We start from the raw sequence: 51,035 nt of genomic DNA on the forward strand, positions 1-51,035 counted from the left end.
GTCCCCTCCGCGGGCCGCGGCCGCCCGAAGGAGAGCGACGGCGGCTTGGAGCCTCAGCCGCAGGCTTGAGCCGGACAGATGGGATGAGAGGGGCGCCGCGAGGCGCCCTTTTTTGTTGGGTTTTTGGTTCTGAGCCTCCTGCCGAATAGGCGCTGCGGCCACGTGCGCATCCCCCTCCCCCCTTTGCGGGGGAGGGTGGTCCCTGAGTCAGCAGGGGTCGGGAGGGGGGAACCCGGCTTCCGAATGCAGAGCAGGCGTGAAGGCCGCAGCCCTATCCTGCACCGTCGCTCCCCTCTCCCGGCCCCCTTCGGGGGCCACCCTCCCCCGCAGAGGGGGGAGGGAGACGCGCGTGCGTCTAGCCCTCAGACTCATTCAGCAGCGATGTTTCACACATCGGCTTGCGAAAGCCGCCACGCGCCCCCTCTCCCGTGCGGGAGAGGGTTGGGGTGAGGGACCAGGTCTTTCCGGAAAACGCGCATCCCTCACCCTGTCCCTCTCCCGCACGGGAGAGGGGACCCGCGCCACATCCGAGAATGTGTGAATCCGATAGGCAGAGGGTGGGCGCGTCCTGCCTCGCCCCCCATGACAATCCGCCCCGCCTGTCCGGGAACATCCCCCGCAAGCTCGGCCGGAGGCTCGGATCCGGGCAGCGAATCGGAAAGACCGGGGACGGGAATCTTTCCGAGCCGCGTACCTGATGGCGTTGTCCGTTTATCTCGTCGTCGGCCTCGGGGCCGCGGTCGCCGGGTTCGTGCAGGGGCTGTCGGGCTTCGCCTTCGGGCTCGTGGCCCTGTCGTTCTGGGCCTGGGTGATCGATCCGCAGCTCGCCGCCGTCCTGGCCGTCGCCGGGTCGCTCACCGGGCAGATCGTCGCCGCCGTCACGGTGCGGCGCGGCTTCGACCGGGCCCGCCTCGCCCCGTTCGTGCTGGGCGGGCTCGCCGGCATTCCGCTGGGCGTGCTGCTGCTGCCGCAGCTCAATGCGGACTGGTTCAAGGTGGTGCTCGGCACCCTGCTGGTGCTGTGGTGCCCGGCCATGCTGCTCGCCAAGGACCTGCCGCGGATCACCGTGGGCGGGCGGCTGGCGGATGCCGTCGTCGGCCTGAGCGGCGGCCTGCTCGGCGGGCTCGGCGGCTTCACCGGCACGCTGCCGACCCTGTGGTGCGTGCTGCGCGGCTACGAGCGCGACGTCCAGCGCACGATCATCCAGAACTTCAACCTGACCATGCTGGCCGTGACCATGCTGGTCTATCTCGGCTCGGGCCTCGTCACCCGCACGGCGCTGCCGATGCTGGCCGTGGTGCTGCCCGCCATGCTGATCCCGGTCCTGCTGGGCACCCGGGTCTATGTCGGCCTGAGCGAGACGGCCTTCCGCCGGGTTGTGCTCGGCCTACTGACGGTCTCCGGCGTGACGCTGCTGGCGGCGGCGCTCCCGCGGGTGCTGTAAGGCGACGCCGCATTTCGACCGTGTTTGTCGGGGAGCACCCGGGGCAATCCAATCTGCTAAGGTCTGTCGCGCTACTCTGTCGCCGCGTTGGCCGGACGAGAGGCCCGGCACCGGAGATCGTGATGGCGCGCAAGTATTTTGGAACCGACGGCATCCGGGGCCGGGCCAACGGGGTGATCACCCCGGAACTCGCCCTCAAGGTCGGCCAGGCGGCGGGCCTGGTGTTCCAGCGCGGCGACCACCGCCACCGGGTGGTGATCGGCAAGGACACCCGCCTTTCCGGTTACATGATCGAGACCGCCCTGGTGGCGGGCTTCACCTCGGTGGGCATGGACGTGCTGCTGCTCGGCCCGGTGCCGACCCCCGCGGTGGCGATGCTGACCCGCTCGATGCGGGCCGATATCGGGGTGATGATCTCGGCCTCGCACAACGCCTTCGAGGATAACGGCATCAAGCTGTTCGGGCCCGACGGGTTCAAGCTCAACGACACGATCGAGCATGAGATCGAGGAGCTGATCGATGCCGAGCTGCATACCAGGCTGGCCGGTTCCGCCGACCTCGGCCGGGCCAAGCGGATCGAGAGCGTGCATGCCCGCTACATCGAATTCGCCAAGCGCACCCTGCCCCGGCACGTGACCCTCGACGGCCTGCGGGTGGTGGTCGATTGCGCCAACGGCGCCGCCTACCGGGTCGCCCCCGAGACCCTGTGGGAGCTCGGCGCCGAGGTGATCGCCATCGGGACCGAGCCGGACGGGTTCAACATCAACCGGGATGTCGGCTCCACCGCCCCGGCCGCCCTGGTCGCCAAGGTGCGCGAGCGCCGGGCCGATATCGGCATCGCGCTGGACGGCGACGCCGACCGGGTGCTGATCGTCGACGAGAAGGGCCACGTGGTCGACGGCGACCAGCTGATGGCGGTGGTCGCGCGCTCCTGGCAGGAGGACGAGCGGCTCACCCAGCCGGGGCTGGTAGCCACCATCATGTCCAATCTCGGCCTGGAGCGGTATCTCGGCGGCCTCGGCCTGTCGCTCGCCCGCACCGCGGTCGGCGACCGCTACGTGCTCGAGCACATGCGCGAGCACGGCTACAACCTCGGCGGCGAGCAATCCGGCCACATCATCATGTCGGACTACACCACCACGGGCGACGGCCTGGTGGCGGCCCTGCAGATCCTGAGCGTGGTGCAGCGCCAGGGCCGGCCGGTGAGCGAGGTCTGCCACTGCTTCGACCCGCTGCCGCAGATCCTCAAGAACGTCCGCTACCGGGCCGGCGAGCCGCTGAGCCAGGACAGCGTCGTCAGCGCGATCGCCCAGGCCCGCGCCCGGCTGGGGAATGGCGGCCGCCTGGTGATCCGCCCCTCCGGCACCGAGCCGGTGATCCGCGTGATGGCCGAGGGCGACGACCGCGGCTTGGTCAACGAGGTGGTCGACGAGGTGGTCGAGGCGGTGACCAAGGTCGCGGCCTAAGATCCGGGGTCCCAAAGGGACTGCGGCCCGGCCCTTTCAAGGTGTTGGGCTGAGAGCCAGGACATGGCGTCGAGCCGGCCTGCACGGTCCTTTTCCCGGGCGCATGCAGCGCCAGCGGAATGCGACCCGGGACCCAGCACACGACGGCGCGAAGCGTCCGTCCGATCGACCTGTGCCGCTGGCGCGGCGCTTCGTGTGCTGGGTCCCGGATCAGGTTCCGCTTCGCTTCACCTGTCCGGGAAAAGGCGCGCGTGATCTGCTCAGGAGCGCTGATTCCACGAGGTGCTCACGCGTAGGCGGCGCGCAGCACGGCCGGTGCGGTGGTCCGCCAAGCCGCCAGCAGGGCGGCGCGCAGGGATTCCTCCTCGCAGAGATCGAGGTCGAGATTGGTCCAGCCGCGCCGGCCCCAGGCGCCGTCGAGCGGCGTGAACAGGTCCGGCTCGGCCTCGCACAGTTCGGCCTGGTCCACGGGGGCCAAGCGCAGCACCACCCGGGCCTCCTCGACCCACAGGGTCGCGAACACCCGGCCGCCGACCCGGAAATCCGGGTTGCCGCGATGGACGCCCGCCACCGTCTCCGGCAGCATCAGCGCCAGGATGCGCACGTCCTCGGGCAGCACCGGCTCAGCCCGGCCCACGGGCGGGCGTCGTCGTGATCGTGCGGAATGGTGCAGCCAAGACTAGCAAATCCGTCCCTGGGTTGCAGGTTTGCGGCCCGTAAGCAGCCGGCAAGGCTAACATTTAACGTTAAGCCGGATTTAAGACGTTCGATCCATCCTTCGCCTCGTCATCAGAGCCGGCATGCCAAGCCTCCGGCACACGAGCCCAGTGAAGGAATCTCCATGGCCCGCTCCAAGCTGAACGCTTTGGTGCGCAGCCTGACGCTCGCGGCGAGCGTCGGCGCGCCCTGCCTGGCCGCTGCCGCGGACCTGCTGCCCCCGCCTCCGCCGCCCCCCCCCCCGCCCCCGATCGAGGTCGGCGGCGGCTGGTACCTGCGCGGCGACGTCGGCGCGAGTGTCTACACGCGGCCGCGATACAGCGAGGCCTACGATTACACCGGCTATCCGGACGCCAACCGCTCGTTCGGCAACGAGATCGGCGGCGGCGGGTTCGCGGGCGTCGGCGTCGGCTACCAGTTCACCCCGTTCCTGCGCGGCGACGTGACTGGCGAGTACCGTTACTCCACCGGCCTGCGCGGCAGCGAGTATTACAAGGGCCCCGAGTTCGACAACGGCCTCGGCTCCTACGGGGTCAACAAGTCGACCAGCAGCTTCGATTCCGCGGTGGTGCTGGCCAACGCGTATTTCGACCTCGGCACCTGGTACGGCATCACGCCGTTCATCGGCGGCGGCGTCGGCTACGCCTTCAACCACGTCTCGGGCTATTCGACGAACCAGCAATTCACCAGCCCGACCTACGCCTACGATTACGGCAACCCGATCTACGACTGCAAGTGCGGGCAGGCGTACTACAACTACGCGCCGGTCTACGACAACAACGGCAACCCGGTGTACAACACCAACAGCGGCAGCAAGTTCTACAAGAGCAAGACCAGCGGCAGCTTCGCCTGGGCGCTGCATGCCGGTCTCGCCTACGACGTCAGCGACGCCCTGAAGATCGAGGTGGCCTACCGCTACCTCAACCTCGGCAAGGCCGAGACCGGCGCCGGCTTCGTGCCGTGCTGCACCGAGGCCCTGCGCCCGATCAAGATGAAGGACATCGAGGCGCACGACGTGAAGATCGGCCTGCGCTACTACCTCGGCGGCCTGGTCGCGGCGCCCCTGCCGCCGCTGATGCCGGAGCCGATCCCCGGCCCGCTGGTCCGCAAGTACTGATTTTTTCTCCGACTCTCTGACCACCGACGGCGCGGATCTCCTCCGCGCCGTTTTTTTCGTTTTGCGGCCGGGCTTCGGTGGATGCACAGAGCAGACTTGGGCCGTCGGATAGTTCTTACCAGGCCGCGACGATCGAATCGGGATATCGGAAAGGATCCCAAAATAACGGACGCTTAAGGTTACCCATCTATCACTGCATCGAGGCCCGAGCCGCCGTCCGTCTCGCAGTTCCAGGACGATCCCGATGCGCACCGTCACCCTGCCGCTGCTGGCGATCCTCGGCCTCTGCGGCGCGAGCACCGCCCGGGCCGCCGACCTGGACTACGATTACCTGCGCGGCGCCGATTACGATCCGGCCCCGGCTGCGGTGCTCGACTGGAGCGGCGTGTATGTCGGCGGCCATGGCGGGTATACGTCGGGCGGCCTGGCGCAGCGCGATGCCCTGCAATCGACCCTCGCGCAATATTTCAGCTACCGCGATGTCGAGAGCGAGTTCGGCGTCTCGAAGTTTCTGTCGCTGCCCGGGACCCGCGCGAAGAGCGCCAGCTTCGGTGCGTTTGCCGGCTTCAACGTCCAATTCGACGAGATCGTCCTCGGTATCGAGGCGGACTACACGCACGCGGACATGAACAGCTGGTCGACCAACGGCATCAACCGGATCATGACGACGGCCGCGGGCAATTCCGAATCGGTCGGCCTCTCCGGCACGTCGAACACGCGGATCGACGATTACGGCAGCATCCGGGCCCGGGCCGGCTACGCCTTCGGCAACCTGCTGCCCTACGTGACCGGAGGCCTCGCGGTCGGCCGGGTCACGATCAACGACACCGTCGCGGTCCAGAACTACGGCTACGGCGCCACGACCTATGCGGCCAACCAAGCCCTGACCACGGGCCTGCCGGCGGCCGTCTACAATCACGGCTATGCCAGCTTCAACCAGAACTTCCCGCTGAACCGCTCGACCCCGGCCGGACAGGGCGCCCAGACCATTCCGTACGGCCCGACCACGTTGGTGGCGAACGCCAAGACCAAGACGATCGGCGGCGTGGCCCTCGGGTTCGGCCTCGAATACGCGATCACGCCCAACATCCTGCTGCGGGGCGAGTATCAGTACGTGTTGTTCCAGAGCTTCAACGGGCATCGCGCCGAGCTGAACACCATCCGCGGCGGCGCCGCCCTCAAGTTCTGATCGCCCCGATACCGGCCGGAGACCGACCATGACAGCGCCTTGCTCCGCCCGGCGGCCGACGCGCGCTCTGGCCATGCTCGCGACCGTACTGCTCGCCGTCCCCGCCCCGGCCTCGGCCTGGCCCGAGGACCGCGGCTTCGCTCCGCCCCGCCTCCGGCGCGTCGTCCGCGTGCGGCCCGACCTGGTGGCGGTGCCGCCGCCCGTGATCGTCCGGGGCTACCTGCCGCGCAACCACAACGTCCCGATGTACAACGAGCCGCCCCGCCGCGGGCCGGCTTGGTGATCCCGCCTCAGCTCTCCAGTTCGCTGTCCCAGTACAGGTAGTCGAGCCAGGTGTGGTGGTACTGGCGGTGGTCGAACTCGGGCTGCCGGTGGTGCAACTCGTAGCGGGTCGGCCGGCGTGGCTCGGTGGCGAGGGGCATGTCGGCCTCCTGCGGGGTGCGGTTGGCCTTGCGCAGGTTGCAGGGCGAGCAGGCCGCCACGACGTTCTCCCAGCTCGACAGGCCGCCCCGGGAGCGCGGCACCACGTGGTCGAAGGTCAGGCCGCCCGAGGGCAACCGCAACCCGCAATACTGGCAGCTGAAGCCGTCGCGCAGGTAGATGTTGTAGCGGGTGAAGGCCGGGCTGCGGGCCAGCGTCACGTAGTTCTTCAGCGCCACCACGCTCGGCACCCGCAGCGCCCGCGAGGGCGAGCGCGCCTCGACGTCGTAGCTCGCCACCAGGGTGACGCGATCGAGGAACAGGGCCGTGAAGGCGTCCTTCCACGACCACAGGGACAGCGGATTGTACGAGAGCGGCCGATAATCCGCGTTCAGGACGAGGGTTTGGAGATCCATCATCGGCGCGACTCTTCAGACTATCTCTGACGCGTGTAACGCGCGGGAACGCGCCAGCGCCCCGCCGGCCCGTCCGACGCGGCCACGGGCCGGCGCAGGACGGGCCGGCGGACGGGGCGTCGGCTCGGCGGGAGAGGCGGAAGGAGCAACAGGGCGGCGGGCCGGCGCGCGAAGGCGCCAGTCGGTGCGGTAGCAACCGGAACGCGGCCGGGCCGGACCGGCGTGGGAGCCGGCCGAACCCTTTCGCGTGACGACGAAAAGGCCCTGTCCATACGGTGTTCATCTAATCCCACCGTGACACCCTTGTGAAGCTTTTCCCGCAGGGTCCCGGGGACGCACCCACAGCAGGCCCCGAAGGTTGCCTTGAAGCTTGCCGCGGGGAAGGCCGATCGGCCCGAGGGTGGGCAGGGGCACGGTTTGGCCCTATTGCTCGCCCACAGCGCTCGGCCGCGTGAGTCGGGCCCGGCCGCGCCGCCGTCGGGCCCGGACCCTCGCGGCTTCGATATCCTGCGCTCGCCGACGCCGAACCGATGTCCCCTCCGGCGGCGGGCGCTCCAAGTGGCCCGCAAGCGGCCCGCGCGGTTCCCGACGACCGCCGGTCCGCCGATGCCGGGTCCCGAACGCGCGCCCGGCGCGCCCGACGAGAGGTAGCCCATGATCCGCACGCTGGTGCGCTCCCGGAAGCCGAACGGCGCACCGCGCCCCCCCGTCGTGCTGGCCCTCCTGGCCGCGCTGATGCTGGGGATCCCGGCGGCCGCGCCGCCGGCCGCGGCGCAGGGCGGGATCCCCGCCGGACAGGCCGCGGAGGGCAAGCCTGCCGAAGCCAAGCCTGCCGAAGCCAAACCTGCCGATACAAAGGGGGGCGAGGCCAAACCTGCGGATGCCAAAGGGGCGGACGGCAAGGGGACGGACGGGAAGCCCGCTGCGCAGAAGCCCGCCGCGCCCCAGCCCCAGATGTCCGAGCCGCTCAAGGCGGTCCGGGCCCAGCTCGACGCCGCCAAGGCCGAGCTCGAGGCCCGCGAGAAGCAACTGGGGCATCCCGACCTGACCCCGACGGACCTGGCTGCGATCCGCGACAGCGCCGCGACCGTCACCGAGGAGATCCGCGCGCTGATCACCCGGCTCGACACGCCGCTCGAGGCGGCGCGCGAGCGGCTGACCCAGCTCGGCCCGAAGCCCAAGGACACCCCGGAGAGTCCGGACGTCGCCGAGCAGCGGGTGGAGCGCGAAGCCGCCGTCGCCCGCATCGACGAGACCCAGCGCCTCGCCCGCTCCCTGCAGGTGCAGGGCGACCAGATCGTCGACCGGGTCTCGAACCGCCGGCGCGAATCGTTCACCCGCGACCTGTTCCAGCGCTCGCAGCCCCTGGTCGGGCCGGGCCTCTGGAGCAAGGTCATGGCCGACGTGCCGCGGGACACGCGCTCCCTGCAGAGCGCCGTATCGGATATCGGGCTGCTGTTCTCCCGCAACGGCAGCATCGGCAACCTGCTGTTCCTGGGGCTCGCCTTCGGGATCTCGATCGCGCTGTATTTCGGGCGGCGCAACATCGCCCCCCGGGCGGCCCGGCGGGACGCCGCCACCGCCGAGCCGTCGCGGCGCGCGACCCTGCTGGCCGCCTGGCGGGTGATCCTGCTCGGCACCGTGCCGGCGGTGGCGGGCTCCTACGCGGTGTATTACGCGCTCGACGCCACCAACCTGCTGCCCTCCCGGCTGCTGCCGGTGGCCGCCGCGATCCTGGGCGGCCTCGCCTTCATCGCCTTCGTGGAGGCCCTGTGCGACGGGCTGCTCAGCCCCGACAAGCCGGCCTGGCGCCCCGCCCCGGTCGGGGACGCGGCGGCCACCCGGCTGACCCGGCTGGCGGTGGGCATCGCCACGGTGCTGACCGTGGTGAAATCCGTGGAGGCCTTGAATTCCGGGATCTCGGCGGCCTTGCCGATCTCGATCGCGACCCGGGGCCTCGGCGCCGTGGCCACGGCGCTGATCCTGGCGGTGGGCCTGCACCGGTTCGCCGACACCGATCAGGAAGAGGAGGCCTGCTTCGGCCCCTACGTGCCGACCAAGACCACCACGGGCATCGGCGGCCCGGCCCGGCTGCTCGGCTGGGCCGCGGTGGGGCTGATCGGGCTCGGTGCGCTGGTGGGCTACGTCGCCTTCGCGGCCTTCCTGATCGATCAGCTGATCTGGGCCGCGAGCGTCCTGGTGCTGCTCTACCTGCTGGTCCAGAGCGTCGACACGTTCATCGGCCGGGCGCTCACCGACGAGACCCGGCTGGCCACCGCGCTCCAGGCCAACACCGGCCTGCGCAAGCGCTCGCTGAACCAGATCTCGGTGCTGGCGACCGGGGCCGCCCGGGTGGTGCTGATCCTGGTGGCGGCGCTCTTGGTGCTGGCGCCCTGGGGGCTCGATTCCACCGACATCGTCTCGTCGATCCGCCAGGCCTTCTTCGGCTTCAAGGTCGGGGACGTGACGATCTCGCTGTCGAGCATCGCGTTCGGCATCGGCATCCTGGTGCTCGGCGTGTTCGTCACCCGGGCGGTGCAGCGCTGGCTCGAGCTGACCTACCTGCCGGCCACCGACCTGGACGCCGGCCTGCGCAACTCGATCACCACGATCGCGGGCTATTGCGGCTTCCTGCTCGCCCTGGCGCTCGCCTTCTCGTATCTCGGCCTGAGCCTGGAGAAGCTGACCATCGTGGCCGGCGCCCTCTCGGTGGGTATCGGTTTCGGCCTGCAATCGATCGTCAACAACTTCGTCTCCGGCCTGCTGCTGCTCTGGGAGCGCCCGATCCGGGTCGGCGACCAGGTGGTGATCGGCGATTCGGAGGGCATCGTGAAGCGCATCTCGGTGCGCTCCACCGAGATCCAGACCTTCGACCGCTCGTCCGTGATCGTGCCGAACTCGAACCTGATCTCCGGGGTGGTCAAGAACCGAGTGCGGGGCGACCGCTCCGGCCGGGTCAGCATCACGGTGAGCGTCCTGCGCAACCAGGATCCGGTGCGGGCCGCCGAGCTGATCGTCGGCTGCGCGCAGGGCCATGCCGACGTGCTGAAGGACCCCGTCCCCCGGGTGGTGTTCAAGAAGATCGGCGACCCGTTCCTGGAGTTCGAGCTCCTGGTCTGGATCGTGGACGTCAGCCTGGGCCAGAAGGTCCAGACCGACCTGAACTACGCGGTGTTCGCGACCCTCTCGGGGGCGGGCTTCATCCCGCCGCTCGGCCCCGGCGCCAGCATCGTGACCGTGCAGGGCTTCGAGGCGATGCAGGCCGCCATGGGCGAGATCGCGAGCCGGTTCGGGCCGGGCGCACCGGCCTCCGACGCCCAAGAGGTCAAGGAATCCGGGGCATCGCCCCCCCAGCCGCAGCGCGACCGCGGCCTCCGCAGCGCCGGAGGGTGAGGACGGGCGGCCCGCGCGGCGGAGACGGTCGCGCAATCGCTCCGCGCTCCCTATATCGCCCGAGCGTCCGAGCCGGATGCGGAAGCGTGGATCTGGAAACGTGGGCGGACGCAACCTGAGACGAGGCCTGCTCGCGGCGGCCGGCATCCCGGCGCTGGCACTGCTCGGCGCCTGCGCCACCGACGTGCAGACCACCGCGGCGCTGCCGAGCATCTACCTGCCGCTGGCCAGCCAGACCGCCCATGTCGACACCGACGCCGCCCGGGACATGATCTCGTCCTATCGCCGCAACCGCGGCGCCGGCCCGCTGACGGTGGATCCCGAGCTGCAGCGACTGGCCGAGGCCGAGGTGGCCGCCATGGCGCTCGCCGACCGGCCGAGCCGGGCGCAGACCGTGAAGTCCGCGGTCGGGCGGCTCGGCTTCTCCGAGGTGAACGCCAACCTGTCGGCCGGCTACCACACCCTGGCCGAAGCCTTCTCGGGCTGGCGCGAGAGCCCCCCGCACGACGCCACGATGCTCGACCCCCGGGCGACACGGATGGGGATCGCCACAGCCTACGCGCCGGGCTCGAAATACAAGGTCTACTGGGCGCTGCTCACCGCCAAGTAGCGTACGGTGCCAGCTGAAAGACAGGTTCGCAGGGCCCTGCCCTGCACCCGCAAAAGGTCGCGGACCTTTTGAAACCCTGACTGTCCGCGATGGATCGCCTACGGCAGCCCCTTCAGGTTCGGCACCGGGGGCGCCTCCTTCATCAGCGTCACCGTCACCCGGCGGTTGGCCGCGAGATAGGGGTTGTCGGGGAACATCGGCTCGGTGTCGGCCTTGCCGGAGACCGAGGCGAACCGGTCGTCCTGCAGTCCGGCGCCGGCCAGGATCTCCCGCACGCTGAGCGCCCGGCCGGCCGACAGCTCCCAGGGCGGCGCCGGCGGGCGCTGGCCCGGCCGTTCGGTGGCGGTGAAGCCCGTGACGGCGATGCGGTTCGGCATCTGCCGCAGGGTCGGGGCGAGCGTCTCGAGCAGGCGCCGGGTGCGCTCGTTCGGGCGGGTCGAGCCGTCCGGGAACATCGAGCGCCCGTCCTGGTCGACGATCGACAGGTCGAGGCCCTGCTCGGACCGGACGATCACCACGTTCTTCGACAGCTCGGCGATGTCCGGCATGTCCTGCAGCGCCTGCCGCAGGGAGGCCGCCGCGAGGCCGAAATTGTCCGGCTCGCCGGTCTCGGTCAGGCCGAATTCGCTGCTCTGGTCGCGCCGGGGCGGCGTGGTCCGGTCCGTGGCTTTGTCCGGCGGGATGGAGCGCAGGTACTTCACGTGGTCGGCCGCCGGCAGGCCCTCGGATTCGAGGATGCCGGCGAACTTCGAGTCCTTGTTCACCCCGAAGGCGTCGCGCATCGAGCCGGCGACCACCTGCATCTTCTTCTGGTCCTGCGTCGAATAGGCCGCGACCATCACGAAGAAGCTCATCAGGAGCGCCATCAGGTCGGCGAAGGTCACGAACCAGCCGTGGCCGCCATGCGCGCCGCCGCGCTTCCGTCTGGTCATATCAGACGGCCGGTTCCATCAGCGCTTCGCGATGGTTGTGCGGCAGGTAGGCGATCAGCATCTCGCGCACCAGCGTCGGGCTCTTCTGGTCGCGGATCATCAGGATGCCGTCGATGATCAGCGAGCGGGAGACGTCCTCCTCCTCGAGCTTCACGTGCAGCTTGTCGGCGAGCGGCAGGGTGACCAGGTTGGCGATCACGGCGCCGTAGAGCGTGGCCAGCAGCGCGGTCGCCATGGCGGGCCCGAGCTTCGAGGGGTCGGACATGTTGGCGAACATCGCCACCATGCCGAGGATCGTGCCGATCATGCCCCAGGCCGGGGCGCAGTCGCCGTAGGCCCGGTAGACCTTCGAGCCCTCGTCGAGATGCATCAGGAAGTTGTCGCGGTCGCGCTCCATCGTGTGGCGGATGAAGTCCCGGTCGTAGCCGTCGGCGATGTAGCGCGCGCCCTGGGCCAGGAACGGGTCGGAGATCTCCATGTTCTCCAGCGCGATCGGGCCGGACTTGCGGACCACGTCGGCGATCTTGGTGATCTCCTCGATCAATTCCTGCGGCTTCACCGAGCGCATCATGAAGGCGTAGCGCAGGCCCATCGGCAGGCCGTGCACGATCACCGAGAACGGGAAGCGGATCATCGTGGCCGCGGTGGCGCCGCCGAACACCACCACCGCCGCGTGCTCCGACGCGTAGGCGCCGAAATGGCCGCCATCGAGCAGGATCAGCCCAACCACGACGCCGAGGCCCGAAAGCAGGCCGAGTGCGGTTGCGAGATCCATGGCCCTGGGCGCCCGATGCAAAATCGTAAAGAAGCCGCCCCGGCTTTGGCTTGCGGCCGGGTTATTCACAGCGTTAGGAAATCTTGCTGAACGAACCGTAAAGGCGGACGCTTCGACCCTGTATAGGGCCGTCATCGCCCGTTCAGGCGGGCCCGGGCATAAGCCGTGTCGTGCGAGGGGTTTGGCGACGGAATCGGCGATGGCCGCCCGCCGCACGGACCTTAAGAAGTGGCGCGAGACCCGGATACACGGGCCGCGTCGGGGGTGGCGGAGCGGTGGCGATGGTTCGTCTGTACGGGCGGGTCCTGGGTTTCCTGAAGGCGGATCGGCGGCTGGCCATCGGCTTGGCGGCCACCAACGTCGTGCTGGCGGTGGCGGCCTTCGCCGAACCGCTGCTGATGGGCCGGATCATCGATCAGCTGACCCACCTCAAGCGCGGCGGCAACGCCATGGCCACGATGCTGCCCCTGCTGGCGGCCTGGGTGGCGTTCGGCTTCTTCACCATCGCGGCGGGCGTGTTCATCGCGCTCCACGCCGACCGGCTGGCCCACCGCAACCGCCTGTCGTCGATGGCGAGCTACTTCGAGCACGTCCTCGACCTGCCGCTGGCCTTCCACTCGGCCAACCATTCCGGCCGGGTCCTGAAGGCGATGCTGGAGGGCACCAACGGCATGGCCTGGCTGTGGCTCGGCTTCTTCCGCGACCACCTCGTCGCCCTGGTCTCGCTGGTCGTGCTCCTGCCGATGACCCTGTTCATCAACTGGCAGCTCGGCTCGATCTTGGTGGTGCTGATGCTCGCCTTCACGGCGCTGACCACCTTCGTGATGCGCCGGACCGAGACGCTCCAGGGCCAGGTCGAGGAATTCAATTCCGGCCTCGCCGCCCACGCCTCGGACGCGCTCGGCAACGTCGCGGTGATCCAGTCCTTCACCCGCGCCAAGGCCGAGAAGGACGCGATGCGCGGCATCATCACCAACCTGCTCGCCGCGCAGATCCCGGTCCTGTCCTGGTGGGCGCTCGCCAACGTGGCGACCCGCGCCTCGGCGACCATCACCATGACGGCGATCTTCGTCACCGGCATCTGGCTGTACCAGGCCGGCACCACCACGGTGGGCGAGGTCGTGGCCTTCATGAGCCTGGCCACCGCCTTCGTGGCGCGGCTCGACCATGTGGTCGGCTTCGTTAACGGATTGTTCCAGCAGGCGCCCAAGATCGCGGAGTTCTTCGAGATCTACGACACCGTGCCGGCCGTGGCCGACCGCCCCCATGCCCGGCAGGTCGCCCGGTTCGAGGGCGAGGTCACCTTCGACGACGTCGCCTTCTCGTATGACGGCCGGCGCAAGGCGCTGGACGGCGTCTCGTTCTCGGCCCGCCCGGGCGAGACCGTGGCGCTGGTCGGCACCACCGGCTCGGGCAAGTCGACGACGCTGGGCCTCCTGCACCGCAGCTTCGATCCGTCCTCCGGGGCGATCCGCATCGACGGCCTCGACGTGCGCGACATCGGCCTCTCGTCCCTGCGCCACAATATCGGCGTGGTGTTCCAGGAGCCGATGCTGTTCGCCCGCTCGATCCGCGAGAACCTGCAGGTCGGCTGCCCCGACGCCACCGATGCCGAGATGCTCGACGCCCTCGATCGGGCCCAGGCCGGCGCCTTCATGGCGCGCCAGCAGGACGGGCTCGACACGGTGATCGGCGAGCGCGGCCGGTCGCTGTCCGGCGGCGAGCGTCAGCGGCTCTCGATCGCCCGGGCGCTCCTGAAGAACCCGCCGATCCTGATCCTCGACGAGGCGACCTCGGCGCTGGACGCCGCCACCGAGCGCAAGCTCCAGGGCGCCCTGGAGGCCGTCATGGAGGGGCGCACCACCTTCGTGATCGCCCACCGGCTCGCCACGATCCGGGACGCCGACCGCATCCTGGTGTTCCACGAAGGCCGGATCGTCGAGGCCGGCACGTTCGACGCGCTGGTCGCCCAGAACGGCCGCTTCGCCGAACTCGCCCGGGCCCAGTTCATGGCGGCCGAGGCCGACGAGGACGAGGGGCGGCTGGCCCTGGCGGCCTGAAGCGCCGATCCATGGGTTTCCAAAGGGCTCAGCCCTTTGGCGGGTGATCAGGGCGGCGCCCTGATGGGACAGCACCCCGTGCTCCGTCCTGGATCCACAGAAGGTCTCGACCCTTCGCATCCATGATTGTTCAACGATCGACGCTAGAGTGTCTCGGGAGCGGTCGCCCGGGGGGCGGCCGTCCCGACCATGCGAGTCCCAAAAAAATGCTGCGTGAGATCGTCCTCGACACCGAGACCACCGGCACCGAGGCGCGGAACGGCGACCGGCTGATCGAGATCGGCGCGGTCGAGCTGTTCAACCACATCCCCACGGGCCGGACCTTCCACCGCTACTGCAACCCGCAGCGGGCGGTCTCCGAGGGGGCGTTCAACGTCCACGGGCTGTCGGACGCGTTCCTGTCGGACAAGCCGGTCTTCGCCGACATCGTCGGCGAGCTGCAGGCCTTCCTGGCCGACGGGCGCCTGGTCATCCACAACGCGCCGTTCGACGTCGGCTTCCTCAACATGGAATATGCCCGGCTCGGGACGAACGCGCCGCCGCCGATCCAGCTGGACGACGTGGTCGACACCCTGCCGATGGCCCGGCGCAAGCACCCGGGCGCGGCCAACAACCTCGACGCCCTGTGCAACCGCTACGGCATCGACACCAGCCGGCGCACCAAGCACGGGGCGCTCCTCGACGCGCAGATCCTGGCGGAGGTCTATGTCGAGTTGCTCGGCGGCAAGCAGACCAGCCTCGGGCTCCTGGATGCCCAGACCGGCCCGGCGGTCCGGACCGTCGTCCAGGCGGCTCCGGCGGCCCCGAGGCCGTACCGGAGCCGCCTTACGGATGAGGAGCGGGCGAGGCACGACAGCTTCCGCGCGAGCCTCGGTGCGGCGCCGATCTGGGCCGAGTATATCGGCGCCGACGACCCGGCCTGACCGGCCTTGCCGCATCGCACATCGGCCTCTATTGCATCGCACCATAGGCCGACCCGCGGGCCATCCCGGCCGCGACACGGACGCTGATGTGACCAAGCGCGCACCCATCATGGATCCCTTCGGCAAGCTGAAGGCTATGCAGGACGGCGCCCGCGATCGGGCCACGCATTCGCCCTTCGCCGACATGATCGAGGCCACCCGCCTGACCAGCCTCGGCCGCCTGGACGAGGCAACCGCCCTGATCCAGCGCAGCTTTGGCGGCTACGCGGCCCCGCCGCCGCCGGAGGAGCCCCCGCAGCAGCCCCCGGATGCATCGAGCGCGCCCCCCGGGCATGCCGGGACGGAGGCTTCGGCCCCGGCGCGGCGCGCGGCCGGCACCGAGCTCGCCCGCAACTCCATCTCCGATCCCGCGCTGCGGGTCCGCAACGCGGTCAGCAAGGTCGTGCGCGGGCTCGCGCCGGTGCTGAAGGGGTTCGGGCAGCCGCGTCGCGGACCCGCGCGGCCGCCGGCGCCCCGAAAGCCGGCACCCCGCAAGCCGCCGGCCGAGAGCCGGTTCGTCGGCCTCAGCCATGCCGAGCCGGCCGGCAGCCGCGACTACAAGCTGTTCATCCCGGGCAATCCGGCCGAGCCGGCGCCGCTGATCGTGATGCTGCACGGCTGCATGCAGAACCCGGACGATTTCGCCGCCGGCACCGGCATGAACGTGCTGGCCGAGCGCGCCGGCATCTTCGTCGCCTATCCGGGCCAGAGCCGGCAGGCCCATGTCCAGCGCTGCTGGAACTGGTACGAGCCGCGCGACCAGCGCCGGGAATCCGGCGAGGCCGCGATCATCGCGGGGCTCACCCGGGCCGTGATGGCGGACCACGCGATCGACCCGGCCCGCGTCTACATCGCCGGCATGTCCGCGGGCGGCGCGGCCGCCCTGAACATCGCCCGGGCTTATCCGGACCTCTACGCCGCCGTGGGGGTGCATTCGGGCCTGGCCGCGGGCTGTGCCCGGGATCTCGGCTCGGCGCTGATGGCCATGCAGGTCGGCGCGCCCGGCCTCGGCACCGCGGCGTCCTTCGGCGCCGCGCCCGTCGGGCAGCGCATCCCCACCATCGTGTTCCACGGCGAGGACGACGGCACCGTCAGCGTGCGCAACGCCGACCAGGTTCTGGCCCAGGCCAACGTCGCCGGCCTGACCGCCCGCTCCGAGACCTTCGAGGATCGCGGCCATCCCTTCACCCGCACGCGCTTCCGGGACGAGGCCGGCCGGGTCGTGGTCGAGGATTGGCGGGTCCGCGGCGCCGGCCATGCGTGGTCGGGCGGCCGCCCCGAGGGCAGCTACACCGATGCCGACGGGCCCGACGCGTCGCGGGCGATGCTCGACTTCTTCGCCGAGCACCGGCTCGGGCCGCGGTAACTCTCGCTCGCCCGGAGGCTTGCAGGGCGCGGCCCTGGACCCGCAAAAGGTCCCGGACCTTTCGAAACCGTGACCGGACCCCTCCATGACCGCACCGATCCCGACCCTCGACGGCCTCGCGCAGGTGGCGGAGCGCTACGATCTGCTCCTCTGCGACGTCTGGGGCGTGCTGCATGACGGCCAGAAGGCCCATGTCCCGGCCGGCGAGGCGCTGATCCGGTACCGCGGCCTGCCGGGGGCGCGGCCGCGCCGGGTGATCCTGGTCTCGAACGCGCCGCGGCCCGGGGACGGCGTCGGCCGGATCCTCGACCGGTTCGGCGTGCCGCGCGAAGCCTACGACGCGATCCTGACCTCGGGGGACCTCACCCGCGGGCTGATCGCCGAGCGCCCGGGCGCTCGGATCCGGCATCTCGGGCCCGAGCGCGACCTCGGCATCTTCCAGGGCCTCGACCTCAGCCTCGTCCCGGAGGTGGAGGCCGACCTCGTGGTCTGCACCGGCCTGTTCGACGACCGCAGCGAGACCGCGGACGATTACCGCGACGAACTCATGCGCCTGGCGGCCCGGGGGCTGACCCTGATCTGCGCCAATCCCGACCTCGTGGTCGAGAGCGGCAACCGGCTGATCCCCTGCGCGGGCCTGCTCGCGGCGGCCTATGCCGAACTCGGCGGCGCCGTCATCTACGCCGGCAAGCCCCACCGCCCGGTCTACGAGGCGGCGCTCGCCAAGGCCGCCGACCTCGCGGGCGCGCCGGTGGACCCGGGCCGCGTGATGGCGATCGGCGACGCGATCCGCACCGACATCGCCGGCGCCCGGGGCTTCGGCATCGCCAGCCTGCTGGTGGCCCGCGGCATCCACGCGGAGGAACTCGGCGTCTCGGCCGAACACCACCGCCTCGGCGACGTCGCCGAATGGCTCGGGCGCCAGGCCGTGCATCCGGACGCGGTGATCGAGCGGCTGGTCTGGTAGCGCCTCGCCGCCGGCCGCCATGCTACAGCTCCGGGGATGAGCGATCCCGTCCCCGCCGCCACCCATGCCCGCACCATCCTGGCGGCCCACGAGCATCGCCGCCAGATCGCGCCCCTGACCGGCTGGGATGCCGGCCTGGACCTGCCCGCCGCCTACCGGGTCGCCGGGGAGGTGCGGCGCCTGCGCGCGGCGCGGGGCGAGCGGCCGGTGGGCCGCAAGATCGGCTTCACCAACACGACGCTCTGGGAGACCTACGGGGTCCGCGCGCCGATCTGGGGGCACGTCTACGACACGACGCTCCGGGCACGCGCCGACCTGACCGGCCCGGTGCCGCTCGCCGCCCTGGTCGAGCCGCGGATCGAGCCGGAGATCGTGTTCGGGCTGGCCCGGGCGCCCGAGCCCGGCATGGACCCGGCCGCCCTGATCGGCTGCCTCGACTGGATGGCGCCCGGGTTCGAGCTCGTGCAGTCGCTGTTTCCCGGCTGGCGCTTCGCCGCCCCCGACACCGTGGCGGCGTTCGGGCTGCACGGCCTGCTGGTGCTGGGCGAGCGGGTGCCGCTCACCCCGGATTCGGCGCCCGCCTGGGTCGATGCGCTGGCGAATTTCTCGGTCGATCTGCTACGCGACGGCGCGATCGCCGACCGGGGCAGTGCCCGCAACGTGCTCGGCGGCGGCCCCCTGGCGGCGCTGGGCCATCTCGTTGATGTTCTGGCTAACGATCCTGCGAGCCCGCCGCTCGCGCCCGGCGAGATCGTTACGACCGGGACGCTCACCGACGCCCTGCCGGTGGCGCCCGGGCAGGTCTGGAGCACCCGGCTCGCGGGGCTGTCGCTGCCGGGTCTCGACCTCGCCCTGGCCTGACGCGCCGACGGGCCCCCCGGAACGCCCTTGATCGCGCGTCCTCGACACAAAGCCGCAGGGTTCGCGCGCGAAATCCGTCGCGGGTGCCGCCGGATGGGGTAAGGCGAGGCGGGGCGGCCGCTCGCGGCACGCGATTCGCCCTGTGCCGCGCATCCGCGTTCTCCGTTCCGGCCCGTCCGGGAGGTGGGACGTTGGTGATGATTAGCCGACATGCCACATGCTGAGACATGCCTGGACGCGCCCGGAGCCGCTACACGACCTTCCTAGTGTCCGTGACCGCGGAGCGATCCGGCGGCCGCGGCCGGTCGAGTCCCAAACCCGCTCCCCTGGTCTACGCGGTGATGAAGCCCAACGCCGAGGCCGCCCTGGCGGCGGTCCGTGCGCTGGCCGAGGGGCCGGTCGCGGTCGCCGTCGTGGGCAGCCTCTCCACCCGGGTGTCCAAGGGGCTGAAACTGAAGCCGGGCGAGCCGCGGGTGGTGTGACGGACCCGGATCAATCCACCGCGAGTCGGTAGCCGACGCCCCGCACCGTCTGCAGGAAGACCGGGTTGGCGGGGTCGACCTCGGTCTTGCGGCGCAGGCGGTTGATCTGCACGTCGACCGTGCGCTCGGCGGCGGCGCCTCCGGAGCCGGCGAGTTGCTCGCGCTCGACGTTGGCGCCCCCGGCCGCGGCCAGGATCGTCAGGATCTCGCGCTCCCGGTCCGTGATCCGGATCAGCGCGTCGTCCCGGCGCAATTCGCCCCGGTCGATGCGGAACGCGAACGGCCCGAAGGTCACCGACTCGGCCGCCGCCTCGCGCGGGTGGTCGCTGCGCTTGATGATGTTGCTGAGCCGGAGCGTCAGCTCCCGGGGCTCGAACGGCTTGGGTAGGTAGTCGTCGGCGCCGATCTCGAGGCCCATCACCCGGTCGTTCGGGTTGGAGCGGGCAGTGAGCATCAGGATCGGCACCCGGGAGGTCTCGCGGACGCTGCGGGCGTAGTCGAAGCCGTTCTCGCCGGGCATCATCACGTCGAGCACCATCGCGTCGAACACGACGCTCTGGGCCCGGGCCCGGGCCTCGGCGGCGCTGGCCGCCACGGTGACGCGAAACCCTTGATCGGTCAGGTAGCGGGCGAGCAGTTCGCGCAGACGGCGGTCGTCGTCGACCACGAGGACGTGCGGCGCCGCGTCGGGCAAGTCGGCCCGGGGGGCGGCCGTCACGCGCCGCCACCGCCGGTCGGCCCGCGCCGGGCCATCAGGCGCCGGACCGCGGGCCGATCCTCGGGCTCGATCATCGCCATCAAAAAATCCTCCGGGGAGCCCAGCGCGTCCGGCGCGGCGAGCGCCCGGGCCAGGCGCCGGGCCTGGACGCGGGTGAGGTCGGCGGCCAGCTCGGCCCCGGATTGGGTGCAGTACAGCAGGCGCTGGCGGCGGTCGCTCGGTCCGGTCTTCTGGGTGACGTAGCCCTGCCCGATCAGGTCCTTCAGCACCCGGTTGAGGCTCTGCTTGGTGATCCGCAGGATGTCGAGCAGCTCCGCGATGGTCAGCCCCGGATAGCGGTCGACGAAGTGCAGCACCCGGTGATGCGCCCGGCCGAAGCCGTAGGCGGCGAGGATCCGGTCGGGGTCGCCGACGAAGTCCCGGTAGGCGAAGAACAGCAGCTCGATCAGGTCGTCGCTGCCGAGGGCGTGCGCGGGGGCCGCGGCCGCGCCGTCCGGCCGACGGGGCGCCGCGGCGGGGAGCCCGGAGACGTGCATTCCGTCGCGCTGAACCGATGACGTCACGGGGGGCAGACCGTCACTTGGAGCAGACCGTCACTTGGAGCAGACCATCACTTGGGGCAGGCCATCACTTGGGGCAGGCCATCACTTGGGGCAGGCCATCTCTTGGGGCAGGCCATCTCTTGGAGCAGGCCATCTCTTGGGGCGGACCGGACGATAAGAAGGTCAGTCCCGCTGACATGTCTCAGCGCCGCCCGGGAGCGTCAAGCCCGGGGGTGCCGGCCCGCGAGACAGCCGCCCCGGACCCTTCCGGGGCTTGCCGGCCGCCGCGCCGGGTCCGATACCGGTCCGGTGCGAGGTCGGGACCCGAGGGGAACAGCATGCGCGACGCCGAGGCACCGGGCCGCCGGGTCTGGATCCGCGATCCGCTGGCCATCCTGGCGCAGGGGGCCGGGGGCGGCCTCGTGGTGGAGGGCAGCCGGATCGTCGAGATCGTCGGGGCGGGCGCCCGGCCGGCCTCCCCGGTGGACGAGACCTTCGACGCCTCGCGCCACGTGGTCGTCCCGGGGCTGATCAACACCCACCACCACGCCTTCCAGACCCTCACCCGGGCCCACCCGCTGGCGATCAACAAGCCGCTCTTCCCGTGGCTGAAGGCGCTCTACACGGTCTGGGGCCGGATCACCCCGGAGGCGTTCCGCCTCGCCACCCGGGTGGCCTATACCGAATTGCTGCTCTCGGGCTGCACCACGGCGGGCGACCACCATTACCTGTTCCCGGAGGGGCTGGAGGATTCGGTGGACGTCCAGGTCGAGGAGGCCCGGAGCCTCGGGATCCGGGCCGCCGTGACCCGGGGCTCGATGAGCCTGTCCGACCGGGAGGGCGGCCTGCCCCCCAAGACGCTGACGCAGGACGACGACACGATTCTTTCGGACTGCGAGCGGGTTCTGAACCTGTTCCACGACCCCGCCCCCGGGGCGATGGTGCAGATCGGCCTGGCGCCGTGCTCGCCCTTCGCGGTGACCGAGCGGCTGATGCGCGAGAGCGCGGAGCTGGCCGCCCGGCACGGCTGCCGCCTGCACACCCATCTCGGCGAGACGCTGGACGAGGACGGCTACTGCCTGTCGATGTTCGGCTGCCGGCCCGTGGACTACCTGGAACGGGTCGGCTGGATGACCGACCGGGTCTGGCTCGCCCACGGCATCCACTTCAATGACGCCGAGGTCGCCCGGCTCGGCAAGGCCGGGGTCGGCGTGTGCCATTGCCCGACCTCGAACATGACCCTGGCCTCGGGCCGCTGCCGCACCTGCGAGCTGGAGGCGGCGGGCTCGCCCGTGGGACTCGGGGTCGACGGCTCGGCGTCCAACGACAGCTCCAACCTCATGGAGGGGGTGCGGCACGCGCTGATGCTGAGCCGGCTCACCTACGGGGCCGAGGCCGTGACCCATCTCGATGCCCTGCGCTGGGCCACGCAGGGTTCGGCCGCCTGCCTGGGACGCTCCGATATCGGCCGGATCGCGCCGGGCCTGGAGGCCGACCTCGCCCTGTTCACCCTGGACGAGCTGCGCTTCTCCGGCGCCCACGATCCGCTGGCCGCCCTGGTCCTGTGCGGCGCGACCCGGGCCGACCGGGTGATGGTGGCCGGCCGCTGGCGGGTGATCGACGGTGAGCCGCTGGGTGTGGATACGGGTCGCCTGCGCGAGGACCATTCGCGGCTGGCCAAGGCGCTGTTCGGGGCGGGGTGAGGCTCGAAAGTCTCGCATTCAAAAGGTCCGGGACCTTTTGCGGATGCGGGGCGGAGCCTTGCGGAAGGGAGCGGTGGCGCGACCAACCAGTTTGTAGTAACGTTCCTACAGAGACGGACGAGTCTGTTGAGGGGCGTCGCGCATGGCCATCACCACACTCACCAGCCGGGAATTCAATCAGGATACCGGACGCGCCAAGAAGGCCGCGGCCGAGGGACCGGTGTTCATCTCGGATCGCGGCAAGCCTGCGCACGTCCTGCTCAGCATCGCCGACTACAGGCGCCTCACGGGACAGGAGCCCAGCATCGTGGAGGCTCTAGGTTGGCCGGCCGGCGTCGAGGACGTCGAGATCGAGTTCCCACGCTCCGGTGACCGGCCGAGAGCAGCCGACTTCTCCTGATGTTCCTGCTCGACACCAACGTCGTGTCGGAGCTGCGCAAGGCGAGGACCGGGAGGGCCGATCCGCGGGTCACAGCCTGGGCAAGCGCGGTACCCGCGCGCGACCTCTTCCTCTCGGCGATCGTCGTCCAAGAATTGGAGATCGGGGTCCTGCAGCTGGAGCGAAGAGATCCGAGCCAGGGAGCACGCCTGCGGGCGTGGCTGGAGGAGAACGTCCTGCCGGCCTTCGCCGACCGCGTGCTGCCCGTCGACGGGGCCGTCGCCCGGTGCAGCGCGCGCCTGCACGTCCTGGACCCCCGCTCCTACCGTGACGGATTCATTGCCGCGACGGCGTTCGTCCACGGGATGACGGTGGTGACGCGCAACGTCGCCGACTTCTCGGCGACAGGTGTGCCCCTGCTGAATCCCTGGGAAACGGTTCCGCGCGGCCTGGCGCCGATCTCTGGTTGAAGGCGGCGCGCGCCGCCGTCAGAACAACCCGTCGATCTGCCCGTCGGCATCCAGCCGGATCGTGTCGGCGGCGGGCACCCGGGGCAGGCCCGGCATGGTCATGATCTCCCCGCAGATCGCCACCACGAAGCCGGCACCGGCCGAGAGCCGGACGTCGCGCACCCCGACCACGTGGCCCTCGGGGGCGCCCATCAGGCTCGGGTTGGTGGAGAACGAGTACTGGGTCTTGGCCATGCAGATCGGCAGGTGGCCGTAGCCGTCCTTCTCGAAGGTGGCGAGTTTGCCCGCGGCCTTGGTCTCGATCTGGATGTCGGCGGCGCCGTACAGCTTGGTGGCGATCGCCCGGATTTTTTCCGAAAGCGGCGCCTCGGTCTCGTAGGCGTAGCGGATCGGCGCCGGCTCGGCGGCGGCGAGCTTCACCACCGCGCGGGCCAGCTCCTCGGCGCCGGCGCCGCCCTCGGCCCAGTGGCGGCAGGTGATCGCCTCGACGTCGAGGCGCTCCCGGCACAGCTCCTTCAGCCGGGCATGCTCGGCGTCGGTATCCGCATGGAAGTGGTTGACCGCGACCACCACGGGCAGGCCGAAGCCGCGCAGGTTGGTGACGTGCCGGGCGAGGTTGGCGAAGCCCTTCTCCAGGGCGCCGACGTTCTCGGCCCCGAGGCTCTTCTTGTCGACGCCGCCATGCATCTTGAGCGCGCGGATCGTGGCCACGACCACGACCGCCGAGGGGCTCAGGCCGGCCTGCCGGCACTTGATGTCCAGGAACTTCTCCGCGCCGAGGTCGGCGCCGAACCCGGCCTCGGTCACGGTGTAGTCGGCCAGCCGCAGGCCGGCCCGGGTGGCGATCACCGAGTTGCAGCCATGGGCGATGTTGGCGAACGGGCCGCCGTGGATCAGGGCCGGGTTGCCCTCGAGCGTCTGCACCAGGTTCGGCTGCAGGGCGTCCTTGAGCAGCACCGTCATGGCGCCGGTGGCCTTCACGTCCTTGAGCGTGACGAGCTTGCGGTCGCGGGTCTCGGCGATGACGATCCGGCCCAGGCGCTCCTCGAGGTCGGCGAGGTCCTTGGCGAGGCAGAACACCGCCATCACCTCGGAGGCGACCGTGATGTCGAACCCGTCCTCCCGGGGGAAGCCGTTGGCGACGCCGCCGAGCGACTGGGTGATCTGGCGCAGGGCCCGGTCGTTCATGTCGACGACCCGGCGCCAGTGGATCCGCCGCACGTCGATGTTGAGCTCGTTCGCCCAGTAGACGTGGTTGTCGATCAGGGCGGCCGCGAGGCTGTGGGCCGACGTGATGGCGTGGAAGTCGCCCGTGAAGTGCAGGTTGATCTGCTCCATCGGCACGACCTGGGCCTTGCCGCCGCCGGCCGCCCCGCCCTTCATGCCGAAGCAAGGGCCGAGCGAGGGCTCGCGCAGGCAGATCATGGTCTTCTGGCCGATGCGGTTCAGCGCGTCGCCGAGGCCCACCGTGGTGGTGGTCTTGCCCTCACCCGCGGGCGTCGGCGAGATCGCCGTCACCAGCACGAGCTTGCCGGGCGCCTTGCCCTCGAGCCCGGCGATGTAGCCGTGGTCGAGCTTGGCGATGTGCTTGCCGTAATTGTGCAGCGCCTCGTCCGGGATGCCGAGCTTCTCGGCGACCTGCGCGATCGGCTTCAGGGTCGCGGCGCGGGCGATCTCGATATCTGACGGCATGGGCGTTCTCCCTGGCTCCGCGGGCCCGGCGCCCGCCCACCCGCCGACTGTTATCGTACGGGGATCTTGCCTCGCGGTGATGTGCAGCGCCGGTCGCGCGGATGCGGTGGACGCAGCCCGGGACGCGGCGAGGCCGCCCAACGGGCAGCCGCGGCACTGTGCGTCAAACCGGCCGGAAAAGCGCGTCGATTTTTATGAGCCGACGGACAAATTAGTCTTGCCGGCCCGGAGAGTATGCGCGCCCCGCGGGAGGCGGGTTTTAGCCCCCCGACTTCTTGGCCTTGTCGGCGGCGCCCGGGGCCTCGTGCGGCTGCGGGGCGCCCTTGGGCAGTTCCGGATTCTCGGCGTTGTGCGGAGCCGCCACCGGGGCCGGCACGGTCTCGGCCGTGGCGGTCGGCTTCTCGATCTCCGGCAGGCCGTCCTTGAGCTTGTCGTTGATCTGCGCGAGGTCGTCCGGCTCGGGGTTCAGGTCCTTGGCGTGCTGCCACTGGAACTTGCCCTCGAGGCGCCGGCCCGCACGCCAGTAGGCGTCGCCGAGGTGGTCGTTGATGGTCGGGTCGCCGGGCTTCAACTCGACCGCCTTCTCCAACTCGCGCACCGCGTCGTCCCAGCGGCCCAGGCGGTAATAGGCCCAGCCCAGGCTGTCGACGATCATGCCGTCCCGGGGGCTCGCGTCGGCGGCCTGCTGCAGCAGCTTGAACGCCTCGTCGATGTTGATCTTCTGGTCGACCCAGGAATAGCCGAGGTAGTTCATCACCTGGGCCTTGGCGGCCGGCTGGCTCGCCGGCACCAGCGACAGGGCCTTCTTCAGGTCGGCCTCGGCCTTGGGCCATTGCTTGGCGCGCTCGTAGGCGGTGCCGCGGAAGTAGAAGGTGGTCCAGTAATTCGCCAGCGGCCGGTCGCCGATCAGGTCGATGGCGCGGGTGTAGGTGGCGGCCGCCTCCTCGTACTTCTTGCGCGCCCGCTGGACGTTGCCGAGCGCGGTGATCACGTCGATGTCGTCCGGATGCGCCTTCATGGCGGCGTCGAGATGGGCCAGCGCCTCGTCGCCCTTGCCCATCTGCTCCAGGTTGAGGCCGACCTGGATGTCGGCGTTGAGCTTGAGCGGCGAGGTCGCGGGGATCTGCGCGTAGGCCTCGTTGGCCCGCTCGGTCTGCTTCATCCGGTCCAGCGTGTCGGCGAGCGTCAGCCGGGCCAGCGCGTGGTCGGGGGCGAGGTAGAGCGCGAGCCGCAGGTAGATCACCGCGGGCAGCTCGTCGCCCTGCGTCGAGCCCGCCGAGCCCAGCCCGTACAGCACCTCGGCGGCGCCCTCCTGGGCGGTGCCGATCAGCCGGGCCAGCGGCTTGCCGTCCTTGAGCTTGTCGAGGGCGTCGCGCACCAGCGGGTGCCGGGGCGAGAGCTGGTCGAAGTCGGAATAGGCCTGGATCGCCAGGTCGGTGCGGCCGAGGCTGGCCTCCAGCCGGGCGTAGGCGTCGACGATCCGCAGGGTGTTGCGGTCGGCCTCGTAGGCGGCCTTGAGCCGCCGCTCGGCCTCGGCGTTGTCGCCGATCACCGAGGCGATCAGGCCGGCATGGTAGTCGCGGAAGGTGTTGTAGTAGCGCTCGCCCCGGAGCTTGTTGACCGTCTCCAGCGCCTTCTTGCCGTCGCCCGCGCCGGCGTAAGACCAGGCGGTCAGCAGCGTGGCGGTGAGGTCGGTGGCCGCCCCGCGGCCGCTCCTGGAAAAATTCTGGCGGGCGGCGGCCCACTGGCCGGCCTTGATCTGGCGCACCCCGAGGGAGAGGTTGGCCAGCCCGTTGGTGGGATCGCGGGCGATCAGCTTCTCGCCGGCCCGGAACGCGTCCGGCAGGGCGCCGTCGGCGAGCAGCGAGATGAAGGCGCGCTCGACCAGCTCGGCGTTGCGCGGGTCGGCCTTGACCGCCTCGCGGTAGAACGTCGCCGCCGCCGCCGTGTCCCGGGAGGCGCCCGCGATGTAGGCGGACAGGAAGTTGCCCTCCAGGGATTCCGCGGGTTCGTATTCGAGCAGCGGGGCCGACTCGCGCGGCTGGGCGGCCAGAACGGTCTGAGGCAGGCCGGCGGCGAGCATCAGGGCGAGCGCCGAGACGCTCCGGCGGGCGCGTGTTGTCATCATGAACCGGTCGCGGCTCCTGGGCGCCGGCCCACGGGGGCCGGGCGCGAGAATGGCGGGGCATCCCCGAAAATCGCTGGGGACACTGAACGCATCCCGCCAGCCCCGCAAGGCGAAAGGATGGCGCGGGCCGGCCGTGTGGTCTCAGGCGGACATCACGAGGTCCACGGCCAAGCTGCCGAGTACGGCGGCGAGGGCAGCCTGCTGCAGGAGGTCCGTGACGGGCTCCGCCGTCAGCTTCGGGACGGCGCGATCGTAGACGACGCAGCAGGACGCGCCGGTCAGGCGCGAGCCGTACAGGATGCCGTCGGCATCGCTCGTCTCATGGATCGCGCGGCTGAGGCGTGGGCCGTAGCGATGCGCCTTGGCGCGGCCGGCATCCGTCGGGACGCCGAGCCGGATCAGGCCGGTGGTGCGCAGGTCGATGACGGTCAGCGGACTGGATGCGCTCACCCGTGTCACGCCCCAGCGGGCGATCTCCGCTGCGCCGATCCGGCGCCGGCGGCGATTCTCGAAGCGATCGCGGATCAGCGTCTCGGCCATGCCCGTCGTCAGGCCACGGCGAGGTAGAGAACCTTGAATCCGTCGTCCGGACTGGAGAAGCGCGACCGCCCGAACCCCATGCCGAGGGGCGTCGATCGGTATGCCAGCGGCGTGACGCGGTAATAGCTGCGCGGCTGGAAGGCGATGGCGAGGCTGGCGAGGACCGCGTGATCGAGCCTCGGCTCATGCGAAGTCATCGCGGGCCGCATCGATGACGGAAGCGGCCCGTCCCCGCTTCAGGTCTTCGAGCGGCGATCCGCCGCGCACGTAGGGCTCAACCAGCCAGAGCCAGGCGGTGCGCGGATCACCGACGATCGCCAGCACCTCGGCGAGCCCCGCGACCGGACGGCCGTCGACGAACTGGGCGAGGGGGAACAGGTGCTTGCGCGTTCCCTTCAGCAAGCCCACGATCGCGCCGCTGCGCCGCCAATCCTGGAGGGTGGACCGCGCGATCCCGAGATTGGCTGCGAGTTCGCCCGCGCCCGCGAGGGGACCGGCCCAGTCCTCGAGCTTCAGGGGAAGCGCACAGGCCGCAAGCTGCTTTAGACCGTCCCGACGATCGATCGTCTCGCCCGGTGCCGCTCCGCGGCTCACTTCGACAGCGCCGAGAGGCTTCAGGATGAGCTTCCGCGGCTTTTCATCACCGGGCTCACTCGATCTTGAGACCGATCCCTCGGCTTTCAGATGATCCAGCACGACGTGCATGGCCCGGACGACGTCGCCCTGCTCCACGGCCCGACCGACCGCTGCCATCAGGCCGGCGGTGTGCCTCAACGCCTCCGGCTCGGCTTCCGGATTGCGCCTCCGGAGCATGGCCAGCACGTCGTCGGACCGGATGTCGAGCGCGTCCGGCCCGGCTACTGAATCCCGTGCCATCCCGGCAGCCCTCCGCCTCCGCACAATCTCGTGCGGATTGTGCGGATTGTCCAGATCGGACGGAAGGTTTCTCACATATTCGGATAGTTCGGCCCGCCCGGGCCCTCCGGCGTCACCCAGTCGATGTTCTGGTTCGGATCCTTGATATCGCAGGTCTTGCAGTGGACGCAGTTCTGCGCGTTGATCTGGTAGCGCACGCCGTCGCTGGCGGCGGCGTCCTCCACCCATTCGTAGACGCCGGCCGGGCAGTAGCGGGACGAGGGGCCGCCGTAGACGTCGTGCTCGGAGCGCTTCTGCAGCTCGAGGTCGCGGACCTTGAGGTGGGGCGGCTGGTCCTCCTCGTGGTTGGTGTTCGAGAGGTAGACCGAGGAGAGCCGGTCGAAGGTCAGCTTGCCGTCCGGCTTCGGGTAGGTGATCGGCGTCACCTCCGAGAGCGGCTTGAGGCAGGCATGGTCCGGCTTGCCGTGCTTGAGCGTGCCGAACGGCGAGGCGCCGAGCAGGCTGGTCGCCCACATGTCGACCCCGCCGAGCCCGACCCCCACCAGGGTGCCGTAGCGCGACCAGAGCGGCTTGACGTTGCGCACGGCCTTGAGGTCCTGCCCGATCGGGCTGTCGCGCCAGCCGGCGTCGTAGGCGGCGAGCTCGTCGCCGGCCCGGCCGGCCTTCAGGGCGTCCGCGATGGCGTCGGCCGCCTGCATCCCGGACAGGATCGCGTTGTGCGAGCCCTTGATCCGCGGCACGTTGACGAAGCCCGCCGAGCAGCCGACCAGGCAGCCGCCCGGGAACACGAGCTTGGGCACCGATTGCCAGCCGCCCTCCATGATGGCGCGCGCGCCGTAGCCGATGCGCTTGGCGCCCGCGAAGGTGTCGGCGATCATCGGGTGGGTCTTGAAGCGCTGGAACTCCTCGAACGGCGACAGGGTCGGGTTCTCGTAGTTCAGGTGCGTGACGAAGCCGACCGACAGCAGGTTGTCGTCGAAATGGTAGAGCCAGGAGCCGCCGCCGGCCCGGTTCGGCAGGGGCCAGCCCATCGTGTGGCGCACCAGCCCCGGCTCGAAGGTGGAATCCGGCAGCTGCCACAGCTCCTTGACGCCGAGCCCGTACTTGAAGTGGTCGCTGTGCCGGTTGAGCGAGAACCGCTGGATCAGCCCCTTGGTCAGGTTGCCCCGGGCGCCCTCGCCGAACACTGTGTACTTGCCGCGCAGCTCCATGCCGCGGGTGTAGTCCTCGCGCGGATCGCCCGAACGGCCGATCCCGAGGTCGCCCGTGGCGATGCCCGCCACCGCGCCGGATTCGTCGTACAGCACCTCCGAGGCCGGGAAGCCCGGATAGATCTCGACGCCGAGCGCTTCCGCCTGGGCGCCCAGATACTTGCAGGTGTTCGACAGCGAGCCGACGAAGTTGCCGTGGTTCGACATGAGCTTGGGGAAGAACACGTTCGGCAGGGTGACGCCGCTGTTCTTGGTCAGCATCATGAACTCGTCGCGCCGGACCTCGGTCTTGAGCGGCCGCTCCGGATCGGAGCGCCAGTCCGGGAGCAGCCGGTCGAGGCCGATCGGATCGATCACCGCGCCCGACAGGATGTGGGCGCCGACCTCGGAGCCTTTTTCCACAACGACGACGGAGATCTCCTCGCCGATCTCGGCCGCGCGCTGCTTCAGGCGGATCGCGGCGGCGAGCCCGGCCGGGCCGGCGCCGACCACGACCACGTCGAAATCCATGCTTTCGCGTTCGGGCAGCGCCATCGTCGAGCCTCCTGTTTTCTTGTCGCTATGCCGGATCCGTTGCCGGATCGGCATTGTGTGCTGCCGTCTCAAGCGATTCCAGACTGGAAAGGCAAGCGGCCGCGGCCCGGACTTGAGCGAAAGCTCCCCTATGCCGCATGGGTGGGGAATACGGACGGGCTCGGGGCGACCCGGCGGTCAGCCTCGCGCCCGGCAGGGCGCCCGAGGCGCGCCGTTCGGTCACGCAAGTCCTTGCCGTCGAGCGGGTTTCAAGAGTTGTCCACAGGCATCGAGCGCCCCACATGCTGATCAGCATGCCGAGCCCCACCGACGCGCAAGCCGACCTCATCGCCTATCTCGATTTCCACGTGGAGGCCGGCGCCGACGCGGTCCTCGACGAGCAGCCGCACGACCGGTTCGGCGAGGCCGACACGCCGGCGCCGACCCTGCGGGCGCCCCGGCGCCCGGCCGCGGCCCCCCGGCCCGCCGCCCCGTCGCACGGCCTCGTGCCGCCCCCGGGCTCACCCCCGCCCCCGGCTCCGGCCCGCACCTTCGGGCGTGCGGCGAGCGCCCAGCCGGACGAGGCGGCGAGCGACGCCCGCGCCCGGGCCCGCGAGGCCAAGAGCCTCGACGAACTCGAAAAGATCCTGGCGGATTTCGACGCCTGCCCGCTGCGCTTCACCGCCAAGAACCTGGTCTTCGCCGACGGCAATCCCGAGGCGCGGGTGATGTTTCTCGGGGAGGCCCCGGGCGCCGACGAGGACAGGATCGGCAAGCCGTTCATGGGCCGCTCGGGCCAGCTCCTCGACAAGATGATGGCGGCGGTCGGGCTGGACCGGACCAGCGCCTATATCGGCAACATCGTGCCCTGGCGGCCCCCGGGCAACCGCAACCCGACCCCCCAGGAGGTGGCGGTGTGCCGGCCCTTCGTGGAGCGCCAGATCGAGCTGGTCGATCCGGAGGTGATCGTCTGCCTCGGCGCCCCCGCGACCCAGACGCTGACCGGCACCAAGGACGGGATCCTGCGGACCCGCGGCCGGCTGTTCCCGTACAAGCTGCCGACCGGCGAGGCGAAGCTGCTGGCCACCCTCCACCCGGCCTTCCTGCTGCGCCAGCCGGTACAGAAGCGCCTCGCGTGGCGGGATTTTCGCGCCTTGCGCGCCCTGCTCGACGGGAAAGCTTGACCGGAGCCGCGGAACCGGGCGTTCCCTCCCGTCATTAGAGCTTCGTCCCGAACGGTGTCTGCCGGCTTTCGGACATAGGCGATGCACAGTTAGGACCGCACCCTGCCCGGCGGCAGGCGCGGCATCAGGGCGGTACCATGCGCTGGGACGATCTACGCAGCTCCGACAACGTCGAGGATCGCCGCGGTGAGGGCGGTGGCGGCGGCGGAATGGGCTTCCCGGGCGGCGGCGCGGGCGGCCTCGGGATCGGCACCATCGTGGTGCTGATGATCATCGGCTACTTCACCGGCATCAACCCGGCGATCCTGATCGGCGGCGCCCAGCAGATCGGCCGCGGCGGCGGCCAGCAGGAGCAGCAGGCCGACCCGCAGACCCAGTCCCGGCGCCGCCAGGCCCCGACGGACGAGAGCGGCCGGTTCGCGTCGAAGATCCTGGGCAACACCGAGGACGTGTGGAGCCAGATCCTGCCGCAGCAGACCGGCAAGCAATACACCCCGACGACCCTGGTGCTGTACACCGGCGGCACCCGCTCCGGCTGCGGCTCGGCCCAGGCCGCCATGGGCCCGTTCTACTGCCCGCTCGACAAGAAGGTCTACCTGGACACCGGCTTCTTCAAGGAGATGGCGAGCAAGTTCGGCGTGAAGGGCGACTTCGCCTACGCATACGTCATCGCCCACGAGGTCGGCCACCACGTCCAGGACGTGCTCGGCATCCTGGGCAAGGTCCAGGCCCGCCAGCAGCAGGCCTCCAGCAAGACCGAGGCGAACGCCCTGTCGGTGCGGATCGAGCTGATGGCCGATTGCCTGGCCGGCGTCTGGGCCAAGAACTCGAACGACAAGTACGCCGAGCTGGAGCAGGGCGACATCGACGAGGCCCTCAACGCCGCCGCCCAGATCGGCGACGATTCGCTGCAGAAGCGCTCGCAGGGCTACGTGGTGCCGGATTCCTTCACGCACGGCTCCTCGGCCCAGCGCCAGCGCTGGTTCACCGCCGGCTACAAGAGCGGCCAGACCAAGGCCTGCGACACGTTCCGGACGGCGAACAACTGAGGCCGGGTCAGAGATTCAGCGAGCAGGCCCTGTCTTTGCGAGCGTAAGCGAAGCGATGACGGCGAGAGTTCCCAGTCCAGCGTCATCTCACCAGCGGCTCAGCGAAGGGCTTGGCTTGGACCTTCTTGCGCGCCCTCCAGCATCCTGACGACAGGACTACAGGCTTGACGCGCATGTCGTTTCGCAGTCCCGTTCGATCCAGTCCGACTTATGGAGAGCGCGATGGCGTCCGTCGCCGTGACGCCGAAAGGACAGGTCACCCTGAAACGTGACCTGCTCCAACACCTCGGCATCAAGCCCGGGGAGCGAATCGACTTCGAGAAACTGCCCGGTGGTGAGTTGCGCGTGCGGGCGGCCCGGCCCTCCGGCACGATCGACAAGTTCCTCCATGCCCTCGATGGAAAAGTGACGCTGGATAAGCCGCTGACGATCGAGGCGATGAACGCCATCGCTGAAGCGGGCTGGTCCGGCACGCCGGACGACGCATGAACATCGCCGTCGATACCAACGTGTTGGCCCGGGCGATTCTGATGGACGATCCTGAGCAGGGCCGCACGGCGCGGAAGCTGCTCACGGACGCGAGCACGATCGCGATCCCGCTGCCGTGCCTGTGCGAGCTGGTCTGGATCCTCCGGCGCGGGGCCAAGATCGCGACCGCGGATGTGGCGTCCGCGCTGCGCGCGTTGCTCGAGACCGGGAACGTCACCATGAACCGGCCCGCCGTAGAGGCGGGGCTCGGGCTGCTCGAGGCCGGCGGCGACTTCGCAGACGGGGTCATCGCCCATGAAGGCCGCCGTCTCGGCGGCGAGACTTTCGTCTCCTTCGACCGGGCGGCTGTAGCGCTGCTGTCTCGGCAAGGGGAGGCGGCGCGGCTTCTTTCGTGAGTGCGGCGCCGGCCGAAGAACCTCCGACCCGGGAGAAATCAGCCCTTGCTCAACCGAAGGGCGTTGGCCTGGACCTTCCGGCGGTAGCTGCGGATCACCTTGCCGTTCGAGGCGCCCGAGGCGACCATCAGGGCCGCTTCGCTGGCCGCCATGATCTTCTCCGTCACCATGCGCTGCGCCTCGATCTGCGCGGCCGGGCCGCCCACCGCGAACATCGCCATGCGCTGGGCGATCACGCCTTGAGCCTCGAGGCCCAGCATGGCCATGTCGAGGCTCGTCTTCCACCAACCGAACAGCATCGCGTTCCTTGTGTCTCGCGCGGGGCAACGGCCCAGCCTGTGCTTGGCTCCCGGCGCCGATCCCACGGTTGCGTGAGCGGTCCGCGGCCCCCCGACCCCGGCCCCGTCTTTGCGCCGTCTCGATCCATGCCGTAAGCGGCCTGAAGAAAGCCCTCCCCCGGACACGGCAACCGCCCTTCATGATACGCCTGGACAAAATCACCAAGCAGAACGGGCGCCAGCTCGTCTTCATCGAGGCCTCGGCCGCGCTCCAGCGGGGCGAGAAGATCGGGCTCGTGGGTCCGAACGGGGCCGGCAAGACCACCCTGTTCCGGATGATCATCGGCCAGGAGCAGCCCGACGAGGGCCAGGTCGCTGCCGACCGGGGTATCACCATCGGGTATTTCAGCCAGGATGTCGGCGAGATGGCCGGGCGCAGCGTCGTCACCGAGGTGATGGACGGCGCCGGCCCGGTGAGCGCGGTGGCGGCGGAGCTCGCCGAGCTCGGCGCCGCGCTCGCCGACCCGGACCGCGCCGACGAGATGGACGCCCTGGTCGAGCGCTACGGCGAGGTCCAGGCCCGGTTCGAGGAGCTCGACGGTTACGCCCTGGAGGGCCGCGCCCGCGAGGTGCTCGACGGCCTCAGCTTCAGCCAGGAGATGATGGACGGGGATGTCGGCGCCCTCTCGGGGGGCTGGAAGATGCGGGTCGCGCTCGCCCGCATCCTGCTGATGCGCCCGGACGTGATGCTGCTGGACGAGCCGTCCAACCACCTGGATCTCGAGAGCCTGATCTGGCTCGAATCGTTCCTGAAGGCCTATGACGGCGCCCTGCTGATGACCTCGCACGACCGCGAGTTCATGAACCGCATCGTCACCAAGGTGATCGAGATCGACGGCGGCGCGCTCACCACCTTCTCGGGCGACTACGCCTTCTACGAGGGCCAGCGGAAGCTGAACGAGGCGCAGCAGCAGGCGCAGTTCGAGCGCCAGCAGGCGATGCTGGCCAAGGAGATCGCCTTCATCGAGCGGTTCAAGGCCCGGGCCTCCCACGCCGCCCAGGTCCAGAGCCGGGTGAAGAAGCTCGACAAGATCGAGCGGGTCGAGCCGCCCCGGCGGCGGCAATCGGTGGCGTTCGAGTTCCAGCCGGCGCCGCGCTCGGGCGACGACGTCGTGATGCTCAAGGGCGTCCACAAGCGCTACGGCAGCCGCACGATCTACGAGGGGCTGGACTTCTCGGTGCGGCGCCGGGAGCGCTGGTGCGTGATGGGGATCAACGGCGCCGGCAAGTCGACGTTGCTGAAGCTCGTCACCGGCACCACCGCGCCGGACGACGGCTCCGTCATGGTCGGCGGCAGCGTCAAGCTCGGCTACTTCGCCCAGCACGCCATGGACCTGCTCGACGGCGACCGCACCGTGTTCCAGACCCTGGAGGACGCGTTCCCGCAGGCCGGGCAGGGCTCGCTGCGGGCGCTGGCCGGCTGCTTCGGCTTCTCGGGCGACGACGTCGAGAAGCGCTGCCGGGTGCTCTCGGGCGGCGAGAAGGCCCGGCTCGTGATGGCGCTGATGCTGTACGATCCGCCGAACTTCCTGGTGCTCGACGAGCCGACCAACCACCTCGACATGGGCACCAAGGAGATGCTGATCAGCGCGCTCGCCAACTACGAGGGCACGATGCTGTTCGTCTCGCACGACCGGCACTTCCTGGCGGCGCTGTCGAACCGGGTGCTTGAGGTGACCCCCGAGGGCATCCACCAGTACGGCGGCGGCTACACCGAGTACGTGGCCCGCACCGGCCAGGAGGCGCCGGGTCTGAGGAGCTGACCGGGGGCCGGGGCGCGACCTTCGGGCCCGCTCCCGCGCCGGGTTTCCGGCGCTAAGCTGGCGCCGACCGGGCCGGGGGTGAGACGCCGTGCGACGCCTGCTGAAATTCCTGCACACGATGGGGTCGGCCGGGTTGCTGGGGGCGATGGCGTCCCTGGTGGTCCTCCTGGCGCTGGCCCCCGCGCCGGCCGCCCTGCCCGGCTACGCGGCGATCCGGGGCGCCATGGGGGCCGTCGCCACCTGGGTGTTCCTGCCCTCGCTCGCCGCGACCCTGCTGTCCGGCCTGCTCGCGATGGCCCTCAACCGGGCCTACCTCAACGCGGGCTGGGCGTGGGTGAAGCTCGCCACCGGGGTCCTGATGTTCGAGGGCGGCCTGGTCTACGTGCAGGGGCCGATGAACCGCGAGGCCGAGCGCAGCGCCCGGGCGCTGGCCGGCCTGCTCGATCCCGCCGCCCTGGCCGCGTCGCTGGAGGGCGAGCGCGGCACGCTCTGGGTGCTGCTGGCGGTGTCGGCCGCCAACGTAGCTTTGGGGATCTGGCGCCCGCGGATCCTGCGGATCCCGCAATAGGTCCGGTGGCCGGTCTCGCGGGCTCAGGGACCCGCGCACCGCACGAGCGGAAACGGCCGCGGTTCGAGGGCGGCGGTCGGGAGGACGGACGCGGTCACCAAGCCCGGCGCGACCGCCCGATCCTTAGAAATACGCCGGCTAAGAAACTACTTTCCGATGCAGAAACCGGAAAACAGCCGGTCCAGCACATCCTCGACGCCGACATGCCCACCGACCTCGCCCAGCGACCGGACTGCGAGCCGGAGATCCTCTGCGGCGAGTTCAGGCAGAGCGCCCGTTCCGGCGAGAAGCCGGTCGAGATGCGCCACGCAGGCCTCCAGCGCCGCCCGATGGCGGGCCCGCGTAACCAGCGCGTCGCCGGTGCCGAGCCCGGCTTCCGCCGCCATCTGGATCGCGTCCAGCAGCGCGTCCAGCCCGGCCCCGGTCCGGGCCGAGACCGCCAGTGCTCCAGGCGCCACGGCGTTTGTTGAGCCGGCAAAAAGATCGATCTTGGTGTGCACCGGGAGGACAGGAAGGCCGGCCGCACCGAGGTCCGGCCGGCTCCCGTGCGGGGGTACGAGGGCCAAGACGAGGTCGGCCGTGCCGATGCGGGCGCGGCTGCGCCGGATGCCCTCGGCCTCCACCGGTTCGGCGGTCTCGCGCAGGCCCGCGGTGTCGACCAAGAAAACCGGCAGGCCGCCGAGATCGAGGCGGATTTCGATGGCGTCCCGGGTGGTGCCGGGCACATCCGACACGATCGCGACGTCCCGCCGGCTGAGGGCGTTCAGCAGCGTCGATTTTCCGGCGTTGGGCGCCCCGGCCAACACCACGACGAAACCCTCGCGCAGGCGCTCGCCCCGGCGGCCGTCGTGTAGGGCGGTCGCGATAGCCTGGCGCAGGCCGGAGACGCGGCCGAACAGGGCGGCGTCGAGCCCGGCCTCGTCGACGTCGCCCTCGTCGGCGAAATCGAGCGCGGCCTCGGCTGCGGCCAGGCAGTCGATCGCTTCTTCCCGCCAGGCCGCCACCTGGCGGCTCAGAGCCCCGTCGAGCTGGCGCAGGGCCTGCCGGCGCTGCCCCTCGGTCTCGGCGTCGATCAGGTCGGCCACCGCTTCGGCTTCGGCGAGGTCCATGCGGCCGTTGAGCACCGCCCGCCGGGTGAAGGCCCCGGGACCGGCGGCCCGGCATCCCGGCATCCGGGCCAGGGCCGTGAGCACCCCCATCCGCACCGCCGTCCCGCCATGCAGGTGCAACTCGGCCATGTCCTCGCCGCTATAGGTCTCGGGCCCCGGAAACCATGCGACCAGGGCGCGGTCGAGTTCGGTGCCGTCCCGGGGATCCCGCAGGGTGCGAAGGGACAGCCGCCGGGGCGGCGGCAGGGTGCCGGCGAGGGCGGCCAGCACCGCCCGGGCGCCGGGCCCGCTGACGCGGATCACCGAGACGGCGGCGCGGCCGAACCCGGTAGCCGGGGCGAAGAGGGTATCGGACTCGGTCATGATGATGTCACTGGCGGAGGTCGGCGGCCGCTTGGAATCCGACGCGTTTCACGTGAAACACGCCCGCCGGCCCCTGTACCATTCCGAGGCGGTGATCGCGCCCCTGGCGTCATTGGCCGGTCATGCCGACGCTCAAGATCGGCGTACCCATCACCGAGAGAGCGAGACGCCGTGACGTCCTGGACCCGCCGTACTGTTTGCCTGGGCGTCCTCGCCGCACCGGTTCTCCTGCGCCCGGCGAGCGCCCGTGCCGACGAGGCCGAGCCGGCCCTGGCGGAGATCGAGCGGCGTCTCGGCGGCCGCCTCGGGGTCTCGGCCGGGACGCAGGAGCGCGTGCTCCTGAGCCACCGGGCGGACGAGCTGTTCCCGATGTGCAGCACGTTCAAGGCCCTCGCCGTCGCGGCCATCCTGGCGCGGGTCGATGCGGGATCGGAATCCCTGGACCGGGCCGTCGGCTTCGGGCCGGGCATCCTTCTGAGCTACGCGCCGGTGACCCGGAAGGTCGTGGAGGCCGGCGGCGGCACCGGGCGGATGACGATCTCCGACCTCTGCGCCGCCGCGATCGTGTGGAGCGACAACAGCGCGGCCAACCTGCTGCTCACAGCCCTGGGCGGCCCCGAAGCGCTGACCGTCTGGCTGCGCGGCACCGGCGATACCCGCACCCGCCTCGACCGGGACGAGCCGACCCTGAACACCGCGTTGCCGGGGGATCCGCGCGACACCACCAGTCCGGAGGCGATGCGCCAGACCCTCGGGCGCGTCCTGCTCGGGCCTGTCCTGTCGGCGGCCTCGCGCGGGCAGCTGGAGGCCTGGATGGTCGGGTGCCAGACGGGGGCCAAGCGCCTGCGCGGGGGGCTCCCGCCGGACTGGATCGTCGGCGACAAGACCGGCAGCGGCGACAACGGCACGTTCAACGACGTGGCGATCCTCCGACCGTCGGGATCCCCGCCCGGGCGTGCGCCGGTCCTGGCCTGCGTGTACGTTACCGGGGCTACGGCCCCCGCGGCGGCTGTCGAGGCAGCCTATGCCGAAATCGGCCGGCTCATGGCCGCCCGAGTGGGCGCCCCCTGATCCGAGATTGCAGCGGCGCATCGTCTTTTCCCGAAAGCCGGTGGCCACCGTTCGAGACGATGCCCGATGGCGAAGACGCCTGCCACCAAGACCACCCGGGCGACCCTGGCCCTCGACAAGGCCGGGATCCGCTACAGCCTCCACGCCTACGCTTACGATCCGGATGCCCCGCGCATCGGCCTGCAGGCCGCACAGGCGCTGGGCGTCGAGCCCGCCCGAGTGCTGAAGACCCTGATGGCGGCGGTGGATGGGCGGACGGTCTGCCTCCTCGTGGCCTCCGACACGGAGGTCTCGATGAAGCGGGTGGTGGCGGCCTTCTCCGGCAAGGCGGCGGCGATGCTCAAGCCCGCGGATGCCGAGCGCCTCACCGGCTACCATGTCGGCGGTATCAGCCCGCTGGGACAGAAGCGGGTTTTTCCGACCGCGATCGATGCCGGCTCGCTGTCGGACCCGGCCGCCGAGATCCACGTGAACGGCGGCGGGCGCGGCCTGCAGATCCGTCTCACCGAGGGTGACCTCGCGGCCGCGCTGACGGCCCTGGTGGTGCCGCTGACCTGATCGCTCCCAAGGATCACGCAAGGGATCGCCCCAAGGGATCGCCCCAAGGGATCGCCCCAAGGGATCGCCCCAAGGGTAAGTCGCCGTTTACCCTGTTGCGGCACCCTGGGCCGGGTTGCGGGACGGGTTCGGCATGCGGGTGACGGCACGGCAGCGACGCGGGGCATGCGGGACGCACGGGATCGGGACGGTGCTCGGCCTCGCCCTGCTGACCGCAGGGGCCGGCGCCCGCGCGGCCGACCTCGACGTCCGGGGCGGCCTCGACGGGCGCGGCAGCTACGAGACCGTCACCCGGAGCGGCCCGCGCTTCTTCCCGCGCAACGACGGGATCGAGCGGCGCCCGGTCTACGCCCTCCGCACCCGGGCGGTTCCGGTGGGCTGCACGCCCCGTCGGGTGCCGGTGCCGACCAACGCGCCGGACGATCCGAGCTACGTCGGATCCGAATACGGCCTGTCGCATCCGAGCTATTACGGCTTCACGCCGCCGCTGGGCGTCGACGACCCGTTCGGCCGGTCGCTCCTGCCCTACTGCCCCTGATCCGGCACCGGCAGGTTCCGCGCGCGGATCGGGCCCCGGGGCATCGTCCCGACAGGCGGCTGCCGGCTTTCGGGTAAGCCACGGGGCGCATCCCATATCGCGCGCCGCGTGCCGGTTCCGATATCCGGCCCGATGCGCTAGATCGGCGCCCCGCCGCGGAGCCGGACCCGTGCCCGAATCGAATCTCCACTGTTTCAGCGATCTCGCCACCCTGCGCCAGCGCGTGGGCGCCTGGCGGCGGGCGGGTGAGCGCGTCGTCCTGGTCCCGACCATGGGGGCCCTGCACGTGGGCCACCTCGCCCTGGTGGCCGAGGCTCGGCGGATCGGCCACCGGGTAGTGGCGAGCATCTTCGTCAACCCGACCCAGTTCGGCCCGAACGAGGACTTTTCGCGCTACCCGCGGGACCTCGAGGCCGACCTCGCGCTGCTCGGCCAAGCCGGCGCCGACGCGGCCTGGACCCCCGCGGTGGAGACCATGTACCCGCCGGGCTTCGCGACCCGGATCGATGTCGCCGGCTTGACGGACGGGCTGTGCGGCCCGTTCCGGCCCGGCCATTTCTCCGGGGTCGCCACGGTGGTGACCAAGCTGCTGAACCAGGTCGGGCCCGACATCGCCCTGTTCGGCGAGAAGGATTTCCAGCAACTCCGGGTGATCCAGCAGGCGGTGGCCGACCTCGACCTCGCGGTCGAGATCCGGGGTGTCCCGACCGTGCGCGAGGCGGACGGCCTCGCCCTGTCGTCGCGCAACCGCTACCTCACGCCCGAGGAGCGCGCGGTGGCCCCGCGTCTGCACGCAGTCCTGGCCGACATCGCCGCGGCAACCCGGGGCGGCAGCCCGGTGGCCGGCCCGGTCGCCGACGGGCGCGCCGCGCTGGAGGCCGCGGGTTTCCAGGTCCAGTACCTCGCGGTCTGCGACACGCGGACCCTGGCCCAGGTCGACCGGGTCGAGGCCCCGGCGCGGGTCCTGACGGCCGCGTTCCTGGGCCGGACCCGGCTGATCGACAACGTGGCGGTCTAGGGCTCGTTCGACGCCCGGGCGCCACGGCCAAAAACCCGAGGTTTCAAAAGGTCCGGGACCTCCTGCGGGGGCAGGACAGCGCCCTGCGACTTGGAACGCTCGTCAAAATCCCAGTTGCGTCGGATTGCAGATCACGATCATCTTGGCCAATAACGCGGCTCCAGCCATCGTGACTGTATTCACCCGTGCCGGGATCCGACGATGCCGAGTCCTTCCGCCGACGCGAGCGAGATCGCCCTCATCAGCGCACGCCTCGCGGCCAGCCCGCGCCCGGCCGACCTCGCGGCCCGGCGCGCCCGGGTCGATGCGCTGGGGGCGGGATATGGCCTGCCGGCCGACGTCGCGGTCCAGCCGGCGAAGATCCGGGACGTACCCGCGGAGTGGACCGCGACGGCCACTGCGGACCGCGACCGGGTGATCCTGTTCCTGCACGGGGGCGGCTACGTCTCCGGGTCGCTGGAGAGCCACCGCCACGCCGTGGCCCAGGCGGGCCGGGAAGCGGGGACGCGCACCCTCGCCCTGGCGTACCGGCTTGCGCCGGAGCACCCGTTCCCCACCGCTCTGGGCGATGCGCTGGCCGGCTACCGGTTCCTGCTCGAATCCGGGTTCGCCCCCGGCCGGATCGCCCTGGCCGGCGAGAGCGCGGGCGGCGGCCTCGCGGTGGCCGTGGCCCTGACCCTGCGCGCGCGGGGCCTGCCCCTGCCCGGCTGCCTCTGGCTCAGCTCGCCCTGGACCGACCTCGCGCTCACCGGGGCGAGCCTGGACACCAAGGCTGCGGTCGATCCGCTGATCAGCCGGGCCTACCTCGCCGAACTCGCCGCCGCCTATCTCAACGGTGCCGACCCCAACGACCCGCTGGTGTCGCCGATCCGCGCCGACCTCGCCGGGCTGCCTCCGATGCTGATCCAGGTCGGTTCCGCGGAGACGCTCCTCGACGACGCCCTGCGGCTCGCCGGGGTGGCGGCGGCCGCGGACGTGGCGATCGAGCTGCAGGTCTGGCCGCACATGATCCATGCCTGGCACCTGTTCTACCCGGAGGTCGCGGCCGGCCGGCGGTCCCTGGCGAGCGCGGGGCGCTACATCCGGGCACATCTCGACGGGTCCGCCGGAGGCTGATCGGCCGTCGGTCCGGGATTCGGTCCGCGCACGGGCCGGGACCGCGGGGCCACGCTCCCGATCATTCGGGCGATTCCTGCTCTCCGTCATTGGCGCCGGACCGGATCCATGGCCCGGTGACGGGCATGCGCCCCGTCCCTGCCCTCGTGGTCCTGACCCTGGCCGCCGCCTCGCCCGCCGGGGCGGCCGAGGATGCGATCGAGGGCATGGCCGGCCCCGCCGGCGAGCGCCTGCGCTACGACGCGAAGGGCCTGACCTTCACCGTTCCCGAGCCGGAGATGAAGCTCCAGATCGGTGGCCGCCTCCACCTGGATGCTGGTGCGGCCAGCTTCAGCCGGCCGGGCCTCGCCGCGACCTTTCCCGACAGCGTCGCGGTGCGCCGCTCCTGGATCGAGCCGACGCTCACCATCGGGAAGGATTGGGTGGTCGCCTTCCAGTACGATTTCAGCGACCCGCTCCTGCCGATCAACGACGCCTTCGTGGCCTGGACGGGGCTGCCGGACACGATCCTGACGCTCGGCAACATGAAGGTGCCGCTGAGCCTCGAATGGCTACAGAGCAACAACGACACCCTGTTCGCCGAGCGCTCCCTGGCCAACGCGTTCGTGCCGGATCGCCGCTTCGGTTTCGCGGTCGGGCATCACGGGCAGGCCTGGACCGCCGTGGCGAGCGTGTTCGGCGACGCCGCCAGCAACGGGATCACCGGGGACGGGGTGGCGGCGGCGGGCCGCGCCACGGTGGCGCCGATCCTGAACGAGCGGGAGACCCTGCATCTCGGCCTCGCCGGCGTCTTCCAGAGCCGGAGCCGGGCCGACGGTGCGTTCAGCTTCTCCACACCGCCGGAGGCGTTCCTGTTCACGCGCCCCTTCGTCGATACCGGCGACCTGCCGGACGCGGCGCGCGTGTCCCGGATCGGCGCCGAGTTCGCCTATCGCAACGGTCCGGTCCTGGTGCAGGCCGAGGTTATCCATGCCGCGATCGACCGGTTCGGCGGCGCGGGCGGGGCCGTCCCCGGCCTCGACTTCCAGGGCGGCTACGTCGAGGCCGGCTGGGTGCTGAACGGCGCCGGCCGCGCCTACGCGCTGGCCCCGAACGGCGGCACGACCTACGCCACCTTCAAGGGCGTCCAGCCGCGGGACGACCAAAGAATCTCCCGGGGCGGGATCGGCGTGTTCGAGCTGTCCGCCCGCTACAGCGCCATCACGCTGAACGCCCGGGGCTTTCGCGGCGGTGCCGAGCGGGACGTGAGCCTGGGCCTGAGCTGGTATCCCGAGCCGAACCTGCGCCTGATCGCGAACGTCATCCACGGCCGCGTTCAGCCGGGCGCGGCCCAGTCGGACGTGCTGGGCACCGCGCCGTTCTCGGTCGACACCGTCCTGGGGCGGCTTCAGATCTATTGGTGAGCCGCACGGCTCGGACCGCCGGTCAGACGGCTCTGCGCAGGACCGAGCGGAACGGCCGCCGCTCGGGCTCGGGCTCGGCCGGCTCGGGCGGCGGCTCCGGCGGCGCGGTCAGGACCTCGGCGCGCACCGGCCGCGGCGCCGCGAAGGCCGCGCCCTGGGCGTACGGGATGTCGAGGTCGATCAGGTCCGGCACGTCCGCCTCCTCGGCGACCCCGGTGGCGACCAGGCGGATGCCGGCCCGGGCCAGGGCCGGGGCGAGATCCTCGATGGCGATGTCAGACAGGCGCCGCCGCTCCGACCCCGGCCGCAGCAGCAGCTCGGCCGGGACCTTGACCTGGCCGACCCCCAGCCCCGCGAGCTGGGCCACGTCGAAGCGCAGGTCGTCCGCCCGGTCGAGGCTGAACCCGATCCGGCCCCGCAGCGGCAGGAGCAGTCCGCGCTGCCCGCCATCGAGACCCTGCCAACTCGCCTGCGGCAGCGCGATCGCCAGCCCGGCCAGGGCGGGATCGTCCGCGACCGTACGGGCCAGCTCGCGCAGCAGCCCGGGCTCGAACAGCGAGAGCGGCGACAGGCCGTAGGTCAGCATGGTCTCGCTGCCCCGGCGGGCGAGGTGGCGGACCACGATGGCGGCTCGCTGCAGCATGCGCCGGTCGAGTTCGGTGGTGCGGCCGTAGCGTTCCAGCACCGGCAGGAACACCTCCGGCTCGGTCAGTTCGCCATCGACCCGCAGGCGGGCCAACGCCTCGTAAGCCGAGACCTTGCGCTGGGGCAGGGTCACCACCGGCTGCAGGTGGATCTCCAGGGCATCCGCCTCGAAGGCCCGGACGATCTCGGCCTCGCGGTCGGCCCAGGGCGCGGCGGCCCGGGGGGCGGGACGGGGCGGGATCGGGCGCGGCGCGGGCGGTGCCTCCGGATGGCGCGTCGCGGCGACGGGCGGCGGCTCGGGGGGCGAGAGTGGCTGGGCAAGGGGCTGGGCAAGGGGCTGGGCCGCCCGCGGCGGGCGCGTGGGAATTGCGGCCTCAGGCTCGGCCTCGGGGGGCGCCGGGATGCGCTCCGGCTCGGCCGGCGGCAGCGCGGCTGGCGGTGGCTCCAGGCGCGGCTCGGGCCGGGCCTTGAGGCCGGCGATCTCGGCATCCTGTGTGCCGACCACGGTGGTCAGGTCGCGGACGATGCCGCTGAGGAGCCCGAGTTCCACGGTCAACTCCTCGACCTCGGCCCGCAGCGCGGCGTCGCCCGGCCGCGGCGGCACGACGGCGGTCTCGGCCTTCAGCAGCCGCCGGGACAGCAGATCGACTTCGCCGGACAGCTTCTCGCAGCGCGCCTTCAGGGCGGCGGTACGCGCCTGGGCGAGGCCGGCCGCCACGGCGGCGAGCGCACCGAGCGCCAGGGCGCTCATGAGCGGCGCGAACACCGCCAGCGGCCCGAGCACGACGAGCGCCAGGAGCCCGGCCGCCAACAGCCCCGCGTACCGGCCGAGGACCGGGACCATCTTCAAAAACACCTACCCGGGTCACGCACCGGCCGCCGGGGGAAGTCCCGGGATGATTCGGCGGGCGAAGACCGATTCGATGATCTTTGTCGCCGTGCGGCCCCGGCGGCAAGGCGAGCGGAAGCGAATTCCGCCCGGTGTGGTGCCGGAGCCAGCCGGAACGTTGCGGAATCGTCACGGCCGGGCGGTTTGCGAGTGATCGGAAGACGATTGCGCGGGGCGCTCATGTGGATGGAAAGAAAAGGCGCCATAAAGCGCGGCTATGACCACAGTGTCTTCAAGCGTTCCGAAGTGCGTTCCGATGCCCCGTTCTCTCCGTCGTGTCGGCTCGTCCGTCGGCGCCCTCGTTCTGGTCCTCGCCGCCGCCCCGACCCGCGCGGCAGATCTTGAGGCGGCGCCCGCGCGCCGCGGGCCGGTCTTCACGCAGCTCGACCCGGGCGCCGTCGATCCGAGCACCTGGATCGTCACGGTCAGCGCCTCGCTCCAGGCGATCCCGCGCTATCCCGGTGCCTCGGACTACACCGCGGTCGGCTATCCCTCGATCGACATCCGCAAGGCCGGCGAGCCGCGCCGCTTCTCGACCCCGGATGACGGCTTCAGCGTCTCGTTCTACGACGATCCGGTGTTCCGGATCGGCCCGACCGCCCGGATCGTGCCCGGCCGCTATTACGGCGACGACCGGCGCCACCTGTTCGGATTCCGGGATGCGCGGATCGCCCTGGAGCCCGGCGTGTTCGCCGAGTTCTACCCCTCTCCGTCGATCCGCACCCGCGTGGAAATCCGCCAGGGCGTGTACGGGCACCATGGCACGGTCGGCTCGTTGGCCGCCGACTACCTGATGCCCACGGGTGCGTTCCTGTTCTCGATCGGCCCGCGCCTCAACGTCGGCGATGCCAGCTACGCCCGGAAGTATTTCGGCGTGTCGCCGGCCGAGGCCGCGCTCAACGGCCGCGTGACCCCGTACAATCCCGGCGGCTTCTACTCGGCCGGCGTGCTCGGCGCCGTGACCTACACCCAGAGCGAGACCTGGGCCTACACGGCCTATGCCGGCTACGCCCGCATCCTGGGCGCGTCCGGCGACAGCCCGCTGGTGCGCCGGCCGTTCGGCAACCCCGACCAGTTCCAGTTCGGCCTGAAGGTCGACTACGCGTTCCGCATGCCCGCCCAATTCTGAGGCGTCTTGCGCCGGCTGCGCCGCGCTCCGACATGGCCCGTCACAGGGATGCCGGTGACACGGTTGATGGAGGCCCGGATGGATGAGACACGCGCCGACCTGCTGATGCAGGTGGAGGGCATGACCTGCGACGGCTGCGCCGCCGCGGTGACCCGCACGGTCAACCGGATCGACCCGGGGGCCGAGGTCGAGGTGGACCGGGAATCCGGGCGTGTCGCGATCCGCACCGACGCCCAGGCCCTGGTGATCGCCGACGCCCTCACCAAGGCCGGCTACACCGCCACGGCCATGACCGGGTGAGGGCAGGCCCGGTCGGCGTCCCCCGTCCTCGCTCTCATCCTGGGAGGGGATGAGGCCTCCGGGTCCGGCTCGCGTTGGATGAGGTGCCGCCTCGGGATGCGGGCAGGGAACAGGTTACCCCCCTATTTCGACCGCCACGCCCGCCTATGAGCGGCTGAGGAACATCCCAGTCAGCAGCAGCCCGAAGGCCGCCAGGCCGAACAGGCCTTCCTTGCGGTGGGTGTGATCGAGGAAGTGGGCGGCGGCGCCGGCCGCGCAGCAGGCGGCACCCAGGCCGATGGTCAGCGACGACATCGCAATCCCTCCTCATCGCGCGCCGCCCGCCGACGCTGCGAAACAGTCCCGGTCCCGGGGCCTGCCGGACGCCGTTGTCCGTTCAGGATTTCATCTCGTTGGCAGGCTGGCACGACGCGAATGCACTGGCAAGCGTGCGCGAGAGCTTGTCTGTCTGCGCGCCGTCTAGAATTTCCGAAGCTCTGGCGGCAAGAAGTCGTGCTGCGCTCGTCGGGACTGCATCGAATACTGCGCCCTGTTCATGGTCCCCTGCCCCGCCATGCGTGGGACACAGCCGTCGAGCGCGTCGATTCCCTGGTTCGATCCAAGGGTCCCGCGGCCGGATGCGTTGACCGTCCCGGCCGCGCCCGCGTAATCACCCGCATGCTCACCACATCATCCGACCGGTTCGACGTCGTGGTCGTCGGCGGCGGCCATGCCGGCGTCGAGGCGGCGGCTACCGCCGCGCGCTGCGGCGCCCGCACCGCCCTGGTCACCCACGACCCCGCCACGATCGGGGCGATGTCGTGCAATCCCGCCATCGGAGGGCTCGGCAAGGGCCATCTCGTCCGCGAGGTCGATGCCCTCGACGGCCTGATGGGCCGGGTCGCGGATGCGGCCGGCATCCAGTTCCGCCTGCTCAACCGCCGCAAGGGCCCGGCCGTGCGCGGGCCCCGCACCCAGGCCGACCGCAAGCTCTACGCCGCCGCCATGCAGGCGGCCGTCGCCGAAACCGGCGGCCTCACCGTGGTGGCAGGCGCCTGCGAGGATCTCGTCCTCGACCGCGAGGGCCGGCTCTCCGGCCTCGTGCTGGCCGACGGCCGGACGATCGCCTGCGCCGCCGTGGTGCTCACCACCGGCACGTTCCTGCGCGGGCTGATCCATATCGGCGAGCGCCAGATCCCGGCCGGCCGGGTCGGCGAGGCGCCGGCGATCGGCCTGGCCCAGACCCTCGACCGCCTCGGCCTGCGACTCGGGCGGCTCAAGACCGGCACCCCGCCCCGCCTCGACGGACGCACCATCGACTGGTCCGGTCTGGAGATGCAGGACGCGGATGCCGACCCGGTGCCGTTCTCGACGCTCACCGAAAAGATCACCACGCCGCAGATCCGCTGCGGCATCACCCGGACCACCCAGGCGGTCCACGACCTGATCCGGGCCAACCTGCACCGCTCGCCGATGTATTCCGGCGGCATCGCCAGCCGCGGCCCGCGCTACTGCCCGTCGATCGAGGACAAGGTCGTGCGCTTCGGCGACCGGGAGGGGCACCAGATTTTTCTGGAGCCTGAGGGGCTGGACGACCCGACCATTTATCCCAACGGCATCTCCACGGCCCTGCCCGAGGCGGTGCAGCATGACCTCATCCGGCTGATCCCGGGGCTGGAGCGCGCCACGATCCTGCGGCCGGGCTACGCCATCGAGTACGATTACGTCGATCCGCGCGAGCTCGACGCCGGGTTGCAGGTCAAGCGCCTGCCCGGCCTGTTCCTGGCCGGCCAGATCAACGGCACCACCGGTTACGAGGAGGCGGCCGGCCAGGGGCTGGTGGCCGGGCTCAACGCCGCCCGGTTCGCCGGCGGCCTCGACCCCGCGACCTTCGACCGGGCCGAATCCTATCTCGGGGTGATGATCGACGACCTCGTCACCCATGGGGTCAGCGAGCCGTACCGAATGTTCACCTCGCGCTCGGAATACCGGCTCTCCCTGCGGGTCGACAATGCCGACGAGCGCCTGACCCCGCGCGGCCTCGCGCTGGGCTGCATCGGGCAGGGCCGGGCCGCTCATTTTGCGTCCTCCCAGCGGCAGCTCCAGGTCGCGCGGGCTCGCCTCGACGTGGTCAGCCTCACCCCCAGCCAGGCGGCGTCCCACGGGATCGTGCTGAACCGCGACGGCATCCGCCGCAGCGCGTTCCAGCTGCTGGCCTATCCCGAGATCGCCTGGGGGCAGCTCGCCGCGATCTGGCCGGAACTGGCCGAGACGTCCCCGCGGGTGGCCGACCGGCTCAAGACCGATGCGACCTACGCGGTCTATCTCGACCGGCAGAACGCCGACATCGCCGCCTTCCGGCGCGACGAGGCCGTGCGTCTGCCGGCCTCCCTCGACTATGCCGGGATCAGCGGCCTCTCGAACGAGATGCGGGTGAAGCTCGAAACCGTCCGGCCGGGCACCCTCGGCCAGGCGGCCCGGATCGAGGGCGTGACGCCGGCCGCCCTCACCCTCCTGGCGGCCCATGCCAGGCGGGCCGCCCCGGATGCTGGCCGGCGCGCGTCATGAGCGATCCGGACCGTGCCCGAATCCTGGCGGCCTCCGGTGTTTCACGTGAAACAGCCGCGCTGCTGGACCTTTACGTCACCCAGCTCCGGCGCTGGCAGCCGATCAAGAACCTCGTCGGCCCGGCCACCCTGGCGGAGGTCTGGAGCCGCCATATCGACGACGCGCTGCAACTCCTCGACCTCGCCCCCGAGGCCCGGACCTGGCTCGATCTCGGTTCCGGCGCCGGCATCCCGGGCCTGATCCTCGCCATCGCCGGCCGCGAGCGCGGCATCCAGGTCGATCTGGTCGAGAGCAACGCGCGCAAATGCGCCTTCCTCACCGAGACCGCCCGCCTCACCGGGGCGCCGGCCCGGGTCCGCAACGCCCGGATCGAGGCGGTGATCGGCGACTACCAGGGCGTCGACATCGTCTGCGCCCGCGCGCTCGCACCGATGACGCAGCTCCTCGCCTGGACCGAGCCGCTGTTGAAAACGGGCACCACCGGCCTGTTTCCGAAAGGGCGCGACGTGCAAGCTGAATTGACCCAGGCCGCCGCGCAGTGGAGAGTCGTTAACGACCTCGTGCCGAGCCGGACTGATTCCGAAGCCCGGATCGTGCGCGTCACTGCCCTCGCCGCCCCGAGCCATCGATGACCGAAGCGATCCTCGGCGACTCCGCCGACCGGTCCATGGATCCTTCCCGCGATCCCGTCTTGACCCCTGCCGAAAGACCGTCCGTGCGACATCCCCTGCGGATCCTGGCGCTGGCCAACCAGAAGGGCGGCGTCGGCAAGACCACGACGGCGATCAACCTCGGCACGGCCCTGGCGGCGATCGGCGAGGACGTGCTGGTGCTCGACCTCGATCCGCAGGGCAACGCCTCCACGGGGCTGGGCATCGACCGGGCGCGCCGTCACGTCTCGACCTATGACGTCATGATCGGCGAGGCGACGCTGGCCGAGGCGGTGATCCCCACGGCGGTGCCGCGGCTGTCGATCGCGCCCTCCACCATGGATCTGCTCGGCCTGGAGATGGAGCTGGCGACCCTGCCCGACCGGGCGCACCGGCTGCGCGGCGTGCTCAAGGACATCGCCCACGCCAAGGGTCTGGAGCGGATCAGCTACGTGCTGATCGATTGCCCGCCCTCGCTCAACCTGCTGACCATCAACGCGCTGGCTGCCGCCGACGCGGTGCTGGTGCCGCTGCAATGCGAGTTCTTCGCCCTGGAGGGCCTGAGCCAGCTGCTGCGCACGGTCGAGCAGGTCCGGGGCGCCCTGAACCCGAAGCTGACCATCCAGGGCATCGTGCTGACGATGTTCGACCCGCGCAACAACCTCTCCGCCCAGGTGGTGGCGGATGTGCGCGGCTTCATGGGCGACAAGGTCTACGAGACCGTGATCCCCCGGAACGTCCGCATCTCCGAGGCGCCGTCCCACGGCAAGCCGGCTTTGCTCTACGATTTGAAATGTGCCGGCAGCCAAGCGTATCTGCGCCTCGCCTCCGAGGTGATCCAGCGTGAAGGCCGGGTGCCGGCGGCGGCCTGATTGTGTGATCCCCAGAAGCCGGGGGTCGAGTGCGGAGCGTGACACGGGTGACAAGGATGGCGGAGGAGGGGGCACGACCCCGTCTCGGGCGCGGGCTCGCGGCGCTGATCGGCGATTTCGGCGACGCCGGACAGACGGCCAAGCTCGACGGAAAGATCGAGCCGCAGCGCAAGGTTCCGGTGGAATTCCTGCGCCCGAACCCGCGCAACCCCCGCCGCAGCTTCGGCGAGGCGGAGCTCGCCGAACTCGCGACCTCGATCAGCCAGCGCGGCATCATCCAGCCGATCGTGGTCCGGCCGCTCGGCGACGTGCCGGGGGCGTTCGAGATCGTGGCCGGCGAGCGGCGCTGGCGCGCGGCCCAGAAGGGCGGCCTCGACGAGGTGCCGGTGGTGATCGTCGAGATCGACGACCGCGCCTCGCTGGAATTCGCCATCCTGGAGAACGTCCAGCGGGCCGACCTCAACCCGATCGAGGAGGCCTCGGGCTACGAGCGCCTGATGCAGGATTTCGCCTATACCCAGAAGGAGTTGGCCGAGATCCTCGGCAAGAGCCGCAGCCACCTCGCCAACACCCTGCGGCTGCTCAACCTGCCGCCTTCCGTGCAGGACCGGGTCACCGCCGGGGAACTCACCGCCGGCCATGCCCGGGCGCTCCTGGCTGTGCGCGATCCCGAGGGGCTGGCCCGCCGGGTCGTGGCCGAGGGCCTGTCGGTGCGCGAGGTCGAGGCCGTGGCGGCGTCGGAGGCCGCCGAGGCCGCAAAGCCCGACACGCCCCGCCCCGGCCGCCCGCGGCTCTCCGCCGAGCGCCCTGCCCCGGTGCGCGACCTGGAATTGCGGATCCGCCGGGCCCTGGGCGTCGAAGTGACCTACAAGCCCAAGGACGCGGAATCCGGTGAGATCCGCATCCGCTACGAGACGCAGGACGAGCTGGAAGGCCTGCTCAACCGGTTCAAGGTGTCGGAGCCGGAGGAAGGCTGACGGCGGTTGCCGGGGTTCGTCCAGCGCCCGGCCGCACAGCGACGCGCATCCGAATCATCTCCCTCATCCTGAGCAACCGTTATGCGCACTCGGTGGCGGGACGCCATGGCGTGCC

The 51,035-nt window shown here is 71.0% G+C and carries 51 protein-coding genes (1 of these 51 only partly in view); 35 read left to right on the forward strand and 16 right to left on the reverse strand.

The features are described 5' to 3' along the window. The 3 genes from ftsH to glmM all read left to right on the forward strand — a co-directional run. Window positions 1–69: the final stretch of an ATP-dependent zinc metalloprotease FtsH gene (gene ftsH, locus MFF40_RS13385; protein ID WP_147899548.1), read on the forward strand. It extends 1,854 nt beyond the left edge of the window; the window shows 69 of its 1,923 coding nt (coding positions 1,855–1,923); its start codon lies off the left edge, out of view; its stop codon occupies window positions 67–69. A gap of 628 nt (window positions 70–697) precedes the next feature. After that, window positions 698–1,444 carry a sulfite exporter TauE/SafE family protein gene (locus tag MFF40_RS13390; protein ID WP_147899561.1) on the forward strand — a complete coding sequence of 249 codons (747 nt, stop codon included), beginning with the start codon at window positions 698–700 and terminating at the stop codon, window positions 1,442–1,444. A 122-nt stretch (window positions 1,445–1,566) separates the two neighbouring features. Beyond that, the gene (glmM, locus tag MFF40_RS13395) at window positions 1,567–2,910 is read left to right on the forward strand and encodes a phosphoglucosamine mutase (protein WP_147899562.1); all 1,344 of its coding nucleotides are present in this window, start codon (window positions 1,567–1,569) and stop codon (window positions 2,908–2,910) included. 286 nt (window positions 2,911–3,196) lie between these two features. Here glmM and MFF40_RS13400 read toward each other — a convergent pair whose 3' ends face one another. Continuing rightward, window positions 3,197–3,529, reverse strand: a complete 333-nt coding sequence (locus MFF40_RS13400) for an MmcQ/YjbR family DNA-binding protein (RefSeq protein WP_147899563.1) — start codon at window positions 3,527–3,529, stop codon at window positions 3,197–3,199. A gap of 222 nt (window positions 3,530–3,751) precedes the next feature. Between MFF40_RS13400 and MFF40_RS13405 the strand changes: the two genes are divergently transcribed. The 3 genes from MFF40_RS13405 to MFF40_RS13415 all read left to right on the forward strand — a co-directional run bounded on the left by MFF40_RS13405 (window position 3,752) and on the right by MFF40_RS13415 (window position 6,216). Then, window positions 3,752–4,744 (forward strand): outer membrane protein, encoded by a 993-nt coding sequence (locus MFF40_RS13405; RefSeq protein WP_238260827.1) that lies wholly within the window; start codon window positions 3,752–3,754, stop codon window positions 4,742–4,744. Between the two features lie 244 nt (window positions 4,745–4,988). Then, complete coding sequence (locus MFF40_RS13410; RefSeq protein WP_238260830.1) at window positions 4,989–5,933, forward strand: outer membrane protein; 945 nt, start codon at window positions 4,989–4,991, stop codon at window positions 5,931–5,933. Window positions 5,934–5,961: 28 nt separating this feature from the next. Next, on the forward strand, window positions 5,962–6,216 hold the full coding sequence (locus MFF40_RS13415; protein ID WP_238260831.1) for a hypothetical protein: 255 nt from the start codon (window positions 5,962–5,964) through the stop codon (window positions 6,214–6,216). A 7-nt stretch (window positions 6,217–6,223) separates the two neighbouring features. On the opposite strand, the gene MFF40_RS13420 is transcribed toward MFF40_RS13415, so the two are convergent. Beyond that, window positions 6,224–6,772, reverse strand: coding sequence for an HNH endonuclease (locus MFF40_RS13420; protein ID WP_007563401.1), 549 nt, complete (start codon window positions 6,770–6,772; stop codon window positions 6,224–6,226). Window positions 6,773–7,423: 651 nt separating this feature from the next. Between MFF40_RS13420 and MFF40_RS13425 the strand changes: the two genes are divergently transcribed. Together MFF40_RS13425 and MFF40_RS13430 are read left to right on the forward strand one after the other, a co-directional pair. Further along, entirely contained in the window at window positions 7,424–10,162 is a 2,739-nt protein-coding gene (locus MFF40_RS13425; protein ID WP_238260832.1) for a DUF3772 domain-containing protein, read from the forward strand. Between the two features lie 100 nt (window positions 10,163–10,262). Next, a complete protein-coding gene (locus tag MFF40_RS13430; RefSeq protein ID WP_187277773.1) occupies window positions 10,263–10,772 on the forward strand; it encodes a CAP domain-containing protein in 510 nt (169 codons plus the stop codon). 98 nt (window positions 10,773–10,870) lie between these two features. On the opposite strand, the gene MFF40_RS13435 is transcribed toward MFF40_RS13430, so the two are convergent. Together MFF40_RS13435 and MFF40_RS13440 are read right to left on the reverse strand one after the other, a co-directional pair. Beyond that, window positions 10,871–11,704 carry an OmpA/MotB family protein gene (locus MFF40_RS13435; protein ID WP_147855505.1) on the reverse strand — a complete coding sequence of 278 codons (834 nt, stop codon included), beginning with the start codon at window positions 11,702–11,704 and terminating at the stop codon, window positions 10,871–10,873. A gap of 1 nt (window position 11,705) precedes the next feature. Beyond that, complete coding sequence (locus MFF40_RS13440; RefSeq protein WP_147855506.1) at window positions 11,706–12,479, reverse strand: motility protein A; 774 nt, start codon at window positions 12,477–12,479, stop codon at window positions 11,706–11,708. 275 nt (window positions 12,480–12,754) lie between these two features. Between MFF40_RS13440 and MFF40_RS13445 the strand changes: the two genes are divergently transcribed. The 6 genes from MFF40_RS13445 to MFF40_RS13470 all read left to right on the forward strand — a co-directional run bounded on the left by MFF40_RS13445 (window position 12,755) and on the right by MFF40_RS13470 (window position 19,177). After that, entirely contained in the window at window positions 12,755–14,539 is a 1,785-nt protein-coding gene (locus tag MFF40_RS13445) for a glucan ABC transporter ATP-binding protein/ permease (RefSeq protein WP_147855507.1), read from the forward strand. A 206-nt stretch (window positions 14,540–14,745) separates the two neighbouring features. Continuing rightward, complete coding sequence (gene dnaQ, locus MFF40_RS13450) at window positions 14,746–15,462, forward strand: DNA polymerase III subunit epsilon (RefSeq protein WP_147855508.1); 717 nt, start codon at window positions 14,746–14,748, stop codon at window positions 15,460–15,462. Between the two features lie 136 nt (window positions 15,463–15,598). Further along, entirely contained in the window at window positions 15,599–16,867 is a 1,269-nt protein-coding gene (locus MFF40_RS13455) for an extracellular catalytic domain type 1 short-chain-length polyhydroxyalkanoate depolymerase (protein WP_378997174.1), read from the forward strand. Between the two features lie 85 nt (window positions 16,868–16,952). After that, entirely contained in the window at window positions 16,953–17,834 is an 882-nt protein-coding gene (locus MFF40_RS13460) for a TIGR01459 family HAD-type hydrolase (RefSeq protein ID WP_147898346.1), read from the forward strand. Between the two features lie 36 nt (window positions 17,835–17,870). After that, on the forward strand, window positions 17,871–18,695 hold the full coding sequence (locus tag MFF40_RS13465) for a 2-keto-4-pentenoate hydratase (RefSeq protein WP_147898345.1): 825 nt from the start codon (window positions 17,871–17,873) through the stop codon (window positions 18,693–18,695). A 227-nt stretch (window positions 18,696–18,922) separates the two neighbouring features. Continuing rightward, window positions 18,923–19,177, forward strand: a complete 255-nt coding sequence (locus MFF40_RS13470) for a hypothetical protein (RefSeq protein WP_147856643.1) — start codon at window positions 18,923–18,925, stop codon at window positions 19,175–19,177. A 10-nt stretch (window positions 19,178–19,187) separates the two neighbouring features. On the opposite strand, the gene MFF40_RS13475 is transcribed toward MFF40_RS13470, so the two are convergent. Then, window positions 19,188–19,895, reverse strand: a complete 708-nt coding sequence (locus MFF40_RS13475; protein WP_147856644.1) for a response regulator — start codon at window positions 19,893–19,895, stop codon at window positions 19,188–19,190. Then, window positions 19,892–20,431, reverse strand: coding sequence for a MarR family winged helix-turn-helix transcriptional regulator (locus MFF40_RS13480; protein WP_378997173.1), 540 nt, complete (start codon window positions 20,429–20,431; stop codon window positions 19,892–19,894). Before MFF40_RS13480 ends, MFF40_RS13475 begins: the two co-directional genes overlap by 4 nt. A gap of 344 nt (window positions 20,432–20,775) precedes the next feature. Between MFF40_RS13480 and MFF40_RS13485 the strand changes: the two genes are divergently transcribed. The 3 genes from MFF40_RS13485 to MFF40_RS13495 all read left to right on the forward strand — a co-directional run bounded on the left by MFF40_RS13485 (window position 20,776) and on the right by MFF40_RS13495 (window position 22,989). After that, window positions 20,776–22,140, forward strand: coding sequence for an 8-oxoguanine deaminase (locus MFF40_RS13485; RefSeq protein ID WP_147857571.1), 1,365 nt, complete (start codon window positions 20,776–20,778; stop codon window positions 22,138–22,140). A gap of 142 nt (window positions 22,141–22,282) precedes the next feature. Beyond that, entirely contained in the window at window positions 22,283–22,540 is a 258-nt protein-coding gene (locus MFF40_RS13490; protein ID WP_147855178.1) for a type II toxin-antitoxin system prevent-host-death family antitoxin, read from the forward strand. Beyond that, the gene (locus tag MFF40_RS13495; RefSeq protein WP_210249492.1) at window positions 22,537–22,989 is read left to right on the forward strand and encodes a type II toxin-antitoxin system VapC family toxin; all 453 of its coding nucleotides are present in this window, start codon (window positions 22,537–22,539) and stop codon (window positions 22,987–22,989) included. The genes MFF40_RS13490 and MFF40_RS13495 overlap by 4 nt, the downstream gene beginning before the upstream one ends. A gap of 18 nt (window positions 22,990–23,007) precedes the next feature. Here the strand turns inward: MFF40_RS13495 and MFF40_RS13500 are convergent, their stop codons facing one another. The 6 genes from MFF40_RS13500 to MFF40_RS13525 all read right to left on the reverse strand — a co-directional run bounded on the left by MFF40_RS13500 (window position 23,008) and on the right by MFF40_RS13525 (window position 29,970). Then, a complete protein-coding gene (locus MFF40_RS13500) occupies window positions 23,008–24,681 on the reverse strand; it encodes a formate--tetrahydrofolate ligase (protein WP_147898342.1) in 1,674 nt (557 codons plus the stop codon). A gap of 259 nt (window positions 24,682–24,940) precedes the next feature. Next, a complete protein-coding gene (locus MFF40_RS13505; protein ID WP_147855175.1) occupies window positions 24,941–26,809 on the reverse strand; it encodes a tetratricopeptide repeat protein in 1,869 nt (622 codons plus the stop codon). Between the two features lie 141 nt (window positions 26,810–26,950). Further along, window positions 26,951–27,349 carry an RES domain-containing protein gene (locus MFF40_RS13510; protein ID WP_238260836.1) on the reverse strand — a complete coding sequence of 133 codons (399 nt, stop codon included), beginning with the start codon at window positions 27,347–27,349 and terminating at the stop codon, window positions 26,951–26,953. Between the two features lie 8 nt (window positions 27,350–27,357). Continuing rightward, on the reverse strand, window positions 27,358–27,546 hold the full coding sequence (locus tag MFF40_RS13515) for a hypothetical protein (RefSeq protein ID WP_238260839.1): 189 nt from the start codon (window positions 27,544–27,546) through the stop codon (window positions 27,358–27,360). Further along, window positions 27,533–28,225, reverse strand: coding sequence for an antitoxin Xre/MbcA/ParS-like domain-containing protein (locus MFF40_RS13520; protein ID WP_238260840.1), 693 nt, complete (start codon window positions 28,223–28,225; stop codon window positions 27,533–27,535). The genes MFF40_RS13515 and MFF40_RS13520 overlap by 14 nt, the downstream gene beginning before the upstream one ends. A 71-nt stretch (window positions 28,226–28,296) precedes the next feature. Beyond that, on the reverse strand, window positions 28,297–29,970 hold the full coding sequence (locus MFF40_RS13525) for an electron transfer flavoprotein-ubiquinone oxidoreductase (RefSeq protein ID WP_147855172.1): 1,674 nt from the start codon (window positions 29,968–29,970) through the stop codon (window positions 28,297–28,299). Between the two features lie 281 nt (window positions 29,971–30,251). On the opposite strand from MFF40_RS13525, the gene MFF40_RS13530 reads away from it, so the two are divergent. The 4 genes from MFF40_RS13530 (at window position 30,252) to MFF40_RS13545 (ending at window position 33,066) form a co-directional block, all read left to right on the forward strand. Next, window positions 30,252–31,133 carry a uracil-DNA glycosylase gene (locus MFF40_RS13530; protein ID WP_238260842.1) on the forward strand — a complete coding sequence of 294 codons (882 nt, stop codon included), beginning with the start codon at window positions 30,252–30,254 and terminating at the stop codon, window positions 31,131–31,133. Between the two features lie 137 nt (window positions 31,134–31,270). Further along, complete coding sequence (gene ypfJ / locus MFF40_RS13535) at window positions 31,271–32,182, forward strand: KPN_02809 family neutral zinc metallopeptidase (RefSeq protein ID WP_147856276.1); 912 nt, start codon at window positions 31,271–31,273, stop codon at window positions 32,180–32,182. A gap of 222 nt (window positions 32,183–32,404) precedes the next feature. After that, window positions 32,405–32,671, forward strand: a complete 267-nt coding sequence (locus tag MFF40_RS13540) for an AbrB/MazE/SpoVT family DNA-binding domain-containing protein (protein WP_147899109.1) — start codon at window positions 32,405–32,407, stop codon at window positions 32,669–32,671. Next, window positions 32,668–33,066 (forward strand): type II toxin-antitoxin system VapC family toxin, encoded by a 399-nt coding sequence (locus MFF40_RS13545; RefSeq protein WP_147856278.1) that lies wholly within the window; start codon window positions 32,668–32,670, stop codon window positions 33,064–33,066. Before MFF40_RS13540 ends, MFF40_RS13545 begins: the two co-directional genes overlap by 4 nt. A 38-nt stretch (window positions 33,067–33,104) precedes the next feature. Here the strand turns inward: MFF40_RS13545 and MFF40_RS13550 are convergent, their stop codons facing one another. After that, entirely contained in the window at window positions 33,105–33,365 is a 261-nt protein-coding gene (locus MFF40_RS13550) for a hypothetical protein (RefSeq protein ID WP_147856279.1), read from the reverse strand. A gap of 179 nt (window positions 33,366–33,544) precedes the next feature. On the opposite strand from MFF40_RS13550, the gene MFF40_RS13555 reads away from it, so the two are divergent. Then, window positions 33,545–35,167 (forward strand): ABC-F family ATP-binding cassette domain-containing protein, encoded by a 1,623-nt coding sequence (locus MFF40_RS13555; protein WP_238260844.1) that lies wholly within the window; start codon window positions 33,545–33,547, stop codon window positions 35,165–35,167. Window positions 35,168–35,255: 88 nt separating this feature from the next. Next, window positions 35,256–35,735 carry a hypothetical protein gene (locus tag MFF40_RS13560; RefSeq protein ID WP_147899111.1) on the forward strand — a complete coding sequence of 160 codons (480 nt, stop codon included), beginning with the start codon at window positions 35,256–35,258 and terminating at the stop codon, window positions 35,733–35,735. A 146-nt stretch (window positions 35,736–35,881) separates the two neighbouring features. On the opposite strand, the gene mnmE is transcribed toward MFF40_RS13560, so the two are convergent. Further along, window positions 35,882–37,207 (reverse strand): tRNA uridine-5-carboxymethylaminomethyl(34) synthesis GTPase MnmE, encoded by a 1,326-nt coding sequence (gene mnmE, locus MFF40_RS13565; protein WP_238260846.1) that lies wholly within the window; start codon window positions 37,205–37,207, stop codon window positions 35,882–35,884. 171 nt (window positions 37,208–37,378) lie between these two features. Here mnmE and bla point away from each other — a divergent pair, with 171 nt between their 5' ends. The 6 genes from bla (at window position 37,379) to MFF40_RS13595 (ending at window position 42,911) form a co-directional block, all read left to right on the forward strand. Beyond that, window positions 37,379–38,278 carry a class A beta-lactamase gene (bla, locus tag MFF40_RS13570; protein ID WP_238260848.1) on the forward strand — a complete coding sequence of 300 codons (900 nt, stop codon included), beginning with the start codon at window positions 37,379–37,381 and terminating at the stop codon, window positions 38,276–38,278. Between the two features lie 66 nt (window positions 38,279–38,344). After that, window positions 38,345–38,836, forward strand: a complete 492-nt coding sequence (locus MFF40_RS13575; protein WP_238260850.1) for an aminoacyl-tRNA deacylase — start codon at window positions 38,345–38,347, stop codon at window positions 38,834–38,836. Between the two features lie 133 nt (window positions 38,837–38,969). Continuing rightward, window positions 38,970–39,374, forward strand: a complete 405-nt coding sequence (locus MFF40_RS13580; protein WP_147899115.1) for a hypothetical protein — start codon at window positions 38,970–38,972, stop codon at window positions 39,372–39,374. Between the two features lie 169 nt (window positions 39,375–39,543). Then, complete coding sequence (gene panC / locus MFF40_RS13585; RefSeq protein ID WP_238260852.1) at window positions 39,544–40,392, forward strand: pantoate--beta-alanine ligase; 849 nt, start codon at window positions 39,544–39,546, stop codon at window positions 40,390–40,392. 201 nt (window positions 40,393–40,593) lie between these two features. Further along, on the forward strand, window positions 40,594–41,508 hold the full coding sequence (locus MFF40_RS13590) for an alpha/beta hydrolase (protein WP_238260854.1): 915 nt from the start codon (window positions 40,594–40,596) through the stop codon (window positions 41,506–41,508). A 125-nt stretch (window positions 41,509–41,633) separates the two neighbouring features. Further along, window positions 41,634–42,911 carry an OprO/OprP family phosphate-selective porin gene (locus MFF40_RS13595; RefSeq protein WP_238260856.1) on the forward strand — a complete coding sequence of 426 codons (1,278 nt, stop codon included), beginning with the start codon at window positions 41,634–41,636 and terminating at the stop codon, window positions 42,909–42,911. Window positions 42,912–42,933: 22 nt separating this feature from the next. Here the strand turns inward: MFF40_RS13595 and MFF40_RS13600 are convergent, their stop codons facing one another. After that, window positions 42,934–44,400, reverse strand: coding sequence for an EAL domain-containing protein (locus tag MFF40_RS13600; RefSeq protein ID WP_238260874.1), 1,467 nt, complete (start codon window positions 44,398–44,400; stop codon window positions 42,934–42,936). Between the two features lie 301 nt (window positions 44,401–44,701). Between MFF40_RS13600 and MFF40_RS13605 the strand changes: the two genes are divergently transcribed. Beyond that, complete coding sequence (locus tag MFF40_RS13605) at window positions 44,702–45,574, forward strand: MipA/OmpV family protein (RefSeq protein WP_238260858.1); 873 nt, start codon at window positions 44,702–44,704, stop codon at window positions 45,572–45,574. A 78-nt stretch (window positions 45,575–45,652) separates the two neighbouring features. Beyond that, window positions 45,653–45,874, forward strand: a complete 222-nt coding sequence (locus tag MFF40_RS13610; RefSeq protein WP_147857329.1) for a heavy-metal-associated domain-containing protein — start codon at window positions 45,653–45,655, stop codon at window positions 45,872–45,874. Window positions 45,875–46,018: 144 nt separating this feature from the next. Here MFF40_RS13610 and MFF40_RS13615 read toward each other — a convergent pair whose 3' ends face one another. After that, window positions 46,019–46,168, reverse strand: coding sequence for a hypothetical protein (locus MFF40_RS13615; protein WP_187193489.1), 150 nt, complete (start codon window positions 46,166–46,168; stop codon window positions 46,019–46,021). A 363-nt stretch (window positions 46,169–46,531) separates the two neighbouring features. Between MFF40_RS13615 and mnmG the strand changes: the two genes are divergently transcribed. Genes mnmG through MFF40_RS13635 form a run of 4 tightly spaced genes read left to right on the forward strand, consistent with a single transcriptional unit; the run spans window position 46,532 to window position 50,920 of the window. Further along, window positions 46,532–48,421 carry a tRNA uridine-5-carboxymethylaminomethyl(34) synthesis enzyme MnmG gene (mnmG, locus tag MFF40_RS13620; RefSeq protein ID WP_238260860.1) on the forward strand — a complete coding sequence of 630 codons (1,890 nt, stop codon included), beginning with the start codon at window positions 46,532–46,534 and terminating at the stop codon, window positions 48,419–48,421. Further along, window positions 48,418–49,053, forward strand: a complete 636-nt coding sequence (gene rsmG, locus MFF40_RS13625; RefSeq protein ID WP_147856582.1) for a 16S rRNA (guanine(527)-N(7))-methyltransferase RsmG — start codon at window positions 48,418–48,420, stop codon at window positions 49,051–49,053. Before mnmG ends, rsmG begins: the two co-directional genes overlap by 4 nt. Before the next feature lie 35 nt (window positions 49,054–49,088). Then, window positions 49,089–49,943, forward strand: a complete 855-nt coding sequence (locus MFF40_RS13630) for a ParA family protein (protein WP_147856585.1) — start codon at window positions 49,089–49,091, stop codon at window positions 49,941–49,943. A 56-nt stretch (window positions 49,944–49,999) separates the two neighbouring features. Then, window positions 50,000–50,920: a ParB/RepB/Spo0J family partition protein gene (locus MFF40_RS13635; RefSeq protein ID WP_147898499.1), complete on the forward strand. Its 921-nt coding sequence runs from the start codon at window positions 50,000–50,002 to the stop codon at window positions 50,918–50,920. Window positions 50,921–51,035: the final 115 nt, after the last annotated feature.

The organism is Methylobacterium mesophilicum (assembly GCF_022179445.1).
Lineage (GTDB): Bacteria > Pseudomonadota > Alphaproteobacteria > Rhizobiales > Beijerinckiaceae > Methylobacterium > Methylobacterium mesophilicum.

Coding starts and splice junctions, on each gene's coding strand:
- MFF40_RS13390 (WP_147899561.1), top strand. CDS start 698: ATGGCGTTGTCCGTTTATCTCGTCGTCGGCCTCGGGGCCGCGGTCGCC.
- glmM (WP_147899562.1), top strand. CDS start 1,567: ATGGCGCGCAAGTATTTTGGAACCGACGGCATCCGGGGCCGGGCCAAC.
- MFF40_RS13405 (WP_238260827.1), top strand. CDS start 3,752: ATGGCCCGCTCCAAGCTGAACGCTTTGGTGCGCAGCCTGACGCTCGCG.
- MFF40_RS13410 (WP_238260830.1), top strand. CDS start 4,989: ATGCGCACCGTCACCCTGCCGCTGCTGGCGATCCTCGGCCTCTGCGGC.
- MFF40_RS13415 (WP_238260831.1), top strand. CDS start 5,962: ATGACAGCGCCTTGCTCCGCCCGGCGGCCGACGCGCGCTCTGGCCATG.
- MFF40_RS13420 (WP_007563401.1), bottom strand. CDS start 6,772: ATGATGGATCTCCAAACCCTCGTCCTGAACGCGGATTATCGGCCGCTC.
- MFF40_RS13425 (WP_238260832.1), top strand. CDS start 7,424: ATGATCCGCACGCTGGTGCGCTCCCGGAAGCCGAACGGCGCACCGCGC.
- MFF40_RS13435 (WP_147855505.1), bottom strand. CDS start 11,704: ATGACCAGACGGAAGCGCGGCGGCGCGCATGGCGGCCACGGCTGGTTC.
- MFF40_RS13440 (WP_147855506.1), bottom strand. CDS start 12,479: ATGGATCTCGCAACCGCACTCGGCCTGCTTTCGGGCCTCGGCGTCGTG.
- dnaQ (WP_147855508.1), top strand. CDS start 14,746: ATGCTGCGTGAGATCGTCCTCGACACCGAGACCACCGGCACCGAGGCG.
- MFF40_RS13455 (WP_378997174.1), top strand. CDS start 15,599: ATGCAGGACGGCGCCCGCGATCGGGCCACGCATTCGCCCTTCGCCGAC.
- MFF40_RS13460 (WP_147898346.1), top strand. CDS start 16,953: ATGACCGCACCGATCCCGACCCTCGACGGCCTCGCGCAGGTGGCGGAG.
- MFF40_RS13465 (WP_147898345.1), top strand. CDS start 17,871: ATGAGCGATCCCGTCCCCGCCGCCACCCATGCCCGCACCATCCTGGCG.
- MFF40_RS13470 (WP_147856643.1), top strand. CDS start 18,923: ATGCCTGGACGCGCCCGGAGCCGCTACACGACCTTCCTAGTGTCCGTG.
- MFF40_RS13480 (WP_378997173.1), bottom strand. CDS start 20,431: ATGCACGTCTCCGGGCTCCCCGCCGCGGCGCCCCGTCGGCCGGACGGC.
- MFF40_RS13485 (WP_147857571.1), top strand. CDS start 20,776: ATGCGCGACGCCGAGGCACCGGGCCGCCGGGTCTGGATCCGCGATCCG.
- MFF40_RS13490 (WP_147855178.1), top strand. CDS start 22,283: ATGGCCATCACCACACTCACCAGCCGGGAATTCAATCAGGATACCGGA.
- MFF40_RS13500 (WP_147898342.1), bottom strand. CDS start 24,681: ATGCCGTCAGATATCGAGATCGCCCGCGCCGCGACCCTGAAGCCGATC.
- MFF40_RS13505 (WP_147855175.1), bottom strand. CDS start 26,809: ATGATGACAACACGCGCCCGCCGGAGCGTCTCGGCGCTCGCCCTGATG.
- MFF40_RS13510 (WP_238260836.1), bottom strand. CDS start 27,349: ATGGCCGAGACGCTGATCCGCGATCGCTTCGAGAATCGCCGCCGGCGC.
- MFF40_RS13515 (WP_238260839.1), bottom strand. CDS start 27,546: ATGACTTCGCATGAGCCGAGGCTCGATCACGCGGTCCTCGCCAGCCTC.
- MFF40_RS13520 (WP_238260840.1), bottom strand. CDS start 28,225: ATGGCACGGGATTCAGTAGCCGGGCCGGACGCGCTCGACATCCGGTCC.
- MFF40_RS13525 (WP_147855172.1), bottom strand. CDS start 29,970: ATGGCGCTGCCCGAACGCGAAAGCATGGATTTCGACGTGGTCGTGGTC.
- MFF40_RS13530 (WP_238260842.1), top strand. CDS start 30,252: ATGCTGATCAGCATGCCGAGCCCCACCGACGCGCAAGCCGACCTCATC.
- ypfJ (WP_147856276.1), top strand. CDS start 31,271: ATGCGCTGGGACGATCTACGCAGCTCCGACAACGTCGAGGATCGCCGC.
- MFF40_RS13540 (WP_147899109.1), top strand. CDS start 32,405: ATGGCGTCCGTCGCCGTGACGCCGAAAGGACAGGTCACCCTGAAACGT.
- MFF40_RS13545 (WP_147856278.1), top strand. CDS start 32,668: ATGAACATCGCCGTCGATACCAACGTGTTGGCCCGGGCGATTCTGATG.
- MFF40_RS13550 (WP_147856279.1), bottom strand. CDS start 33,365: ATGCTGTTCGGTTGGTGGAAGACGAGCCTCGACATGGCCATGCTGGGC.
- MFF40_RS13555 (WP_238260844.1), top strand. CDS start 33,545: ATGATACGCCTGGACAAAATCACCAAGCAGAACGGGCGCCAGCTCGTC.
- mnmE (WP_238260846.1), bottom strand. CDS start 37,207: ATGACCGAGTCCGATACCCTCTTCGCCCCGGCTACCGGGTTCGGCCGC.
- MFF40_RS13575 (WP_238260850.1), top strand. CDS start 38,345: ATGGCGAAGACGCCTGCCACCAAGACCACCCGGGCGACCCTGGCCCTC.
- MFF40_RS13580 (WP_147899115.1), top strand. CDS start 38,970: ATGCGGGTGACGGCACGGCAGCGACGCGGGGCATGCGGGACGCACGGG.
- MFF40_RS13590 (WP_238260854.1), top strand. CDS start 40,594: ATGCCGAGTCCTTCCGCCGACGCGAGCGAGATCGCCCTCATCAGCGCA.
- MFF40_RS13595 (WP_238260856.1), top strand. CDS start 41,634: ATGCGCCCCGTCCCTGCCCTCGTGGTCCTGACCCTGGCCGCCGCCTCG.
- MFF40_RS13600 (WP_238260874.1), bottom strand. CDS start 44,400: ATGGTCCCGGTCCTCGGCCGGTACGCGGGGCTGTTGGCGGCCGGGCTC.
- MFF40_RS13605 (WP_238260858.1), top strand. CDS start 44,702: ATGCCCCGTTCTCTCCGTCGTGTCGGCTCGTCCGTCGGCGCCCTCGTT.
- MFF40_RS13610 (WP_147857329.1), top strand. CDS start 45,653: ATGGATGAGACACGCGCCGACCTGCTGATGCAGGTGGAGGGCATGACC.
- MFF40_RS13615 (WP_187193489.1), bottom strand. CDS start 46,168: ATGTCGTCGCTGACCATCGGCCTGGGTGCCGCCTGCTGCGCGGCCGGC.
- mnmG (WP_238260860.1), top strand. CDS start 46,532: ATGCTCACCACATCATCCGACCGGTTCGACGTCGTGGTCGTCGGCGGC.
- rsmG (WP_147856582.1), top strand. CDS start 48,418: ATGAGCGATCCGGACCGTGCCCGAATCCTGGCGGCCTCCGGTGTTTCA.
- MFF40_RS13630 (WP_147856585.1), top strand. CDS start 49,089: ATGGATCCTTCCCGCGATCCCGTCTTGACCCCTGCCGAAAGACCGTCC.
- MFF40_RS13635 (WP_147898499.1), top strand. CDS start 50,000: ATGGCGGAGGAGGGGGCACGACCCCGTCTCGGGCGCGGGCTCGCGGCG.